Origin of the sequence: Bacteroides sp. 51 (assembly GCF_010500965.1) — a bacterium.
GTDB lineage: Bacteria > Bacteroidota > Bacteroidia > Bacteroidales > Bacteroidaceae > Bacteroides.
On the sequence record NZ_QVMI01000015.1, the window covers coordinates 57672 to 103711 of the forward strand.

Here is a 46040-nt window from a genome sequence, read left to right on the forward strand (position 1 = left end):
TTCTTTCGCTGTTATTGCCTATACTGAGCTATTCTTTCACAAGCATGCTCATTTCTTTCTCCCTATTAGGCATTGGAAATACACTTATGCAAGTATCGCTCAACCCCTTACTCTCCAATGTGGTAAGAGGAGAACGCCTGGCCAGCGCCATGACCTTCGGGCAATTTGTAAAAGCCATTGCCTCATTTAGTGCCCCGTTAATTGCCCGCTATGGTGCTTTACAGTTTGAAAACTGGCGACTGCTATTCCCTATATTTATGGTCATCGCCGTTATAGCCATCATCTGCCTGGGTTTAACCTCCATCAATGAAGGCGAGGAGAAAGGGCGCACTTCTACCTTTACAGAATGTTTCTCCCTATTAGGTAATAAACTCGTTCTGCTCTCCTTCTTTGGTATCATGTGCCATGTGGGAATTGATGTCGGAACCAATGTCACTGCCCCCAAACTATTGGTAGAGCAAGCCGGACTGTCAGTTCACGATTCCATGTATGGCAATAGCGTATACTTCTTTTTCCGTTTGGCAGGTTGCCTTCTGGGTACATTTGTGCTTGCTAAATTCTCTTCTAAAAAGTTCTTTGCCCTAAGTGCAATCCTGATGCTATTAGGCATGGGTGGGCTTTTCTTCATCAAGTCGGCTTTAATGATTTACGTTTGTTTGGCATTGATCGGTTTCGGTAACTCCAATATTTTTCCTATTATTGTATCGCAAGCCATGCTTCAGATGCCGGATAAGAAAAATGAGATCTCCGGTTTAATGATTATGGGATTGTTTGGCGGAACCATCTTCCCGCTTATTATGGGTATTTCGTCAGATGCGATGAATACACAACTAGGAGCAGTAGCGGTGATGCTGGTAGGTGTTTTATATCTATTGTTCTTTACTGGAAAGATTGCAAAGAAGTAATTAGAAGCTAGAATCTAGTAGCTAGGTTATGTATAAAACCTTACTTCTAACTACTAGCTTCTAACTTCTAACCAACTACTGAATACTTAAAATTATGAATAAAATAATAGTAGGAATGGGCGAAGCATTATGGGATATGCTGCCCGAAGGGAAAAAAATAGGAGGGGCTCCGGCCAACTTCGCATATCATGTATCACAATTCGGTTTTGATAGCTGTGTGGTAAGTGCTATTGGCAATGACGAACTGGGCGATGAGATCCTGGAAGTCTTTAAAGAAAAGAATCTGAATCACCAGATTGAAAAAGTGAACTACCCAACCGGAACCGTACAGGTAACCCTTGATAATGAAGGAATACCCTGTTACGAAATCAAGGAAAATGTAGCCTGGGACAACATCCCTTTCACCGATGAACTGAAACGGTTGGCACTAAGTACCCGTGCCGTTTGCTTCGGATCATTGGCACAGCGAAATGAAGTCAGCCGCAAAACAATCAACCAATTTCTGGATACTATGCCCGACCTGGAGGGGCAACTGAAAATTTTCGATATCAACCTCCGACAGCATTTTTATACCAAAGAAGTGCTGAAAGAATCTTTTGAGAAGTGTAACGTCCTAAAGATAAATGATGAAGAATTGGTCGTGATCAGTCGTATGTTTGGTTATCCGGGAATTGATCTGCAAGATAAATGCTGGATACTTCTGGCTAAGTATAATTTGAAGATGTTGATCCTGACTTGCGGCACCAATGGAAGTTATGTTTTCACTCCCGGAGTCGTCTCTTTTCAGGAAACACCAAAAGTCCCTGTTGCCGATACAGTCGGAGCGGGAGATTCATTCACTGCTGCGTTTTGTGCTTCTGTCCTGACTGGAAAAACAATTCAGGAAGCGCACAAATTAGCTGTCGAGGTATCGGCGTATGTTTGTACACAGAGTGGGGCGATGCCTATTCTTCCGGAAGTTCTTCGGAATAGAATTGGTTGATGATAAAAGTAAACAAATTGAGTTGATGGGTAAACTGTATATAAATACAGAAGGGCGGTTTTGCATCTATTGCAGAACCGCTTTTGTTATTTTATGCACATGTTAACGGAGAAATAAATTTCGATATTTTTAAAAATATTGAATGTTTTCCGATGCTTTTTCTTACTTTTGCTAATATAAACAACAGGGGGAACTGTTATTTCTATTTTTTGCAAGGTTTATTAAGTATGGTTTTTATTATTTACGCGAAACGCGCGTCCACTCTTTTGAGGTGGTTCTTTGTGTCCTTATTTCTTCTCTCATTAGCGACAAAGATACCAGCCAAAGATGGTGTACGGTTTAGCAACGATTATGTGCTGATCATAAATTCGCACACAGAATCAAGTTCATGGAGTAATAATCTTATTTCTCCGGTTATGGATAATGTTTCAGCAACGAGTGGACTGGATGTGTTTACCGAGCATATGAATATGGTTGTGCTGGATAATGAAAACCTCTTATCCGATTTCCAGGATTATTTGTTTGAAAAATACCAGGCGAAAAAACCCCGGTTGTTAATTCTATTAGACACTTCTACGGTTTTGTTAAAAGAGGGTATAAAACAACACTGGAAAGATATACCTACGATATTGTGTGCCGAACAGGATTTTATTGGCTCTCCAAGTTCTTATTTTAAAAAGAAAGCCCTCGCACCGGAAGAACGTATTCCGTTGTCGAAGTTTCTGGAATGTTGTAACCTGACTTTTTTGCACTCACCCGTATATACTAAGGAGAATGTAGATTTGATGCGTTACGTTATTCCCAATATGAATAAACTGATATTCGTGGCTGATGAAAGGTATATCAATCTACATATAAGTTGGGAGCTATCTGAACTGATAAAAGAAGAATATGGTCAAATTAAATATGAATTCCTTTCTGCCGAAAAAATAACCACAGATGAACTGATGGAGAAACTGAGTTATGTTGATAACTTCAGGACGGGCGTGTTGTTCTCTTCATGGCTTCAAACGGCAAACGTAGCAGGTAATACCTTGTTGCTGGCTAACTCTCACAAAATATTTGCGGCAAACTCAACTGCTCCTCTGTTTTGTCTGCGTTATTCAAATATCAAAAACGATGGTATGATAGGGGGATATGTTTTTGATAATGACGCTTATATAAATAAACTACTTGCTACGATTACTGAAGTTTTGAACGGTACGGAGCCAAGGGATATTCCATATTATTGCCCGTCACGTGGCGTACCGGTATTCAATTATGCTATGTTATTGCAGAAAGGTTTGTCGCTGGATGTTTGTCCTCCGGGTTCTAGGTTTATCGCTATGCCTCCCACTTTCTTTCAGGAAAATAAATACCTTTTACTTACTTGCCTGCTGGGTTTGGTAGGGTTTATTTTTCTCCTGATCCAGCAAAACCGTATACGTTCATTGCGCCGCGTGAAGGATGCTCAGGAGAAATTGAAGAATACGAATGATAAACTGGCTATGGTATTGGGAGTTGCCAATATTTTATCATGGAAGTGGGATGTTCAGAGTAAGACAATTCATTATGATTTGAATAAAAAACTTGAGGAAGAGAACTCGAATAATATCCAGGAAAGTTATCTGCTGACCGAAGAACAATATTTTGGGCAGATTGCTGACGAAGACTGTGATTCAATAAGGCAGGCTTATGAATCGGTAAAAGAAGGGAAAGTAAAGAGAATAAATACTCAATATCGTGTTAATAGATTCAATGGAAGATTTGAAGGAGTGTACTGGGTGGAAGCCCATGCGGTTGTTGCCACGTGGGATAAGAGTGGAAAACCGCGTACAATAATCGGTTCTTTATTGGATATAACAGAACGCAAAAGGATGGAAGAGGCGTTGGTGTTGGAGAAAGAACGTGCGGAAGAATCCAGCCGGTTGAAATCGGCTTTCCTGGCAAATATTAGCCATGAGATACGTACGCCTCTGAATGCTATTGTCGGTTTTTCAACCATTTTGCTTGCTACGGAAGATGAAGAGGAAAAACAGGAGTATATCGATATTATAGAAAAAAATAACGAATTGCTTTTACAGTTAGTCAGTGATATCATCGACTTGTCGAAAATAGAAGCCGGAAGTCTTGATTTTAATTATTCTGATGTGGAGTTGAATGAGTTGATGCAAGAACTTGAGGTAACGGTGTCTCCTAAGATAAATCAGAATAAGGTTGCGCTGGTGTTTGAACCCGGACTGCCTGTTTGCCACTTGTATACGGACAAAAGCAGAGTTGCCCAGCTACTGTTGAATATGCTCATTAACGCAGCCAAGTTTACGACCGAAGGAAGTATCCGGTTTGGATATGAAAAACGTGAAAATACGCTATACTTCTATGTAACGGATACCGGTTGTGGTATACCGAAAGAGAAGCAGGAAGCTATATTTAAACGTTTTGTTAAGTTAGATGATTTTAGTCAAGGTACCGGACTTGGCCTTTCCATCTGTCAGGTCATAGCCCAACAGATGGGGGGAGAAATAGGCGTAGAGTCCGAAGAGGGTAAAGGTTCGACATTTTGGTTTACTTTACCTTATGACAGTCTTACCGCTAAATAGCGTATAACAAAAACAGAATGAATACCACAAGGTGTATTCCAATAAGAATAGTGTTGTTGATAATTCTAGATCTCATTTCAGTTACGGGTTAAAGGTTAATAGCCGGTTTAATAAACAATTCTTAAGGGTAAATTGTTTTTAAATCCGGACTTATTAATCAGTTTTATCTTTTCTCTTAACCGAGAAACCACGAGAATGAATAAAGCCGCCTCAGCCAAGAGGCGGCTTTACTGTGTGCTTGTGCCTCTATATTATTATATTATCTGAGTCCTCTATTATCTAGCAGTGGACCCGTATTTGGTTTTGCGCCACGGAAGTTAATGTACATATCCATGGCATCATCAATGCTTCCTGGAGTAAGTACATAATCGCGGAATTTCTTAGCTATTTCTTGATTGTAAATATCACCGGTTTCAACAAATGCCTGATAGGCGTCGGAGTCCAGAACCTCTGCCCAGATGTAGCTGTAATATCCGGCAGTATATCCACCTCCCATAGTGTGGTTGAAGTAGGTAGTCCGATAGCGTGATGGGATTTGTTTTAATAAACCACGGTCGCCCAATACTTTGTTCTCAAAAGCTATAACGTCTATGTTTGCCGGGATTTGTTTTATTACATGGTAATCCATATCCAGCAATGATGCCGCCAGATATTCGGTTGTAGCAAATCCCTGACCGTATTTGCCACTCTTATCCAACTTTTCGATCAGTTCGGTTGGTATAACCTCACCGGTTTGGTTGTGTTTGGCATATACTTTCAATACTTCCGGTTCGAAAACCCAATGCTCCATGATTTGTGATGGTAACTCAACAAAATCACGGGGTACACCGGAAACGCCATAGTAATGTACATCTTTAAATAGATTATGTAGTGCGTGGCCAAATTCATGGAATAGGGTGTTTGCTTCGTCTGCACTTAATAAAGCCGGTTGTCCGGGAGCGGGTTGACTGAAATTGCAGACAATAGTAACCACTGGAGCTACACGCTTTCCGTCTTTATAGGTTTGTGAACGATATGTACCACACCATGCACCACTGCGTTTGCTTTCACGAGGGAAATAGTCCATGTACAATACTCCCAGATGTGTGCCATCTTTATCTTTACATTCAAATGCTTCGGCATCGGGGTGTGGAAGCGGAATGTTTTTAATAGGAGTGAAGGTGATACCGTATAATTTATTGGCCACATAATAGGCTCCGTCACGTACATTTTCCAGTTTCAGGTAAGGACGCACTTCGTTCTCGTCCAGGTTGAACTTTGATTTTTTGGCCTTTTCGAAGTAGTAACGCCAGTCCCAGCCTTCGGCAGTGAAGTTGTTACCTTCTTTTTTTATTTCAGCCTGGATATCGGCCAGTTCTTCTTTTGCTTTTTTAAGTGAAGGTGTCCATAACTCGTCTAAAAGTTCGTATACGGCAGCGGAGTTTTTAGCCATACGCTCTTCCAGTACAAATGAAGCATAATCTTCATAGCCCATTAGTTTAGCCTTTTCAAATCGTTTGATTATTAACTCTTTAACGATTTCTTTATTATCGTACTCGTTGTTGTTATTGCAACGGTTGATGTAGGCTTTATATAGCTTTTCGCGTAAATCACGGTTTTCGGCACTTTGAAGGAAAGGGAGTGCACTGGGATTCTGCAATTTGAAAATCCATTTCCCTTCCATTCCTGCTTTTTTCGCTTCTTCGGCAGCATTGGCAATCAGGGTTTCGGAAAGTCCGGCAAGGTCTTTCTGGTTTTCAACAACCAATTGATAATCATTGGTTTCTTTTCTCATGTTCTGCGAAAAGGTTACCTGAAGAACAGATATAGCGCTGTTTAATTCGCGCAATGTGGCTTGTTTATCTTCCGGTAGATTGGCGCCGCCGCGAACAAAATTCTTGTAAGTCTCTTCCAGCAGCTTCATTTGCTCTTTATTGAGACTCAGATTGTCTTTCTGTTCATAAACGGCTTTTACACGTGCAAATAATTCGGGGTTTAGCCTGATGTCATCACCGTGTTTAGAGAACAAAGGAGACATCTCCCGACTCAGAGCGTCGAGCTCATCTGTTGTATTTGCACCGGCTTGTCCATAAAATACAGTGCGTACTTTACTTAGTAGTTTACCTTTTTGGTCTAATGCGACAATGGTATTTTCAAAAGTAGGGGCTTCGGAGTTATTACAAATTGCCATAACTTCGGCCATTTCCTCTTCCATTCCTTTGAGAAATGCAGGTTTGTAATGCTCTGCTTTTATTTCATCAAATGGCGGAACCTCAAATTGTGTTGTGTACGTTGTGAAAAACGGATTCTCGTTCGTTTTCTTTTCAGGCGAACCACACGCGCTGAATAACACTGCTGCTGTGGCTGCCAGCATCAATTTTTTCATCATTTGCTTTTTATAAATTACATGATTCTGCTACAGGAGACAAATATACTAAAAATATGTAAATTAAAAACGACTTGAACCTTTTTATCTGTCAAATGTTATACTGACTAATAGGACTTATAAAAATAATATATTATGGCAAAATTTGAAATAACCCAAAGAAAGAATGGCGAGTTTCAGTTTAATCTGAAAGCATCCAATGGTGAAATCATCCTGACAAGTGAAGGATATACCGCAAAAGAGAGTTGTAAAAATGGTATTGAATCCGTGAAAAAGAACAGTACGAATGATGATCGTTTTGAACGTAAGTTGTCATCGAACGGAAAGTTCTTCTTTAATCTGAAAGCGATCAATGGACAGGTGATCGGAACGAGCGAAATGTATGAAAGCGAATCGAACAGAGAAAACGGCATTGCTTCGGTGAAAAAGAATGCACCGGCTGCCGAAGTTGTTGATAAGACATTGAAATAAAGAAATATCCTGCTCTGTTGAATCATGCAGCAGGAAAAGAGGGAAGGAGTAAAATCATGGGGTATTCCGTGATTTTACTCCTCTTTTTATTATCTCGTCAATTAAAAGTTAATAGTAATAGTGGCTTCATCGGAGGTACTGCCTTTTTTCCAGTCAGGTCCGTTGATGATAAGACGAATGGCCTCTTTATTGGTCGAAGAGCATAGTCCTTGCGTTACCCTGATATTGTATGGCCGGCCGCTTTGCCCGATCTTGAATACAACCACCACAGGACCTTTTGCATTGCGGCATTCTTCATCCGTAGGGCGTTTCAGGTTTTTTTGGATATAATTCATATACGCTTCCATGCCCGTTATCGGTTGCGGTTGGGAAGTTTCTGCTACTCTGGTTTTGGCTTGTTGGGAGGTAGATACTGCGGATAATGTAACATCTTCGATCATCACATCTTCCATAGCATAGGCTTCTTCTTCGGCCATGATTATGGGTTCAGCGATTTGTTTTTCCTTCTTATCTTCTGTCTTTGGTGTGACCTGTGCTATGGCCGGACTTTTAGACAGCGTTTCCGTTGTATCGGGAAGTATCTTACGGGCTTCTCCGGAAGCGGTAGGAACAGCAGTTTGCATTTCCGACTGGGTGATGGTTTGGATATCCTTTGATATAGGCGAATCGTTCAATAAGAACCAGGTACCTACACCTACCACTATTAATATGCCGGCAGCTATACTCCATGCTTTCAGGTGGTTCGGCTTTTTGCCGATTGACCTTTTTGTATCGCGCTTTTGCAGCCGGGTGATCTGTTTTTGCAGTCTGGCCACTTCGCGTTGGTGATTGCCCTGCGTCTTTTCATATCCTTCAAGCGCATCGGCCAAAAAAGGATCTTTCATCGCTTCTTTTTCGATGCGATGAGCTTCTTTTCCTTTACGGTTTCCTTGTATGTAGCGCCAGAGTTTCATTTTGAGTGCTTATTTATGCAAATTTTTAAATTGCGTTTACCATTTTGGATATTACTTTTGACTGTGTTCAGTGAATATCCTGTTTTCTCGGCAATGTCAGCATATGACATTTCCTGCATGAAGAAGTGGGTTATGCTGATTCGTTGTCCATCTGGTAGTCTGCCCAGGCAGTTGCGCAGGGCTTGCATGCGTTCGGCATTGCCATCCTCTTCACATAATAGATGCAGAACTTCATCAGATTCCATAAGGTCGCTATTGAAATCGACTAAAATTTCTTTGCTTTCTTTGCGTAATATCTGTAGACAGTGATTGCGGGCTACACTATATAGCCATGTCCTGAATGTCTGAATGTCGTAACCGGATATTTTAGGAAGCAGATTTTCAAAGAGTTGCATCACTGCATCTTGTGCTTTGGCCTCATCATTCAGATATTTTAGGCACAAACCATACAGTAGCGGAATATATCGGTTGTAGAGTGTTCCAAAGTATTCAGCGTGCCCGGACTTTTTGTGCTGTGCCAACAAATCTTCGTCCGAAAGTGTTGCTATGTGATTTTTATTTTCCAATGTCATGTTTCTCCGCAAAAGTAGGAAAAAGTTCTTAGTGTTCACGTATTTAGATAGAAAAAGTGGCTTTAAGTTGAAATAAAAAACAGTTTTTTTTAAAATAAGCTACATCAATTCCAATAAAATGTTTGTAAATCAAATCTTATTTCTATCTTTACGCCGCATTGAGTTTCTGACGAAAGGTTATATTCTTTTTCAATCTAATTGCCAGAGCATAATCTCCTTATTTTAAGAAGCCTCCTTGCGTGAGTTTTTTATTATTTTATTTATTTTAATCATTATTTTAATGAACATTTTTGTAGCAGGCTTAAATTACAAGATTAGCGAAGCCGAATTAGGAGATATGTTTGCTGAATACGGCGAAATTGTCTCAGTGAAGATTGTAACTGATAGAGAAACTGGTCGTTCAAAAGGCTATGGCTTTGTAGAAATGGCTGAAGATGAAGCTGGTAACAAAGCTATTGAAGCATTGAACGGTGTAGAGATTGATGGAAGAACAATAGCAGTATCTGTGGCTCGCCCAAGAGAAGAAGCACCTCGCCGTAATAATTATGGTGGCGGTGGTGGTAACCGTGGAGGTTACGGCGGTGGCAACCGCGGTGGATATGGTGGCGGCCGCTACTAATATAATCGCTTAACAAGAAATGAAAGGACGGGAAAACGCACTGCGCGGGTTCCCGTCCTTTTAGTTTGTTGCGTAGGCGCGAGAATAAATTCTCAAGAGCATAAGAATAAGTTCTTATCAGTATGAAGTAAAGTAAGGCATGAGACAAAACTTTATAAGTGTCGCTTTGATTGGTCGCTTTTTCCCAAATAGTGCTCATTAAGTTTAAGAAAGCAAAAAAAAGACAGTAGGATTAGCGTATCTGAAAGTTATTGATTATATTCAAACATATTTTTAATCTAAACTTTTAATAATTCTAAATGACAAAAGAAATCGGAAGTAATACCAAAAAGGTCTGGGAGGAACTTGAAAAAACAGTTGCCGGAGTATCTATACAGGAACTTTGTAAGCAACTGGCCCTGACATTTGAAGAAGTAATGACAGCTGTCAGATGGATTGCACGGGAGCATAACATTGGTTTGGCCAATAATAATGGCTCTTTGATGGTTATTGGCGTGCATGCTTAACCGGCGAGGCGCTGGAGCCAGGTTCTCATATGGTGGCAATACTTTGTTAATCCGCATGGAAACCTGGTCCCGGTATCTTGCCGGCTACGGTTTAAATATATTCAGGAACTCTTCTTTATAGGTTGGTGAGACTTCGATTTCCGTGTTATCTTCCAGTACAATATACCCTCCGGAGTTCTTGTGATAAGACTTTACATAATTAGCATTGATAATATGCGATTTGTGAACACGTATAAAAGGATAGGGTAGGATCTCGCCGAAATGCTTCAGAAAGCGGCAAACCATTTTCTTCGTTTTATTTTTAAGATAAATATCTGTGAAGTTTCCATTTCCTTGCAAGCGAACGATCTCTTCCATTTTCACGACTTCAAACCCTTCGAGAGTAGGAAGAACAACCTGTTGCTTCTCTGATCTTGGTTCGCGGAAATTCTCAATAAGTACTTTATTCCGGTTAATAATCTCCTGATTGATAATGTGCTGCTGCACTTTATTTACCGCTAGTATAAGCTCTTCAATGCTAATAGGCTTTAATAAATAATAGGCGGCACTTTGATTGAGCGCCCGGAGAGAATATTCGGAGAAAGCGGTAACAAAGATCGTCTCAAAATACAAGTCCTTACATCCTTCCAATACATCGAAAGCATTGCCAAAAGGCATTTCCACATCCAGAAATACAAGTTGCGGCTCCAGTTCGTGCAGTAGCGGAATGGCTTCTTTGCAATTCTGAGCTTCGCCAACGATTTCTATCTGCGGACAGTACTTTCGTAGATAGTTCTTTAATGCTTCGCGGGCGGCAGACTCATCTTCTACAATAACGCTTCTGATTTTATTTAATGTATTCATATTTAGGATTTAAGAGCGGTTCTTAAAGTTACGATAACGCCACTGTTACCTTCACTTTCTTTTTCGGTGATTTGTATGGAGATAGGTATATGATATAACTCCTTCAGCAGCAGGATGCGCTCATTCGTATTGGTTAGTCCCCGCGAATGGTGTTGCTTCTGATGTTTGGTTTTCAACTCCTGGCTACGTTTCAGCCCTATTCCATTATCTTCTACGGTAATAACAATGTTCTTATCCTGCTTCTCTATCCGCAGAATGAGCAATCCGTTTCCTTCTTTATAACGCAAGCCATGCCATATAGCGTTTTCTAATTGAGGCTGGATAATCATATTGGGAATGTATACCGCATCCGTATCGAGTGCATCGTCTACGTGAATTTCGTAAGTGAATTTATCGCGAAAGCGCATGTGCTCCAGTTCAAGATATTCTTTTAGTTGTTCCAATTCAGTGGTAAGCGTGATGAAGTCCTTGTTGGAGTTTTCCATCATATTGCGCATTAACCGTGAGTAGGAAGAGAGGTATTTATTCGCTTCCAGTTCATTATTTTGTGCGATAAACTGATTAACGCTATTGAGGCTGTTGAAAATGAAGTGCGGATTCATTTCTCTGCGTAGCGATTGCAGGGCTATTCTTTTATTCTTCTTGCTGATAGAATAGAGTGCCCTTGCTATAAGAACCAAAAAGAATAAAATAAGGATAATCGCTCCAAGCAACACATAATTAAAGCGGTTGGTGCGGACAATAAGTTCATCTTTAAGTGCACGTTCATTTTCGAGACGTTTGATCCTCTCTTCGTGCAGTTGAAAAAACTTTTCTTCAATAAGCGTGCTGTCCGATTTGATCAGTGTATCTAATTGATGCACGAAATCATTGTATGTACTTAATGCAGAGGTTATATCGTTATTCTCCTTATAATAGTTGATCAACTCGCGAAGAGTGTTCCTGGCTTCCATCGTTTGGTGATTTTCTATGGCCAGATGGTAGGCTTGCTCCAAAGCCTGGATTCCCTTATTCTCATCCTTTGCCACAAAGTAAGTATGTGCCAGGTTTTTAAGTTGCCCGATTTCCGCTTTAGGATTGCTGTTCTTCTGTGTTTCGGCAACGAGTGCTTCGTTCAGGTCGATTGCTTTCTCGTATTGTTCGTCTGCGACATAGGTTTTGGCAATCTCCTGTTTTATTTTCAATACTTCTTCCGGTCTATCCTGTACGTTTTCCAGTGCATTGTTCAACTCGTATACGGCCCCTTCTGTGTCATTCATCTCCAACTTTATCTGCGCCATTTGCTGATGGGCCACCGCAGCGACATCTTTATTGTTCACCGTATTGGAGATATCTATATTGCGTTGGACATAAGAGGATTGCGATTTCAGATCGGAACGGTTCTTCAAACGGTTGGCATCATTCTGATTAATTTCCCTGAGCTCTTTCTTTTTAGTAGCCTTAGCTGCATTACTATAGTTGCTGATGGCTTCATTGAATTTACCCTGAGCCTCCTGCGACCGGGCCAGTTCGCGATAGGCTTGTGATTGCAGTTCTTTATCCTTATTGTATAGCTGCACGGCTTGTTGCAGGTTGTTTTCTGCTTTGGCGTAATCGCCCTGGGTATAAAACTCCCTGGCCAGGGTCATATAATCGCCGGCTACTTCTTTGTTGGGCTTGTTTTGTTCCAGGCTGTTAGATAACTTTCTGACGGCCTGTTTGGCGTTTATTGCAGGGAGCTTGGTATAAGTAGTGTCCTGCGCCCCAATATAAAGCGGATATATAAGTAAGAACAGGACTATGTATAGGCTTCTTGAATTCATATCTATCTGATTCTGTTGTGAATACAAAGTAAATACATTTAAAACTTTTAAATCCTATGTTTCACCAACTAAAAACGGGCATTCACCCATTTTGCCCAATTTGTTAATTGTAAAGGCTCTACTTTTGGAGCAGGAAACCAGTAGTAAGAAGTTAGAAGTTAGTAGTAAGGTTTTGTCCTTACCATACTGCATAGTTTTCTTGACCTTACTTCTAACTCCTAACTTCTTACTCCTAAAAATATAACAATATGAAGAAATTTAGTTTATCAACAACAATGGTTTTGGCAGCTTTTATGATTGCAGGCTGCGGTGGTGCAAAGGCAAAGAGTGCATCTGTATCTTCTACGGCAACGGCTCCTGTTATTCAGGAAATGACGGTGAACGATGAAATCAGTAAGGATGCTAAAATACAAGTAGCTATTCTGCTGGATACTTCGGGTAGTATGGATGGTTTGATCGAACAAGCCAAATCTCGCTTGTGGAATATTGTAAACACCTTGACTACCCTTAAATTTAAGGGGAAAACGCCCCGGATAGAGATTGCGCTTTATGAGTATGGCAACGACCGCATTCCGTCATCTCAAAACTATATCCGCCAGGTTACTCCTCTGACTCAGGACCTTGATTTGATTTCCGAAAAGCTATTTGCATTACGTACCGATGGTGGACAGGAATATTGCGGTGCTGTGATCGATAAAGCGGTAAAGAGCCTGAAGTGGGGCGATGGCAAGGCGGATATGAAGTTGGTCTATATTGCCGGTAACGAACCGTTTACCCAAGGACCGATAAACTACAAGGAAGCCATATCCAATGCTTTGGCCAATGATATCTATGTCAACACCATCCATTGTGGCGATGGCGGTTGGGGCGGACTCGACTCCTGGCGCGACGGGGCGAAGAGAGGAAAAGGAAAGTTCTTTAATATTGATCATAATGCCCGTGTGCGATATTATCAGACTCCTTTTGATGATGCGATCAGCGAATGCAATATGAAGTTGAACGATACATATATCAGTTATAGTAAGGTGGGCGTTGTACAGAAAGAAAATCAAATGAAACAGGATGCAAATGCCAAGTCGGTTTCTTCTGCCAATTATGCCGAACGGGCGGTAAGTAAAACAAAACACGCTTATACTAACAGCAGTTGGGATTTGGTTGATAAAATAAGTACAGACCCCAATGCGCTGAAAGAAATCAAGAAGTCGGAACTGGCAGAGGAACTGCAAAACAAAACAGAAGATGAGATAAAAACGTTGGTCGTAGAGAAGAAGCAGGAGCGTGAGAATATACAAAAAGAAATAGCCGATCTGGCTCAAAAAAGACAGGCATACATTGATGTGCAGATGAAGAAAGACCAGAATAATACAAGCGATGATTTGGGCGAAGCCATCAACCAGTCTGTCCTTGATCTGGCCATGCTGAAAGGATATGAGCAAGAATGAGTGACTCTCTTTAAGTGATACGTCAACAGCATACTATGGTACGATCCGTAGGGTGGTATGGTAGTGTTGCCAGGGTGGTATGGTAGCGCTACCAGGGTAGTATGGTAGCACGCTTTGGGTAGTATGGTAGAAGTGCCAGGGTAGTATGGTAACATTGCCAGGGTACTACCCAAATTTATTGCCAAACCTGTATAAGTCAAGAGAAATAATCGAGTATATTTGTATTCGTAACCTTAGTTTGGCATATACATGAATCGTATTCACTTTATATTCATTTTGCTATTATTCCTTATCTTCTGTGCGTGTAGGCGAGATACTCCAACCTATCGCATCGGTGTTTCGCAATGCAGCGATGACGAGTGGCGCCATCGCATGAATCAGGAAATCCTGCGCGAAGCCATGTTCTACGATGGCGTTGAGGTAGAAATCCGCACTGTAAAAGATGATACCGAGAAGCAAAAACAAGACATCCGGTACTTTATTGACCAGAAAGTCGATCTGATTATTGTTGCCCCCAACCAGGCGGCCCCCCTGACGGCCATTGTTGAAGAGGCGTTCGATAAAGGCATTGCCGTTATCACGTTCGATAGAAATATCCTTTCCGACAAATACACTGCCTTTGTCGGCGCCGACAACTATGAAGTGGGTAAAAGCGTGGGAAATTACATTGCTTCCATGCTGAAAGGGAAGGGGAATATTGTTGAACTGACCGGACTAGCCGGGTCTACTCCGGCCATCGACCGCCATCAGGGATTTATTACGGCTATATCCCAATATCCCGATATTACTTTATTGTGTCAGGAAGATGCCGGCTGGTTGCGCGAACTGGCCGAAGAAAAAATGGATACCATACTCTCCCGGTTCAACGATATAGACGTAGTCTATGCCCAGAACGACCGTATGGCTGCCGGTGCTTACCAGGCGGCTTTGCGGCACGCCCGCGAAGATGATATGTCTTTTATCGGCATTGATGCGCTACCGGGCGAAGGTTATGGACTGGACCTCGTAAATAAAGGCGTACTAGAGGCAACATTTATTTACCCGACCGGAGGCGACAGAGTCATACAAATCGCTATGGATATTCTTGAGGGGAGAAGCTATTCCCGGGAGACAATCCTGAATACGGCGGTGGTAGACCCGACGAACTCTCATGTAATGACGCTTCAGACAAGGGAAATCTCGGAGTTGGATACGAAGATAGAAACACTGAATAACCGTATCGGTATTTATCTTTCCCGTTATGCCACGCAGCAAATTATTCTTTACGGCAGCCTGTTCTTTTTGTTATTAGTTGCAGGGTTGCTATTGATTGTTTATAAGTCGTTGCGGACAAAGAACCGGCTGAATGCGGAGTTGTCCAAACAAAAGATACAGCTTGAGACACAACGCGATCAGTTGATCGAACTATCCCGCCAACTGGAAGAAGCAACCCATGCCAAGCTGGTGTTCTTTACAAACATATCGCACGATTTCCGTACGCCGCTTACTCTGGTTGCCGACCCTGTAGATCATCTTCTGGCAGACCGCACACTCTCGGAAGAACAATCCAAACTCCTGCGTCTCATTAAACGGAATGTCGATATATTGCTGCGCCTGGTCAATCAAATACTGGACTTTCGGAAGTACGAGAATGGCAAACTAGAGTTTGTGCCCACAAGAATAAACCTTTTGCAAAGCCTGCAAAGCTGGAATGCTTCTTTTGAAGAAGCGGCCCGCAAGAAACATATTCATTTCACATTCAACCATACCTCCGGCAGTGATTTCGACCTGAATGCAGACCCGGAGAAAATGGAGCGCATCTACTTTAACCTGATGTCGAATGCTTTTAAGTTTACTCCCGAGAATGGGAAAATAACCGTTTGTTTGTCTGCATCGGAAAGTCCGGAACGGGTGTGGGCGTACCGCTTAACCGTAGCCAATACAGGCAGTCTTATCTCTTCGGAACATATCCGTAGCATTTTCGACCGATTCTATAAAATAGATATGCATCATGCCGGGTCGGGGATTGGTTTGGCTTTGGTCAAAGCTTTTGTCGAACTTCATGGTGGCACAATATCGGTTGAGAGTGACGAAAAGCAGGGCACCATCTTTACTGTCGATATACCCGTAGAGCGAACCGACATCTCCGGACAAACGGCTGTATCTGCAATTGCCGATACTGACACCGTGTCTGTTCAGGGTGTGGCGACTTCTTCGGAATTGCTGTTAGAGGAAATAAGCGAGGAGGAAAGTTATGATACAACTAAACCCGTTGTCCTCGTCATAGACGATAACGCAGATATCCGCTCTTACGTCCACAGCCTTTTGCATGCAGATTATTCCGTCCTGGAAGCTGCAAATGGAATAGAGGGCATCAATAAAGCCATGAAATATGTGCCCGATGTGATTATATCCGATATCATGATGCCGGGCCTTGATGGGGTAGAATGTTGTCGCCGCTTGAAAAGCGAATTGCAAACCTGCCATATCCCGATCATTCTATTGACTGCCTGTTCGCTGGACGAGCAGCGGATACAAGGATACGACGTAGGGGCAGATTCTTATATCTCCAAACCCTTTAACTCGCAGGTACTGGTGTCGCGCGTCCGTAACTTACTGGATTCCACCCAACGAATCAAGCAGGTGATGGGCGAGGCTTCCATGATCACCCGCGAGAATGTGTGTGATATGGATAAGGATTTTGTTGCCCGTTTTAAGAGCCTGATTGAGAAACAAATGAATGATTCAAGCCTCAATGTGGAAGATCTGGGGAAGGAAATGGGACTGAGCCGGGTGCAGTTGTATCGTAAAATCAAATCTCTGACCAATTACTCGCCCAATGAGTTGCTTCGCATAACCCGGTTGAAGAAGGCTACTTCTTTGTTGTCCTCAACCAGCCTGAGCATTGCCGAGATTTGCTATGAAGTAGGGTTTACGTCGCCTTCTTATTTTGCGAAATGCTACAAAGAACAGTATGGCGAAAGCCCTTCCGATTACTTAAAGAGAACAGGCGGTGGAGGTTAACTGTAGGGGCGGTTCTCGAACCGCCCACGGCAACGTGCCGCAGCGAGGTCGGGCGGTTCGCGAACCGCCCCTACAGTTAATCTTAACAAAATATAAAACAATAACCTGATGAATCCCAAAATAGATAAAGACGAATTTTTCAGAGATGTATATGCAGTCGTTGCTGAAATCCCCCTGGGGCGCGTTATATCTTATGGAGAAATAGCGTTGCTGCTCGGTAAACCGCAATATTCCCGTATGGTAGGTCGTGCCTTGCGCCTTGTCCCTTCCGGACTTCATTTGCCTTGCCACCGGGTGGTCAACGCTCAGGGGCGGACGGCTCCGGGATGGGTGGAACAAAAAGAACTTTTAATTGCCGAAGGTGTTATATTTAAAACCGGCGGCGATGTAGATATGAAACGCTGTAAATGGCAATGGGAAGAACTTTAATCAGAAGCCATTTATTGACCTGTATCAAGCTGGAAGAAAATAAGAATATGTATTTTTGCAGGAAAGAATAACTACAATGATAAAGAACCTGGTTTTTGATTTTGGCGGAGTAATTGTCGATATTAACCGCGACAATGCAGTACGGCACTTTGAGTCGTTGGGTTTAACCAATGCCGAAGAGCTATTGGATAAATATCATCAACGCGATATCTTTCTGGAAGTAGAAGATGGACGAATTGATGAGACAGAGTTTTGTCGTAAACTAGGTGAGTACTGTCACCGTGACATTTCGTTTAAAGAAGCCAAAGCGGCTTGGCTTGCTTTTTTTGTAGGCGATCCTCAATATCGGCTGGACTATCTGGAAGAGCTGCATAAGAAATATAACATCTACATCCTAAGCAATACCAATCCTTTTGTGATGAGTTGGGCACGCAGCCCTGAATTTACTGCTGCCCGTAAACCTCTGGATTATTATGTAGATAAGGTTTTTACCTCCTATCAGGTGAAATGTGTGAAACCCCACAGGGAGATATTTGAATACATGATTAATGATACCCAACTAGACCCTGCTGAATCTCTGTTTATAGATGATGGCGCAGCCAATGTTGAAATAGGAAAAGAACTCGGTTTCCATGTACTTCAACCTGTCAATGGGGAAGATTGGCGCGAAAAACTGAACCGGATTCTATAAGAACTTGAGTTGAGTTCTTATAGAATTCAGCCCGAGTTCTTATAGAGTTTGGTCTGAGTTCTTATAGAGTTCGATCCGGATTCTTATAGAATTCAGTTTGGGTTCTTATGGAATTCTATTTATCCCAATTATCCGTGCGGAAGGGCGATGCTGGTAATCCTTCTTTATTATACAGATTGCAAACCGGACTATTTGAGAATCCGTAGCGTACGGCAACAGGTTCAGAAACCTTATCGCTGGAAATAATCACCTTATCTCCTTCGATTACCGCATCGGCCCAAACAAATTCCTGATTGTTTCCGGCAATTCCAAACCCACTTAGCCTATCGGCAGGTTGCTTTGGTTCCTCACCGGCGGGGGTATAGGGTGATGCACCAATAATAAGACCGGAACCACAGTTCTTAAATTTCAGAACAATTTTATTGCCCTCAACCTGCATACTGTCGTACAATGGTCCCGAGCCAACTATCTTTTCCTTATAGGCTAACTGCCGGACAGCAAGTGACAGACGATGGCCGACATCGTATTTATCTACCGGATGAAGATCGAACGGATCGCCCACATCAATTGTAATAGCCATTGCTGTATTGGGCAGTGATAATGCTTTGAGTTGTGCTTCGCGTACCCAACGCCAGCCTTCGCCCTCAACGGATGGACCTTGATCTATGGGACCAAAATTAGGGAGTTGTACATAAACAAAGGGGAAATCACCAATGCCCCACTTTTCGCGCCAGTCGGTAATCATGCGCGGAAACAGGGTCGCATACTCTTTACCCGATCCACCAGAGTTGAACTCGCCCTGATACCAGATCACCCCTTTAATGGCAAACGGAATAAGCGGATTGATCATGGCATTAAAAAGATTGGCGGGGCCATTATTACCACCATCGGGGTGGCGTGGATTGGACGGGCGTTTTACTCTGGGTTGAGGCTTTGGTGGTGAGGGCAGACCAGCCTCTTGTGCCTTTTTTACTTCAATAGCCCACTCTTTTTGTGCCTCATTCCATTCTTTTCCAACGGTTTTATCCCACTCCTTTATGATAACATCCCATTCGGCTTTTCTTTGTTTATAGGTAGGCAGGAGTTCGGGCCTGTCTTTTAGATTCTGTTCGTAGACTGTTACATATCTGGCCAATACGGGTTCTTCTTTTAATCCTGAAAGGCTGGTCCATGCTTCGGCGCGTGTTCCGCCCCAGGCACTTTGGATAATACCAAGCGGTTTTCCGTTGGTCTGACGTATGTCGCGTGCAAAATAATAAGCTGCCGTAGAAAATCCTTGTCCGTTAATCTTTGCCAGAGCTTCGGGGGTACATAGTATCCATTTGGCAGCCCATTGCGGGTTGGATGTTTCTTCGGGAATTTCAATATCTTGTAATGGTTGTAAGGATGTGTTCTTGGGGACAAAGAATAAGCGTAACAGTGAATCTGCCGAGTTGGCTATATCTTCGGCATAATCCTTCCGTGTTTTCACTCCCCATTCCATATTTGATTGTCCTGAGGCTACCCAGACATCTCCTACCAACACATCTTCGAAAGATATGGTATTTTTTCCTGTAATAGTGAGTACTTGTCCTTTCGGTTTTTCTTTGATTGGTTTAAGGTGTACCTGCCAGCACCCATCTGCACCCGCAGTGGTTTTGGCTTTTCTTCCGGCAATGGAAACGGTTATTTCCTCTCCGGCATCTGCCCAGCCCCAAATTGTAATCTTGGTGTCTTGCTGTAATACCATATGGTCGCCGAATATCATTGGCATGCGTATATCGGCGTGAACGGTAAGTATAAAAAAGAATATGGTTATAATAAGGCTTAGTAGTCTTTTAATAAATAGAAATTGATTCATGATTATAAGATTTATTTGGTTATTGGTTGTTTTAAGGTCAAATATACATGTGGTGAATTAACAGATGAGTTAACTATGAATTAATTAAATGAAAACTTTTCGGTGTTATAGGAAATAAGAATAAATTAATTGATTATTTGGGTTTGTGTTCTTTGGGTTAAGATAAAAAAGGGAGCACCTTTTTTAAGATGCCCCCTTTCCCTATATCTAAGCTATATCAATTATTCAGCAGCTTCGCTTCCCCAAGCTTGTTGAGCAAGACGCTTGTAATTGTTATATCTCCATTTTGCATTGTCTTCAGCAGCCTGGAACAATTCACCAGCTTCGGCAGGATATTGTTTCAGCAATGAAGTGTAGCGTACTTCACCTTTCAGGAAGTTTTGGAACTCAGTCCACTCAGGTTCTTTAGAGTCAAGAGAGAATGGGTTCTTTCCTTCGGCTTCCAATGCTGGGTTGTAGCGCCATAGGTGCCAGTAACCGCATTTTACTGCTTTTTCTTCTTCTTCCTGTGATTTACCCATACCCGAACGTAAACCGTGGTTGATACATGGTGAGTATGCGATAATCAAAGATGGTCCCGGATATGCTTCTGCTTCGCGGATAGCCTTCAACGTCTGAGCCTGGTCGGCACCCATAGCGATCTGAGCCACATATACATAACCGTAAGTAGTAGCCATCAGACCAAGGTCTTTCTTGCGGATTCTCTTACCGGATGCAGCAAACTTAGCGATAGCTCCTACCGGAGTAGCTTTAGATGACTGTCCACCTGTGTTAGAGTAAACCTCCGTATCAAGAACAAGGATGTTAACGTCTTTACCCGAAGCGATAACGTGGTCAAGACCACCGTAACCGATATCGTAAGAAGCACCGTCACCACCGATAATCCATTGTGAACGTTTTACCAGGTAGTGTTTCAATTCGTAGATACCTTTGCAAACATCGCATTTATCCTTAGATGCTTCAATCATTGGAATGATCTTTTCAGCCAATTCCTTAGTCTTGTCTGCATCCAGCATATTTTCGATCCACTGAGTGAATACTTCTTTATATTCAGCAGGAGTGTCGTTAGACTCAATAGCCTTGTTCATCAGGATAGCGATACGCTCACGCATCTTTTCGTTAGCCATTTCCATACCCATACCGAACTCGCAGAAGTCTTCGAACAACGAGTTAGCCCATGCCGGACCTTCGCCTTTTTCGTTGGTAGTATAAGGAGTTGATGGAACAGAACCAGAGTAGATAGAAGAACATCCGGTAGCATTGGCAACCATCTGACGATCTCCGTACAACTGAGTGATCAGTTTTACATAAGGAGTTTCACCACAACCTGAACAAGCACCCGAGAACTCAAACAATGGAGTGGCGAACTGAGAGTTCTTCACGTTGGCTTTCACATCAACAAGATGCTGTTTGCTCTTCACCTGAGTTGAGCAGTATTCCCAGTTAGGAGCTTCGGCAAGCTGAGACTCAAGAGATTTCATTGCCAACGCTTTGCCACCCTTCTTAGGATTACCCGGACAGATATCGGCACAGTTACCGCAACCCATACAGTCGAGAACGTCAACCTGGATACGGAATGTCATACCGTCGAATTGTTTACCAACTGCTTTCAATGAAGCAAAGTTTGCACCGGCTTGTTCAGCTTCATCCAACACGAACGGACGGATAGCAGCGTGAGGACAAACATAAGCACATTTATTACATTGGATACAAGTTTCTGGGTTCCACTCAGGAACGAAAGCAGCTACACCGCGTTTTTCGTATTGAGCCGTACCTTGATCCCATGTACCGTCTTCGCGACCTACGAATGCAGATACCGGCAACAAGTCACCATCTTGTGCATTGATCGGACGAACTACTTCGTTGATGAATGCCGGGTCGTTGTTTGGAGTTTCCTCGTCATTAGGAAGGTTAGCCCAAGCCGGATCAACAGTCAGTTGTTTGTATTCGCCACCGCGGTCAACCGCTGCGTAGTTCTTGTTAACGATATCTTCTCCCTTGTTACCATACGATTTCACAATGAATTTCTTCATTTGCTCGATAGCCTGGTCTACAGGAATCACTTTTGTGATCTGGAAGAATGCCGACTGAAGGATGGTGTTGGTACGGTTGCCCAAACCAATTTCCATAGCGATTTCAGTAGCATTGATATAGTAAACAGAAATATTCTTCTTAGCGAAGTAACGTTTTACCTTGTTAGGTAAGTGTTTAGCCAGTTCTTCGTCATTCCAGATGGTGTTCAACAGGAATGTACCGTTTTCGCGCAAACCGCGGGTTACGTCATACATTCTCAGGTAAGCCTGCACGTGACATGCCACGAAGTTAGGTGTATTTACCAAATAAGTTGAACGGATGGGGTCATCGCCGAAACGAAGGTGAGAACAAGTAAAACCTCCCGACTTTTTAGAGTCGTAAGAGAAGTATGCCTGACAGTATTTGTTGGTATTATCACCAATAATCTTGATTGAGTTCTTGTTAGCACCTACCGTACCGTCAGCACCCAAACCGTAGAACTTAGCTTCGTACATACCTTCGCCACCCAAAGCAATTTCTTCTTTTTGTGGAAGAGAAGTAAAGGTTACGTCGTCTACGATACCAATAGTGAAATGGTTCTTTGGTTCCGGCAACGCCAGGTTCTCGAATACAGAAATCACCTGTGCAGGAGTAGTATCTTTAGAAGAAAGACCATAACGTCCGCCCACGATAACCGGAGCATCAGCTTTTCCGTAGAAACAGTCTTTTACATCAAGATACAAAGGTTCGCCGGTTGCACCCGGTTCTTTTGTTCTGTCGAGTACTGCGATGCGTTTAGCTGTTTTAGGAACAGCAGCAAGGAAGTGTTTAGCAGAGAAAGGACGGTACAAGTGTACAGCCACCATACCCACTTTTTCGCCTTGAGCCACCAGGTGGTCGATAGCTTCACGGGCAGCTTCGGTTACAGAACCCATCGCAATCACTACGCGGTCTGCATCTTCGGCTCCGTAATAATCGAACAAACCATATTTGCGGCCGGTGATTACCGACAGTTCGTTCATATATTCTTCTACGATAGCAGGAACTGCATCATAGTATTTGTTGCAAGATTCTCTGTGTTGGAAGTAAACATCAGGGTTTTCGGCCATACCACGAGCTACGGGAGCACCCGGATTCAGTGCGCGGGCACGGAATTCGGCCAACGCTTCCTGGTCGATCAGGTGAGCAAGGTCTTCGTTTTCCAATGATTCGATTTTCTGGATCTCGTGTGAAGTACGGAAGCCGTCGAAGAAGTTCACGAAAGGAACGCGGCTTTTCAATGTAGCCAGGTGAGCTACTGCCGATAAGTCCATAACTTCCTGTACAGAACCTTCGGCAAGCATAGCGAAACCAGTCTGGCGAGCTGCCATAACGTCCTGGTGGTCACCGAAGATAGAAAGAGCATGTGAAGCTAAAGCACGTGCAGATACATGGAATACGCAAGGCAACAATTCGCCGGCAATCTTGTACATGTTAGGGATCATCAAAAGAAGACCCTGAGAAGCCGTATACGTAGTGGTCAATGCACCAGCCTGAAGTGAACCGTGGAGAGCACCTGCCGCACCACCTTCAGATTGCATTTCCTGTACCAACACTGTTTCGCCGAAGATGTTCTTACGGCCTTTAGCTGCCCATTCGTCTACGTACTCTGCCATAGTCGAAGAAGGAGTGATGGGGTAGATAGCAGCTACTTCCGAGAACATATACGAGATATGCGCTGCTGCCTGGTTACCATCACATGTGATGAATTTCTTCTTAGTCATAACTAATTTATAAGAGCCTCACCCCAGCCCTCTCCAAAGGAGAGGGAGTTGGGGCTAAGCGGGGTTATTAATATTTATTACATTTATATAATCTACTTAAGTATCTCCTCTTTCTCCCTCTCCTTTGGAGAGGGCCGGGGTGAGGCTGGCCGCTAGTATAAGAATCCGAATATCCAGAGAGGGATTTGATTGCCTCTTCCTATCTCCATCTTATGCAGGGCATAGATGGTGTCCGGATTGTTCTTTATCTTTTGTCCTTCGCAGCAAATCTTGAACGGTATGTTCTCGTTTACCAGGAATGACGTGTTTTTTTCTCCTTTATAGAGTTTATGATCCTTGTACATGGTGTTGAGGAAGAAAGTGTCCAGCACATCTTGTTCTTCTACACTTACCGGATAGATGGAATACATCAGATTGGTATTATGCATCATGATCTTTGCCGGTTTCTTAGGGAATTCTTCTCCCACAGGATATATCATATTGATCAACCGGGCATCGGCTAGGTATTTGATATAATTCATCACCGTAGCCCGTGAGGTTTGTATGTCTGTAGCCAACTGACTTACATTCGGTGCTTTAGGCCCATCTACTGCAAGCAGATAAAGCAGTTTCTTTATCTTCGACAGATACTTCAACTCAATCTGTTTCAACAGAAGGATATCTACCTCGACCATCATGTTCATGGTTTTCAGCAGGTTCTCCGAGAAGTTGCGTTTCTCCAGAAAGAACGGATAAAACCCATGATGCAGATAATCCTGGAAGTAGTTTAACGGGCGCACTTTAGACAATACACCGCGGGCAATTTGCTCATGGTTATTTAGTATCTCGTCTAGTGTGTAGGCCCGGAACCGCATACCGGTTTGCAGATTCAGAAACTCGCGAAAAGAGAATCCACGCAGATTGTAGCTTTTTACAATATCACGAAGTTCAATGTTCTCTTCCTTCAAACGCATGACTGAAGAACCGGTAAAGACGATTTTCAGGTTTGGATATTTGTCGTAACATCTACGCAGCTCCATGCTCCAGTCGGGATGCTTGAATACCTGGTCAATCAACAGTACCTTTCCGCCTCTTTTCTGGAATTCCCCGGCAAACTCAACGATGGAGTTGGCAGAGAAATAGAAGTTATTCATATTAATGAAAAGGCAAGACCGGTCTGTCCCGAATTTCTCTTTGGCGTATTGTAACAGGAAAGTCGTTTTACCCACACCTCGCGTACCTTTAATACCGATGAGGCGGTCGTTCCAGTCAATCTCGTCCATAAGGTCGCGACGTACAGGGGCGTTGGTATGTTCAACGAGATAAGCGTGTGTACGATAAAATGCTTCCATATCTCCTTCTTTTTTCGGCAGGCAAATATAACCCTTTTTTTAGAAATTGCAAAGTAGAGATAGCAAAATCTATTTTATTTAGTGCAGTTTATGTTGTTGTTTCATATTTTTATGTATGTTTGTAGCGAATCCCTTTTTAATACGACAAAATTGGAATGAGAAATAAGGTTTTTTTGTTTAATCCAGATCATGATCTGGCTTTAGCCAACCATGACGTTAATTATATGCCTCCCGCTTCCGCCCGCCAATTTAGTGCTGACTTAGCTATTTTCCCCGCTTGGTATGCCGGTGGACAGCATATGGTATTGGCGCCATCTGCCTATAATCTGACTTTCCTGAATGAAATGCGTGTCCGGTTTCCCCGTCTGGCTTCTTTGCTTACCGAGGTAGAAGTAGCTATGACATTGGATGTTGATTACATTCCCTGGGGTTGGGACCCGGCTGTTCATAAGCGTTTCATACAATTAGGCGTTCCTTTGCGTTCTTTGCCCTCTCAGGAGCAGTTGACGTTGATCCGGGAGAAGTCTCACCGTTTGCAGGCGGTAGAGCTACTTAAACGTTTGCAATTCAGCCATTGTTGTGGTGAGTCATTCTATCTGACGGAGTTGGGGAGGTTAAAAGAATTTGTAGAAACCCGTACGGCTTGTCTGTTGAAAGCTCCTTTATCCGGTAGCGGAAAAGGATTGAACTGGTGCAAGGGAGTGTTTACCACGCATATCAGCGATTGGTGCAAGAATATCATCAGGCAGCAGGGTGGAGTAGTGGCCGAGCCTTTATATGATAAAGTCATTGATTTTGCTATGCAGTTTTATGCTTATGCCGATGGACAGGTACGGTTTTCCGGCTATTCGTTCTTTCATACAACGAACAGTGGGGCTTACGATGGCAACTTGTTGGCTACAGATGATGAAATTGAAAGCCAACTTATCAAATATATACCCTTCAAGGTGCTTGACGAGGTGCGGCATGCGCTCGAAAAGGAATTGTCCGGGTTGATTGATGGCGTTTATGTGGGATATCTTGGGGTGGACATGATGATCTGCCGGTCTTATGATGCGCTTGAATATCGTTTGCACCCCTGCGTAGAGATCAACTTGCGTATGAATATGGGCATGGCGTCACGCATTTTCTACGACAACTATGTGCAGATAGGGAAAAAGGGCGTGCTTAAGGTTAGTTATTATGCTTCCAGTGAACAGCTGCAGGAAGAACATAAACGCATGGTGGCCGGGCATCCTTTGGTACTGGAAAACGGACGAATTGTAAGAGGTTATTTGTCACTTGTTCCTGTTACTCCACGGGCAAAGTATGGGGTATGGGTGCTGATTGACGACTCAACGGCTTTCTAATTGTACTGCTTCGCTTTCATTACCGTAGCGGTCTACAGCGGTTACGGCAAAGTATTTACAGGCTTCCCAGAAATATATAGGAGCGTGTACATAGCTATTCTTTTTAATTCGCTGGGCAATGATGTGTTCCGGGTTTGAGATATCTACCGGATAGCTGTTGGAACCGTATATAATATAGTATGGCTCGTTCTGTTCATCATCATCGGTTGAGGCGTTCCAGGTTAAGGTGGTATAACCTCCTTGTACACTCATTTTCAGGTCTGTGGGTGTGGTAGGAGGGGTGTTGTTAATCCACGGCATAGGTGGCTGCAATGCCTGATGGATATAAAATTGTTCGTTTAGTTCGTCATATAGTCCCTGGGTATTGTTCATCAGGAAGCCTACACGGTAGTATGCCTGTCCGGCCAGTCCGTTGTTTCGTATGAAATAGATTTGCCGTTCGATTTCTTCCCGCGTCCAGTTGCCTTCTTTGGGATCGAGGAAGTAGATGCCTAACCCCGGAATGATATGGCGCCCGTTACTCCGCTCTTGCCAATCTAAAGCATAGGGGTAGAAGTTATTGCCCCGGAAATACATCATGGGATAGATTTGGTCCACAATGCCCTCGGCCAGCCACTTTTGCACATCCTGATAGACGGTGTGGTAGGCGCTCCATATGTTAGATTGATAACGTGCCGTGTTCCGGTATCTGCCCACGGGACTGCTGCTGAATTTTACCCAGGGTTTCCGGTCTTTTATACCTTTATATATATAGCGCACGATTTCCGTGAGGTTGTCTCTACGCCATTCATCAAGTTTTTTTCCTTTACCATAGCGGAGGAACTCTTTCCTATCGGGGAACTTGGGTTCGTTCTCGGGGTAGCGAAGATAGTCGAGGTGTATTCCGTCGATATCATATCGGGTAACGATTTCTTGTGCCAATTGCATCAGGTATTGCTTTGTTCCGGGGGTTCCGGGATTCAGATACCATTGCTTTTTATGCTGTACGCATATACCGGGCTGTTTTCGGGTGACCGATTCTTTGCCTAACCCTCTGACTTGTGCTGCACTGCCCAGCGGTATTCCTACCATCCAGGCATGACACTCCATGCCTCGTTTATGGCACTCTTCAATGGCAAAGGCCAGTGGGTCATATCCGGGATTTTTACCGACAGTTCCTGTCAGCATGGCACTGAATGGTTCAATGGATGAGGGGTAGAAAACGTCTCCACGGGTACGGGCCTGAAACAGTATGGTGTTGAAGTTGGCGGCGTAGAGTTTATCCAGTATGGCGATGAGTTCTTCTTTCTGCTGCCGGATGCCCGCCGGGGTATTTGCCTTGCTTTTGGGCCAGTCAAGGGCATAGGCTGTGGTGATCCATGCGGCGCGCACTTCATGTTTTTGCTGTGCAAATGCGGAAGGGAATATCAAAAACAGTGATAATGTAATCAATAGGTGTCGCATGGAGCTTTTTTGTTTTTTTATTTTAGGCAAAGGTAGTAAAACAGCTTGTATTTTTGTGTTATTTCGTATGAATATGCTACTTTTGTCTCTTGTAAAACAAGAGAATCCGATCATGATTACATTTACCATCTGCCTTTTATTGCTTATCGCGGGCTACTTTGTCTATGGTAAGATTATAGAGCGTATTGCTCATCCTACAGATAAACCCACTCCTGCGCTTCTGCATCCTGATGGGGTCGATTACATTCCTATGCCCAGATGGAAGATCTTTATGATTCAGTTTCTGAATATTGCAGGTCTTGGTCCGATTTTCGGGGCGATTATGGGTGCGCAGTTCGGTACGGCTTCTTATATCTGGATTGTGGTAGGTACGATCTTTGCGGGTGCAACGCACGATTATTTGTCGGGTATGCTCTCGCTGCGTAATAATGGTGAGACACTGCCCGATACGATTGGCCGTTATCTGGGAGTAAGTACGAAGCAGGTGATGCGTATATTTACCGTTGTGCTGTTGATACTTGTAGGCGCTGTATTTGTTTCCGGTCCGGCAGGCTTATTGGCTAATATGACGCCTAAGCATCTGGATGCTACGTTCTGGATCATTGTGATCTTTGTTTATTATATATTGGCTACCTTATTGCCGATAGATAAGATTATTGGCAAGATCTATCCTCTTTTTGCTGTATCCTTATTGTTTATGGCTGGCGGTATTTTGTTTATGCTTTTCTGGTATCACCCGCAATTGCCTGAGATAACGGAAGGGTTGGGCGAGAACTATACCGGCTTGTCCATCTTTCCAATGATGTTTGTGTCTATTGCCTGTGGAGCAATCTCGGGTTTTCATGCTACGCAATCGCCGCTGATGGCCAGATGCATGACGCACGAGAAGCAGGGACGCCCCATCTTCTACGGTGCAATGGTTGCCGAGGGCATTGTAGCCTTGATCTGGGCTGCTGCTGCCACGTATTTCTTTAAGGAAAATGGTGTAAGCTATATGGAAGACGGAAAGGAGATTCTTTATACCGGGGCGGATGTGGCTTCTAAGATATCTAAAGATTGGTTAGGACAGTTTGGCGGACTGCTTGCCATTCTGGGGATTATCGCTGCACCGATCTCTACGGGTGATACGGCGTTACGTTCTGCCCGCATCATGGTGGCGGATATGTTTAAGGTTGAGCAGCGAACGATTTCTAAACGACTGATTATAAGTATTCCTATTTTCCTGGCTACGATGGCAATCTTGCTTTTCAGCCTTAGCGATAAGGAAGGATTTAATATTATCTGGCGTTATTTTGCCTGGTCCAATCAGGCCCTTTCCGTGTTTACGCTATGGGCTTTGACGGTGTATCTGACAAGGCATAAGAAGCCTTACCTGGTGACTCTTATCCCGGCGTTGTTTATGACTGCCGTTTGTGTAACCTACATCTGCGTGGCGCCGGAAGGGTTGGAACTCCCCGAAACGGTATCTTATCTGATTGGCGGAGTGTGTGTGGCGGTGAGTATTGTGTGGTATGTAGTCTGGAAAAAAAGATATAATACAAAAAAGATATGAGAAAGAAGATAAAGAAGTCAACCTGGATGACCTTGGCATTATTTATATATGTAACTACGATGGCGGTTTATTTCCTGCCACGCAATACGGAAATTAGTGATACGGAGAAGTACGTAACCCTCGGCGCTGCGTATGTGATTGTACTTGCTCTTTGGTTTGTACTGAAGAAAAAGGAGCAGGCACAGGAGCGTCGTAAAGAAGAAGAGGAACATTATAACAAACTAAAAGACAAACAAGAATGAAAAAGTTAATTTTTAGCCTTTGCCTGTTATGCGTAACCATGGCAGCACAAGCACAATTTGAACAAGGAAAATGGATTGTTAATCCTTCGGTGACTGGGTTGAATCTATCGCACAGTAAAGCCGAAGATACCCAGTTCGGTATCAATGGCCAGGTAGGGGCTTTCCTTATCGATAATGTGGCATTGATGGTTTCAGTAATGGGGCAATGGAACGACGCGTATGATGCGTATGGAGCAGGTGTCGGTGGACGTTATTACTTTCACAAGACCGGTATCTACCTCGGTGCAGGATTAGAGGTAGCTCGCTTGAAATTAGATGGATTCGGATCTGATACCAATTTCGGAGCATCGGCCGAAGCCGGATATGCGTTCTTTATCACAAAAACTGTAACGATAGAGCCTGCTGTTTATTATAACTGGAACTTTGATAACAGCGACTTCTCTAAATATGGATTGAAAGTCGGATTCGGAATTTACTTCTAGACCCAGCCCCGGCCCCGGCCTCGAGGCGGCCAGGTGCGGCAAGCCGCGTTTATAAAAAGTGCCGGTAGCATTTGATCTGAATGCTACCGGCATTTCTTTTAAATGCTACTAGTATTTGAGCCGAATGCTACTGGCATCCGAGTGAAATGCTACCGGCATTTGGAAGAAGGTAGGTTACTCTCCTTGTTTTAGTGCTGTAACCCGCTTTACATACGCATCACAACTATTTCTTTTATCAAATCTCTCTGCCAGTTCCAGTGCTTCCCAGTAGAAATGGTTTCTTAAACTGGCTACCTCATAAACTCCCGTAGAGGAATGCAGCTCAAATTCAGCAGGAAGCTCCAACGTGATGGTTTCTTCTCCCTGAAGATTATTCAGCCCTTCTACAAAATAGGAGTAAAAGTCATATTTACTATAACAATCGCTCTCTAATGCCCAGGGTAGATACCGCTGAATGTACTTATACATTTTATCTTTATCCTTATCGGACAGGTAGGCGATTAACATTCCGCCATACGACATCAGGTTCGGATTCTCTCTCTGTTCTTCCATTTCAACCTCGCCTTGTTTAAACAATTCGGCAGCCAGTTCATGTTTTCCGTCTTTCTGAGCGTAATATAATAAGGTGCAGAACGTACGTGCAGGAACCTGAGAGCAGGTTTCGACAAAGATTTGTTTGGTGAGCAACGGTTGAGCGCGGTTATAAGCCTCGTCAAAGTTGCCGGTACTCAGATAATAGTCCAGTTCATAGTCGAGCGTGCAGGCCGGACAATTATCCACATTGTCCTGGGGCTGTTCATTGCGTAGGGTAAGATACTCTTTTGCTTTCTCGATTTGTTCGATGGAGAGCGCTTCCGTGTAAAGGCGGTCGTAATATGCTCGCAGACCATGCCCGTTGCGGGTAAGCCGCTCTTTGAAGTCGGCAAGGATGGCCTCGATTTGCTCCATAGATACGTCCGGGTTCTGATACATGGCTCCCAGCACCCATTTATACTCCCAAAGGAAATCGTTTTCGTCGAACCAATCCGGATGCTCTTCATAGGCGTTTAATATCCAGGTGAAGTTCGTCACCAGTTCGTTGTCCGAGGGCAGGAAATAACATTCGCGCAACAGTTGCATGCGGATATCGTATCCCCATTCTACATCATCTTCGTTGTCTGCAATAGCGGCAGCTTCTTTCAATAACCGTATCTTGTCTCTGGATGTCAGGCTCTTATCGTTATCAACCTGATATAATCTTTTCTGGATTTCTAATGTATATTTCATATCTGATCGTTTTTAGTTTTCGTGAATAAGTCCCAGGATATCGTGCATCCCCATCGTTATGAGGCGATAAAGCGAGGTGTTGAACAGGTGCATTCCTTCATCGTTTACCGGATATTTACCCAGGAGTAGCGATTGTATATAGAGGATATGGACAATGGATTCGAAGACGGTGGTGTTTTTAATTCCTACCAGGTTCCTGACCAGCTCGTTGTTCATATTCATGCACAATGTAGGCATTGTTTTTTGTACCTTTTTAGGAGCGAACGCTCCCAAAGCTGCGCTCACGGGGTTGCTTCCTTTTTTGCCGGTGTCCGGTTGGGTTTTCTCGCTTGCCACGTAAATCACCGGCGTGTCTTCGGGGGTGAAGAACTTCAGTTGGCAAATGCATCCCATCGGTTTAAGCAGTTCGTTGCAAAGGGCTTCAAAGTCGGTATACTCCGGATGGTCCGCGTATGAAACGTCCTTAAAGCTACTCAGGATATAAGAAGGAGAAATCTTTTCCAGCTCAAAGTCGAATAGCTTGGCGGCTTTCTTCAATAGTGTCTCATCGAATGTATAAGCGGCATTGATAACGAGCATGCCTTGCGAGGAGGCGATTCTTCGTATCTGTTTGAAATCATCCAACACCGGCGTATAGTACACGGTTGCCCCACTATTGCGGATGCTTTTAAAGTTGCGCGTGCCTTTGTTGGTTTCAAAGGGAAGCGTGTCCATAAACAGCGAGAGCATTTCGTTGTCCTCTGCGGCGATGGCCTTTATATGCAAGTAGTGCGTCTCCAGTATTTTATGGAAGAGGTCCGGGTTTGTTTGCACTACTTTCTTGAGGTACTCTTTGAGCGCCGTTCCTATTTCGACGGAGGCTTTCTGTAGCTCTTCGTTGTTCACCAGCGACTCGCGCGAGGCGGTAGAAGATAGCGTTTCTACATTCAATATACACTTCACAAAGAATGCCCAGGAGGGAAGGAGGTTGCAGTCTTCTTCACTGAGTAGCATACGTTTGAGGTATATCTTGTGCGTGAGCTTGCCGGAAAACTGGGTCTTAAAAGGAAGAATATAGATGGTCCCCCTTATCTTTCCGCAGTCCGTCTTTATGGGAAAGGCATCGAGGAAGGAGGAATGAAACTCTTTTCTGCCGGCGGCCAGCAACTCTTCCCGGCTGGCGTTTGACTTTAGCCACACCGGGTCGGATTCGTTTACCTGCTCGCGCACCTCTCCCTGGGCAAGGAAAATAGGGTGGGGCAGTGCGTTGCCGTAAAGTCTGAGGTTACGTTTGAGGCTTTCGTACTCAAACAAGTGCCTCCATTCATTCTTTGGCGTAAGTATAACCTTCGTACCGATGGGCAGGCTTTCGTCTTCGATGATGGTGGTTTCGTATGTACCGTCGGCCTTTCCACACCATCGGATGGCCTGTTTATTCATGGCCGAGCGGGTTTCGAAGATGATGTCGTTACTTACCACGAAACAAGACAGTAGCCCGATGCCGAACCGTCCGATGAAATCAATCGAAGCGAAAGAGTCGCGCTTGGAACTCTCGCCGATCACGGTAAGCACCTGGTGGATATCGTCTTCCGTCAGGCCAATACCATTATCCACGAAGCTCATGGTTCCGTCGTCGTGGAGGGTTACTTCTATTTTCCCTTCAAAAGATTCGTCCAGGCTGCGTATGGCGGTAATGGCATCGATGCCGTTTTGCAGCAATTCTCTGATAAACGTATTCGGGTTGCTGTATATATGCTCCGAGAGCAATGAAATCATTCCTTTCAGGTTGACCTGAAACAAGTGAGTCTTATTCTCCATCTTACTTTCTGCGTCTCCTTCCTGTAATCTTTAGGGCATCTTCGTGTCCGTTATCTGCTGCCAGTTCAAAATATTCCATTGCTTTATCTTCGTCCGGTTCCACTCCTTTTCCCACCAGGTAGCAGTTGCCTAGCTCGAACTGGGCGTTGGCGTAATCGCTCTCGGCGGCTTGTTGAAGCAGGGCGATGCCTTCTTCGATGTTGGGCGTGCAGCCCTCGCCGTTCAATAGCATTTTGCCTTTGAAGTATGTGGCAGCCGTATGTTCGTAGCCTGCCGCATCGCTAAACCAACGGAAGGCTTCTTGCATGTTTTCTTTGGTTCCTGTGCCGTGATAATAGCAAACGGCTACGCTATACATGGCCCGTGCATATCCATCTTCGGCGGCTTTGAGGTAGTATTTAAAGGCTTCGGGTTCGTTTTCTTCTACACCAAAGCCGTAGTTCAGGCAGTCGCCCAGACCTTGATTGACGTATCCTTGTTCGGCGGCTTTCAGGTAGTACGGATAGGCTTTTGCCTCTTCGTTGATTTCGTCGTAGTCGTACAGATAGTAGTTTCCTACTTCGAGCAAGGCGTACGGATATTCCTGTTCGGCGGCTTTTAAGAACCATTTGAGTCCTTCGGCATTGTCGGAGGGAACATCATCGTCCAGGCCATACATATAGTAATATCCTACTTTGTATTGGGCGTAAGGGTACTCTTGTTCGGCTGCCCGGAGCATGTATTCCAGTGCTTTTTTGTTATCGGGTTCTACGCCATATCCTTCTTCGTAGCATACGGCCAATTCGGTTTCTCCCTTAGCCACCTGGTTGTCGGCTGCCAGTTGCAGGTAGTGGATGGCTTTGTCCGGGTCTTCTTCCGTTCCGATTTCGTGGCGATAGCAGCGTCCCACGAGGAAGTATGCATATGGATACTCTCTTTGGGCGGCCATTGCGGCATATTCGAATGTTTTCTGTGCATCGGCTTCTACACCGTTGCCACTATCGTACATCAGCGATAGTTCTACCATGCAGTAGGCCGACCCCATTTCTACGCCTCTGTTGTAGTATTCCAGTGCTTTTTCGGCGTTCTCTTCTCCGGCATAACCCACCAGATGGTAGCGTCCGGCCATTTCTATGCCATGTATGTAGTTTAGTTCGGCGGCTTTTTCGTAGCATTGCAGGGCGGTTACGTAATCGCTTTCTCCATCGTTGAGTACGCCTTCCTCGTATAGTTTCCCCAGACGGTATGCGGCTTCTCCTTCGCCTTTGTCGATGGCTATTTTGAGCATAGCAACGCATTGGTCGATGTCTTTTTCCACTCCGTTGCCGGTATAGTATAGGTTGGCTTTGGTGATATAGGCGTCGGGGTATTCTTGTTCGATGGCTTTGTCCAGATAGAACAATCCCTTCTCTGTGTCTTTCATTTCTTCATTGTACAGAAAGAGGTTGGCCAGTTGATAGGCACTGTATGCATCGTTGTATTGATAGCCCTTGTAGAGCCAATGTATGGCGCGTTCATTGTTCTGCCACTCCTGGCCGGAGTTGTAATAGCAGAAGAAGAGGCTGCGTATGATATCTGTTTGTCCGGTTTTGAAGGCGTCTTCCAGTAGTTTTAGTCCGTCTGGCTGGGATGCTCCTTCTATCAGGTTGTTGTAGTAGAGGATGCCCAGGCGTGTGAAGACAAAGTGGCTACAAGAGTTTTCCAGTACTTTCTTATAATAGGTTGCAGCCGATTCCGGCTCTTGGCTAAACTCGAATAAGTAACCATAAAGCTCGTATACCAAGCGGCTGACGTCGGGTGTCAGTTCTTTTTCCGTAAGGGGTTGGATCAGGCTGCGTGCTGCGTCCGGACCTTCTTCGCGCAGGATGATGTGCGCTTTGTATACCGTGGCTTTTTCTTTGGCTTCGGGCTGGGTGACGTTGTTGATGGATGCCATACCTGCTTCTTTATCGGGTTCGCCGAAGAGTCCCAGGTATTTATAATATCCCCAGATGATTTGTGCGGTTTCATCGCCCCGGTTTGCTGCTTCTTCCAACAGGGGCATGAGGATGGAGGTGTCGCCGTATCCTCTGCGTGGATGGAATTGTTGCAGGGCTTTTTCGATAAGCGCCTCGGTGGAGTGGGGGGCGAAAGCATCGAATAGTTGGTTGATCTTTTCCCAGTAAAACGCATAGTCGTCGTTGCTGAGGTTTACACTGGCCAGGCCATCGTATGACTTGAAGATGAGGTGAAAGTATGGATTGGTAATCCCGGTGTCGAACCCCGACTGGATGGCGTGTTCCAGTATGGCCAGTGCTTCGAACCAGATGGCTGGTTGCATAAGCTGCTCGTGACTGAAACGGGTTAGCAGGTTTTCTTTCCAGGAATTGTCTGTGGAGAATCTTTCATAACTTTGCTGATAGTAGGCTTGTAATGTATCTCCTTCTTTAATGAATGATGTAAAAGTATCCATGTTTTTTCTTTTGTTTGTTTGAATTAGACAAGGTTGCAAAGATAGCAGACTAAAAGGATTTATTATAATTTGTAGTTGGTTTTTAATTGCAAAGGTTTTGTGGTGATCCTGGGAAAGTTGCTCAGTGATGCTGAGAAGGTTTCTTGGTGAGGATGAGAAAGTTTCTGGGCGAGGGTGAGAAAGTTTCGCGGTGAGGGTACGGTTGCTTTAAAGTATTTCTGGTTGGTTTTGAGTATTTGGGGTTGGTTTTACGTTATTTCAACCATCCACCCCCTGCCCCCGCCAGCGGGGGATAGGCTGCGCTACACAGTGTCTCCGCAAGGTATCCCCCGCTGGCGGGGGCAGGGGGTGGATTTGGCGTAGTATAGAATTAATTCATTTCCAATCCGTTTTACGTATTTCCCTCCCGTAACCCCTAACTTTAATGCGTATCGCCCTACACAATTAAGAAGAAAGTTTCTCCTTCAAAAATTGCCCGGTATAACTAGCACCACAAGCGGCAACTTCTTCGGGCGTACCGGCAGCGATCAGGTTTCCACCTTTATCACCGCCTTCGGGACCGAGGTCAATCACATAATCGGCACATTTTATCACATCCATATTGTGTTCAATAATCACGATAGAATGCCCGCGGCGGATTAACGCATCGAAAGCCTCCAGCAGTTTGCGTATGTCATGGAAGTGCAATCCGGTGGTTGGCTCATCAAAGATGAACATCGTAGGATCGGCCTTCTCCTGACTCAGGTAATAGGCCAGCTTAACACGCTGGTTCTCACCACCCGATAGTGTAGAAGATGTCTGCCCCAACTTGATATACCCCAGTCCGACATCCTGCAACGGCGTGAGCTTTTTAATAATCTTCCTTTGCCCGTGTTTGGTGAAGAACTCAACCGCCTGATTGATTGTCATATTCAGTACATCATAGATGTTTACCCCGTGGAATTGTACCTCCAACGTATCCGTCTTGAAGCGTTTGCCGTGGCACGATTCACATTCCAATACCAGGTCTGCCATAAATTGCATTTCTACCGTCACCGTTCCATCGCCTTTACACTCCTCGCAACGTCCGCCTTCGCTATTGAAACTGAAATATCCGGCACTGTATCCCATCTGTTTGGATAGAGGTTGGTCGGCCCACAGTTTACGGATCTCATCGTAAGCCTTAAGGTAAGTTACCGGATTGCTACGGCTCGACTTTCCGATAGGATTCTGATCTACAAACTCTACGTTGCGCAGGTTTCTCAAATCTCCGCCGATGCTGACAAACTCTCCCGGACGATCACTACATTCATCCAATTCCCGTTTCAGTGCGCGGTAAAAGATATCGCGTACAAGCGTACTCTTGCCCGAGCCGGATACACCAGTCACTACGGTCATTACATTCAGCGGGAATTTCACATCCACCCCTTTCAGGTTATTCTCGCGCGCCCCTTTAATTTCAATATAATTATTCCACGGACGGCGAAGCTCGGGTACGGGAATCACCTCTTCTCCAAGCAGATAGCGTACCGTGTGGCTGTTGCTTCCCTTCTTTAGGTCGTTCATATCCCCCTCGTAAACAATCTCACCACCCAGTCGTCCGGCATTCGGACCTATATCAATAATATAATCGGCAGCGCGGATAATTTCCTCGTCATGCTCTACAACGACTACCGTGTTGCCTAGCTCCTGCAACTGGCGAAGCACATAAATCAGCCGGTCCGTATCGCGGCTATGCAACCCGATGCTCGGCTCATCGAGGATATACAAACTTCCCACCAGGCTGCTACCAAGCGAGGTAGCCAGGTTAATGCGTTGGCTCTCACCACCGGATAGCGAGTTACTCAGCCGGTTTAACGTCAGATAGCCCAGCCCGACATCAATAAGGAACTTGATGCGGCTGTTTATTTCGGTCAGGATGCGCGTGGCAACGGCCTGGTCATGGTCGTCCAACGTCAATGTATCGAAGAATGTTTTAAGATCAGTGATCGGCAAGTCTACCAACTCACTGATGTTCTGTCCTCCCACGCGTACATAACTTGCTTCCGGTTTCAGGCGGGTGCCGTGGCACACGGGACAAAGCGTCTTTCCCCGGTAGCGTGCAAGCATTACCCGATACTGAATCTTATATTGATTCTCTTCCAACATCCGGAAGAAGTCGTTAATGCCATGGAAATATTGATTCCCTTCCCAAAGCACCCGGCGTTGCTCATTCGTAAGCTCGTAGTAAGGCGTGAATATCGGGAAATTAAACTTATCGGCGTTATGTATCAGTATATCCTTGTACTCACTCATCTTCTCGCCACGCCAGCACATCACCGCACCGTCATAGATAGATAGCGAACGATTAGGCACCACCAGATGCTCGTCAATACCGATCACCTTCCCGAAACCTTCGCATTTCGGGCAAGCCCCCACCGGAGAGTTAAAGGAAAACATCTGATCGTTAGGCTCCTCGAAGGTAATGCCATCTGCTTCAAAAGTGGTACTGAACGTGTGCAACTCTGTATTTCCGTCGGGCAGGTAAAACCGCAACATACAGATTCCGTTACCCTCGTACATGGCTGTCTCCGCCGAATCGGTTAACCGGCTGATTGCATCTTTGGTGGTATCCACCGCCATACGGTCGACCAAAAGATACACCGTATCTTCTGCTTTTGGCTTGTAATCTTCAATGCGCACCATCTCGCCATTCACCTCAATACGGTTAAAACCCTGTTTCAGGTCGATGCCTAATTGCTGCTTTAACGTCCGGCCTTCGGGAAGGCGGAAGGCGGTGAGCACCGTATATCTTGTACCTTCCGGATAGGAAAGCATGCAGTTTACAATATCTTCAATACTATGCTTCTTCACCTCCTGGCCGCTTACCGGACTGAATGTCCGGCCGACGCGGGCAAAAAGCAGGCGCATATACTCATAAATCTCCGTGCTGGTACCTACGGTAGAACGCGGATTCCTGCTGCTTACCTTTTGTTCGATAGCAATGGCAGGCGGAATACCTTTAATAAAGTCGCACTCCGGCTTGCTCATTCGCCCGAGGAACTGCCGGGCATAAGAAGACAAACTCTCCACATAGCGCCGTTGCCCCTCGGCATACAACGTGTCGAAGGCAAGTGAAGATTTACCCGAACCGGAAAGCCCGGTGATTACAACCAATTTATTACGTGGGATGTTTACATCAATGTTCTTCAGGTTGTTCACCCGCGCCCCTTTGATGCTTATATATTTACTCTCTGGCATATTTAGAAGTTAGAAGTTAGAAGTTAGTAGCTAGAAGTTAGAAGTAAGAAGTAAGGTCAATGAATACGATGCCGCATGGATTGGGCAAAGCCTAGCTACTAACTTCTTACTTCTAGCTTCTAACTTCCAGCTACTGAAAAACATGCAAAGTTACTATTATTTAGCCAAATTGATAACTCTTAATCCTAAATAAACCTTTATCTTTGTTACCCTCAACGACTTAAAAACTTAAAATCTCAAAAACTTAAATATGCGTTATTTGGCTCTTACTTTTGCTCTGCTTTTCGCCTTTGTTTCGTTACAGGCGCAGACAATCCACCCTAAACGTGAATTCCGTGGTGCCTGGATACAAGCTGTGAATGGACAATTCCGTGGTATTCCTACCGAAACCCTGAAGTCGACCCTGACCGATCAGTTAAATTCCTTACAGGAAGCCGGCATCAATGCCATCATATTCCAGGTCCGCCCGGAGGCCGATGCACTATACAATTCGGCTCATGAGCCGTGGAGCCGCTTCCTGACCGGTGTACAAGGCAAAGCCCCCAATCCGTATTGGGACCCGTTGGAGTTTATGATCCAGGAATGCCATAAACGCAACATGGAACTGCATGCCTGGATCAATCCGTATCGTGCCAAGACGAATACCAGCGTCCAGTTGGCTTCTACGCATATCTATAACATACATCCCGAACGGTTTATCGAATACGACAACAAACTATTCTTTAATCCGGCGCTGGCCGAGAACCGGGCGCACATCTGCAAGATCGTTTCGGATATTGTGTACCGCTATGACGTAGACGGCATTCATATGGATGACTATTTCTACCCTTACCCGGCCAACGGCGCGGATTATCCTGATGACGCGAGCTTTGCAGCTTACGGACGTAGCTTTACGAACAAAGGAGATTGGCGCCGCAATAACGTAAATGTACTCATCAAAGAGATTCACGAAACCGTTCGTAAACTGAAACCCTGGGTAAAGTTTGGTGTCAGCCCGTTTGGAGTATACCGCAACCAGAGTAGCGATCCGTTGGGAAGTAATACCAAGGCTTTGCAGAACTACGATGACCTGTATGCCGATGTGTTGCTGTGGGCTCGCGAAGGTTGGATTGACTATAATATTCCCCAGATTTATTGGCATGTCGGACATCCGCAGGCCGATTATCAGGAGTTGGTTAACTGGTGGGCACGTAATGCCGAGGGGCGTCCATTATTTATCGGGCAGTCTGTGCCTAATACAATAAAGAGTCCGGACCCCGGTAATCCGGAAATAAACCAGTTGCCGCTAAAGATGAAGTTACAGCGCTCTTTCCAGACCATTGGCGGTAGCTGCCAGTGGCCAGCCAGTTCGGTGGTGAATAATGAAGGACGGTATCGTGATGCTTTAGTACAGGAATACCATAAGTATCCGGCTTTGCAACCTGTCTTTGATTTTATGGATGGCAAAGCTCCCGGTAAGGTGCGCAAGGTAAAAAGCGTTTGGACAGAAGATGGATATATGCTTTTCTGGACAGCACCGAAGGATAAAGGTGAAATGGAGCAGGCTACTCATTATGTGGTGTATCGTTTCGATAATAAGGAGAAGGTAAATATTGACGATCCGTCGCATATTGTGGGTATTACACAGAATACATTCTATAAACTGCCTTACGAGAACGGGAAAACAAAGTATCGCTACGTTGTAACGGCACTGGATAGATTGCAGAATGAGTCGCGTAGTGTAGCGAAGAAAGTGAAACTTTAATATACTACCAACCCAACCAATCCGCAGGCGATAATCATCAATATTGGATTTATTTTAAAACGATAAGTTCCGATAAATGCTGCAAGGAAAAGAACTACACTGATTATAAAAGAATACATATCCTCTGCTGGTGAGCCAAAGTTTTCGGTGTTCATCAGCACAAGGGCGGCGGCGGCTAATAACCCCACGATGGCCGGGCGCAACCCCTTAAAAATTGACTCTACCACCGGATGTTTCTGATATTTAAGAAAGAACTTGCTGATGGTCAGCATCAGGATAAATGAAGGCAGCGTTACGGCAAATGTCGCAACCACCGATCCCCAGACACTTCCGGTTGCGGCAAACCCTACATACGTAGCCGAGTTTATTCCTATCGGGCCTGGCGTCATCTGGCTAATGGCTATAATGTCTGTGAACTCTTGTGCCGAGAGCCATTCATGACGGGTCACCACCTCTCCCTGAATAAGCGAAAGCATGGCATATCCACCACCGAATCCGAACAATCCGATTTTAAAGAACGCGTAGAATAACTCTAGATAAAGCATGAATGAATTATGAATTATGAATTATGAATTAATATCTTTAATCCTTACTTTTAAGCTTTGATCCCCATCGTCCCCAAACATAGCCGCCAACACCTGCCAGTACGATAATCCAAATCGGAGAGAACCCCAACAGCCAGATAAGAAGTGCGGAGACTATAGGAATCCATATCGTATACCTGTTTATCCTGGCCGATTTAGCCATCGTAAATGTGGGTGCCGCTATCAGAGCAACAACTGCCGGACGCATACCTTTAAATATACGCTCTACAATCGTATTATCTTTGAAATTATGGAAGAACATGGCAATAGCCAGTATAATAACAAACGAAGGTAACACTGAACCCAGAGTAGTGACAAGACTGCCACGGACACCTTTTAACTTGTAGCCCACAAAAATAGATATATTGACCGCGAATACACCGGGAGCCGATTGGGAGATAGCCAACAGATCAAGGAAATCTTCCTGCGCAATCCACTTCCGCTTGTTCACGATCTCATTTTCTATCAAGGGTACCATAGCATACCCACCGCCAATCGTAAAAGTCCCGATCTTACAAAAGATGCCGAATAGTTCAAGATATATATTCATGCCTATCCTTTATACTTACTAGGGCTTACTTTGTATTGCTTTTTGAATACTTCACGGAAATACTTCGCATCGCTGAATCCGGTTTTCTCGGCTACTTCCGTTACGTTGAGCTCACCCTCTTTTAATAGTTCCGCGGCCTTGGTCAACCGGATATTGCGTACATAGTCGCTTGGCGAGAGATCCGTCAGCGCCTTAATTTTATTGTACAGACTGGTGCGGCTCATATTCATGTCCGAAGCCAGCAGATCAATATTGAACTCCGGATTCTCCAGATTATCTTCTACATATGCTTTCAGTTCGCCAATGAACTTCCAGTCAATATTGGTAGAACAGTTGTTGCATGCTTCTTCTTCGGTTTCCTCAATCTCCAGGTTTGCATACCTGTTCCGTAGCATAGCCCTGTTGGTCAGGATGTTGGCTATGGTTGCTTTTAGGATACTAATATTAAATGGCTTGATGATGTATTCATCGGCTCCGGTGCGAAGCCCCTTGATTACATGTTTCTCATCATTGAGAGCCGTTAGTAAGATGATTGGAATGTGCGACGTTTCGAGATTGTTTTTCAGGATCTCGCATAGTTCGTCGCCCCGCATTTCCGGCATCATAATATCCGAAATGATCAGGTCGGGCATGTATTCCTTCACGATAATAAGCGCTTCCCTACCGTTCTCGCAGGTCTGAACCGTATATTCCTCGGATAAGGTTTCTTGCAGGTAATTGCGCAATTCATCATTATCTTCAACAACCAGAATCTTTTGTCCGCTTTTGGGCTTTTTGCGGTTGGCAATGCTATTGAAAGTTGCCGTAGCAGCTTCTTCTGCCACTTGTGGGGCAACAGGTTTTGGAGCCGAGAAGTCCATGTGCGCTTTCTTGTAATGGTCGTATCCTTTAGGGAAAGTAACTCTGATGGTTGTTCCTTTACGCTCTGCGCTGGTCAGACTGATCTTTCCTTTGTGGAACTCAACCTGTTTTCCTACCAGAACCATGCCTAGGCCGCTTCCGGTAACTTTGGAGTTAATGGCGTTGCTGGCACGGAAGTGCGACTTGAATATTTTCTTTTGTTCGTTTGCCGGTATGCCGATACCTGTATCTATAACCGTCAGTTCCCAACTGTTATTGGATTCTGAGGCATACACCTTCACGCTGCCGCCTTCGTTTGTATACTTCAGGGCATTAGATATGATGTTTTTGAATACGGATTCCATCTTTTCCTTATCGAACCATACATTCAGGTAGCTAAAGTTGCTTTCATACGTCAAAGATACTTTCTTAATCTCGGCAAATGAATGGAACGACTGGATGATTTCGCCCATGAAGGTATTCAACTCATATTCGGCAATATACAGGTCGGAGGAGTATAAATCCATCCGTTCGAAATTAATAAGGTTTGTTGTCAGTCGCAACAAGACATTTACATTCCGGATGGCTGTGTTCATATTCCGCAGTCCGGATTCACTCAGGTGTTCTTTACCCTGAATCTCTTCCAACGGCGCTTTGATCAGGGTTAGCGGCGTACGGATGTCATGTGCCGTATTAATAAAGAACTGGAATTTATCATTCGCTACCTTGCGCTGCTTTCTCATATAAAGGAGCCGGGCGGCTGCAATAATGGTTAATCCGATAACAAATAGATAGAAGATGAATGCCCATGTGCTTTTCCAGAGGGGTTGAGCCACAATGATTTTCATGCTACGCTCTTCGATAATCTGCCTGTTCTCGTTGGATATGGCACGGATATGCAGTGTGTAATTACCAGGTCCGAGATTGGTGAAACGGATAACGTCCTCCTGTCCCGGGCGGCTCCAACTATCATAAAAGCCTTCCAGCTTCCAGGAATATAGTGTATTGGAAGGGTAATCATAATTAATGGATGATACCTTTAACGAGAATATATTCTGGTCTGAATTTAACTTTAATATCTCCGTTTCGTTGATATCTTTTTCCAGGGGCGAGTTGGCATCCAGTGGGTATACGGATTCGTAGAACAGTTTGAACTCGCTGAGATACATTTTAGATTTATAGTCTCTGGGTAGCTGCATTTCCCTGCTGAATTGCACGGCTCCATCGCTACTACCGAAAATGAACTTCCCCTTATTAGTCAGGGCACCGGAGTTGGAATTGAAATGATTGGTCTTTAATCCCTGCTCCTTCGTCCAGTTATGGAAGTCGTTATCCCTCGGATAAAAACGGGTTAAACCACTTTCCGAACTGAATATAATGTTGTCTTCCTGATCGGTAAGTATGGTGTATATATTGTTAGACAGCAGTGCGCTATTGTTCCTGTGGAAGTGAAAGAAAACCTCATTGTCCAGGTTGTAAACAAGTAACCCGGAACCGTTCGTTCCTATGTATAGTTTATTGTCTTTGGTCTGACAAAGCGAATAGATATACGTAGACTCGATGGGAGTGATAATCCGCTTGGCTTCTCCTGTGGTCTTGTTTAATAGGAAAAGCCCTTTGCTGGTACCAATCCACATATTATCCTTGTCTTTTTCAAGGATGGTGGTAATGGAATTTAGATGAGGATATAACTGTATTTCCTTTTTTATATTATCTATGCGTTTAAGATTGTAGTAACCTCCCATCCACAAATAGCCTTGACTGTCTGTCCGGATGGATTGAATATATTTATCGGGTTGCTTAGGCGGATTCTTATAGGTGTTCAATGAAAACACTGAAATGTTTTGTGTTTTCTTCTCTATTGTGTAGATCGTAGAACTGTATCCACCTACGTAAATAACGCCGGGTGTGGCTTCGCAGATCGACAAATATGCATGATTATGCTCTTCGGTTGAAGATGTGTTGAAGGAGCTAAGGTATGATTTCCACTGGCCGGTTTTGGTGTGGTACAGGCTTATACCATTGCTGGTTGCAAACCACAGGTCGCCTTCGTGGTCCTCGATGATTGCGTTTACACGGTCATTGATTAACGATTGTGTGTTGCCTATGGAGTGTTTTATCCACTGATAATGCGAGTAGCGGTCATCGCGTACGGTAATACCAATGGGGTAGTTGGCCAACCAGATTCTGCCGGTCGAATCAATATATATGTCATTAATATTATTGCCGTTCATCATATTGTTCTCGCTGTAATCGGCAACAATATACGGCATTGTTTCGTGGGTTTTGATATTTACTTTGAACACCCCGGCTCCGTCGGTAGCTATCAGGAGTTCTGTGTCATTCAGGGGTTTAATGCGCGTAACGGTCATATCGGAAATCCCGACCTGGAGTTTCTTATAGTTCTTAGCCGTCAGGTCGAATACGTATACTCCCCGTTGGAATGTACCTATAAATAGCTGATTGGATGGTTGATCCAGGTATAACTCGTTTATTTGCAGGGTTAGGCTGTCTATATTAGAGAATTCGGCAAGGTTGAGTTTGTCGTCACTAAGCTCCATATAGCGTATTCCGTTTTCCGTACCCACAAAGAAGTGTCCGTCATTGTGCTGAATGGCGTAGGTGATTGAACTTCCCAGTTCGTTGGGAATTCGGGTGGTGTTCTGGCTTTCGGGGTTAAACCTGTAAATGATATCGTCTCCGCAAAGCCATATTCCATTCCGATTGTCGATGAAGCTGTAGGTAACCGGGGTAGGGTCGTTGCTATCGGTGTTCGGAATTTGGTATGCTATTTCAAAATCGTCATGCCGCGGATTGTATTTGAATATCCTTCCTTTTTTACCGATTTGCCATAGCCCTCCTTTCTGGCCGATGTAGAGCCAGTTGAGGTCTTGAAGGGAGCTTATTTCTTTACCATCCAGGGAAAGGGCGTAGTGTTTGAATTCTTTTCCATCGTACCGGTCAATTCCTTCGTGGGTGAGAAACCACATGAAGCCGTCTCTATCTTTCTGAATAGAGTAGACTCTTCTACTGCTTAGTCCACTCTCGACACCAATATGTTTGTAGTGCTGGGCAAAACAAAGGGTGGAGTAGGCCAGTAAGAACAGAAAGATAAACTTCTTCATATATAATAGAAACCTGGGTTGTATGATGCCCGACAAAAATAGTAAAAATAAATTTGATTACAAAACTTTAAGGTTTCTTCTTAAAAAGAGGACTTGCGCAATCGGTTGCGAAAATTAAAAAGGGGCTATGTTATATTTCTTTCTTCTACTTCTTCCGGTAGGTGGGATGGTGTAAAAACTCCCCTTTCGTCATTGCTTCACCTACGGTTCGCAATGACAATATCCACCCCCTGCCCCCGCCAGCGGGGGATACGATGCCGCAGGTATCCCCCGCTGGCGGGGGCAGGGGGTGGATATTGTCATTACA

The 46040-nt window shown here is 44.4% G+C and carries 31 protein-coding genes (1 of these 31 only partly in view); 15 read left to right on the top strand and 16 right to left on the bottom strand.

Going from position 1 to position 46040, the window contains the following annotated elements; genetic code table 11:
• The 3 genes from D0T87_RS12315 to D0T87_RS25090 all read left to right on the top strand — a co-directional run.
• Positions 1-905: the 3' portion of an MFS transporter gene (locus tag D0T87_RS12315; RefSeq protein ID WP_163175435.1), read on the top strand. Its footprint begins 277 nt before the window's first position; 905 of the gene's 1182 nt are visible here — the last part of the coding sequence; its start codon lies beyond the left edge, outside the window; its stop codon occupies positions 903-905.
• 94 nt (positions 906-999) lie between these two features.
• Positions 1000-1887 carry a carbohydrate kinase gene (locus D0T87_RS12320; RefSeq protein WP_163175436.1) on the top strand — a complete coding sequence of 296 codons (888 nt, stop codon included), beginning with the start codon at positions 1000-1002 and terminating at the stop codon, positions 1885-1887.
• A 281-nt stretch (positions 1888-2168) separates the two neighbouring features.
• Positions 2169-4466, top strand: coding sequence for an ATP-binding protein (locus D0T87_RS25090; RefSeq protein WP_203558680.1), 2298 nt, complete (start codon positions 2169-2171; stop codon positions 4464-4466).
• Between the two features lie 259 nt (positions 4467-4725).
• Here D0T87_RS25090 and D0T87_RS12330 read toward each other — a convergent pair whose 3' ends face one another.
• A complete protein-coding gene (locus D0T87_RS12330; RefSeq protein ID WP_163175512.1) occupies positions 4726-6831 on the bottom strand; it encodes a M3 family metallopeptidase in 2106 nt (701 codons plus the stop codon).
• A gap of 132 nt (positions 6832-6963) precedes the next feature.
• Here D0T87_RS12330 and D0T87_RS12335 point away from each other — a divergent pair, with 132 nt between their 5' ends.
• Positions 6964-7302, top strand: a complete 339-nt coding sequence (locus tag D0T87_RS12335) for a YegP family protein (protein WP_370526845.1) — start codon at positions 6964-6966, stop codon at positions 7300-7302.
• Positions 7303-7403: 101 nt separating this feature from the next.
• Here the strand turns inward: D0T87_RS12335 and D0T87_RS12340 are convergent, their stop codons facing one another.
• A complete protein-coding gene (locus tag D0T87_RS12340) occupies positions 7404-8255 on the bottom strand; it encodes a hypothetical protein (RefSeq protein WP_163175439.1) in 852 nt (283 codons plus the stop codon).
• Entirely contained in the window at positions 8252-8827 is a 576-nt protein-coding gene (locus tag D0T87_RS12345; RefSeq protein ID WP_163175440.1) for an RNA polymerase sigma factor, read from the bottom strand. Before D0T87_RS12345 ends, D0T87_RS12340 begins: the two co-directional genes overlap by 4 nt.
• Before the next feature lie 280 nt (positions 8828-9107).
• Between D0T87_RS12345 and D0T87_RS12350 the strand changes: the two genes are divergently transcribed.
• Positions 9108-9446, top strand: a complete 339-nt coding sequence (locus D0T87_RS12350) for an RNA-binding protein (RefSeq protein WP_163175441.1) — start codon at positions 9108-9110, stop codon at positions 9444-9446.
• 299 nt (positions 9447-9745) lie between these two features.
• On the top strand, positions 9746-9952 hold the full coding sequence (locus tag D0T87_RS12355) for a winged helix-turn-helix domain-containing protein (RefSeq protein WP_163175442.1): 207 nt from the start codon (positions 9746-9748) through the stop codon (positions 9950-9952).
• A gap of 84 nt (positions 9953-10036) precedes the next feature.
• On the opposite strand, the gene D0T87_RS12360 is transcribed toward D0T87_RS12355, so the two are convergent.
• Together D0T87_RS12360 and D0T87_RS12365 are read right to left on the bottom strand one after the other, a co-directional pair.
• On the bottom strand, positions 10037-10795 hold the full coding sequence (locus D0T87_RS12360) for a LytTR family DNA-binding domain-containing protein (protein WP_163175443.1): 759 nt from the start codon (positions 10793-10795) through the stop codon (positions 10037-10039).
• A gap of 2 nt (positions 10796-10797) precedes the next feature.
• The gene (locus D0T87_RS12365; RefSeq protein ID WP_163175444.1) at positions 10798-12597 is read right to left on the bottom strand and encodes a histidine kinase; all 1800 of its coding nucleotides are present in this window, start codon (positions 12595-12597) and stop codon (positions 10798-10800) included.
• Between the two features lie 248 nt (positions 12598-12845).
• On the opposite strand from D0T87_RS12365, the gene D0T87_RS12370 reads away from it, so the two are divergent.
• The 4 genes from D0T87_RS12370 (at position 12846) to D0T87_RS12385 (ending at position 18162) form a co-directional block, all read left to right on the top strand.
• The gene (locus D0T87_RS12370) at positions 12846-14039 is read left to right on the top strand and encodes a VWA domain-containing protein (RefSeq protein ID WP_163175445.1); all 1194 of its coding nucleotides are present in this window, start codon (positions 12846-12848) and stop codon (positions 14037-14039) included.
• A gap of 249 nt (positions 14040-14288) precedes the next feature.
• Positions 14289-17042, top strand: coding sequence for a substrate-binding domain-containing protein (locus D0T87_RS12375; RefSeq protein WP_163175446.1), 2754 nt, complete (start codon positions 14289-14291; stop codon positions 17040-17042).
• A 108-nt stretch (positions 17043-17150) separates the two neighbouring features.
• Positions 17151-17471 (top strand): MGMT family protein, encoded by a 321-nt coding sequence (locus D0T87_RS12380; RefSeq protein ID WP_163175447.1) that lies wholly within the window; start codon positions 17151-17153, stop codon positions 17469-17471.
• 76 nt (positions 17472-17547) lie between these two features.
• Positions 17548-18162: an HAD family phosphatase gene (locus D0T87_RS12385; RefSeq protein WP_163175448.1), complete on the top strand. Its 615-nt coding sequence runs from the start codon at positions 17548-17550 to the stop codon at positions 18160-18162.
• A gap of 115 nt (positions 18163-18277) precedes the next feature.
• On the opposite strand, the gene D0T87_RS12390 is transcribed toward D0T87_RS12385, so the two are convergent.
• From D0T87_RS12390 to D0T87_RS12400, 3 genes are all read right to left on the bottom strand, one after another.
• Complete coding sequence (locus D0T87_RS12390) at positions 18278-20002, bottom strand: sialate O-acetylesterase (protein ID WP_163175449.1); 1725 nt, start codon at positions 20000-20002, stop codon at positions 18278-18280.
• 221 nt (positions 20003-20223) lie between these two features.
• Entirely contained in the window at positions 20224-23778 is a 3555-nt protein-coding gene (gene nifJ, locus D0T87_RS12395) for a pyruvate:ferredoxin (flavodoxin) oxidoreductase (RefSeq protein WP_163175450.1), read from the bottom strand.
• A 152-nt stretch (positions 23779-23930) separates the two neighbouring features.
• The gene (locus D0T87_RS12400; RefSeq protein WP_163175451.1) at positions 23931-25109 is read right to left on the bottom strand and encodes an ATP-binding protein; all 1179 of its coding nucleotides are present in this window, start codon (positions 25107-25109) and stop codon (positions 23931-23933) included.
• Between the two features lie 155 nt (positions 25110-25264).
• Here D0T87_RS12400 and D0T87_RS12405 point away from each other — a divergent pair, with 155 nt between their 5' ends.
• Positions 25265-26458, top strand: coding sequence for a hypothetical protein (locus D0T87_RS12405; protein WP_163175452.1), 1194 nt, complete (start codon positions 25265-25267; stop codon positions 26456-26458).
• Here the strand turns inward: D0T87_RS12405 and D0T87_RS12410 are convergent.
• Entirely contained in the window at positions 26444-27901 is a 1458-nt protein-coding gene (locus D0T87_RS12410; protein WP_163175453.1) for a glycoside hydrolase family 10 protein, read from the bottom strand. The two genes, D0T87_RS12405 and D0T87_RS12410, sit on opposite strands and share 15 nt — an antisense overlap.
• Positions 27902-28013: 112 nt before the next feature.
• Between D0T87_RS12410 and D0T87_RS12415 the strand changes: the two genes are divergently transcribed.
• From D0T87_RS12415 to D0T87_RS12425, 3 genes are read left to right on the top strand one after another with little or no spacing between them, the layout of a single operon-like run.
• On the top strand, positions 28014-29453 hold the full coding sequence (locus D0T87_RS12415; RefSeq protein WP_163175513.1) for a carbon starvation protein A: 1440 nt from the start codon (positions 28014-28016) through the stop codon (positions 29451-29453).
• Complete coding sequence (locus D0T87_RS12420) at positions 29450-29695, top strand: hypothetical protein (protein ID WP_163175454.1); 246 nt, start codon at positions 29450-29452, stop codon at positions 29693-29695. Before D0T87_RS12415 ends, D0T87_RS12420 begins: the two co-directional genes overlap by 4 nt.
• Positions 29692-30177 carry an outer membrane beta-barrel protein gene (locus D0T87_RS12425; RefSeq protein WP_163175455.1) on the top strand — a complete coding sequence of 162 codons (486 nt, stop codon included), beginning with the start codon at positions 29692-29694 and terminating at the stop codon, positions 30175-30177. Before D0T87_RS12420 ends, D0T87_RS12425 begins: the two co-directional genes overlap by 4 nt.
• Before the next feature lie 174 nt (positions 30178-30351).
• On the opposite strand, the gene D0T87_RS12430 is transcribed toward D0T87_RS12425, so the two are convergent.
• From D0T87_RS12430 to uvrA, 4 genes are all read right to left on the bottom strand, one after another.
• Complete coding sequence (locus D0T87_RS12430) at positions 30352-31443, bottom strand: hypothetical protein (protein WP_163175456.1); 1092 nt, start codon at positions 31441-31443, stop codon at positions 30352-30354.
• Between the two features lie 12 nt (positions 31444-31455).
• Positions 31456-33240 (bottom strand): HSP90 family protein, encoded by a 1785-nt coding sequence (locus tag D0T87_RS12435; RefSeq protein ID WP_163175457.1) that lies wholly within the window; start codon positions 33238-33240, stop codon positions 31456-31458.
• Position 33241: 1 nt separating this feature from the next.
• Positions 33242-35671, bottom strand: coding sequence for an SEL1-like repeat protein (locus D0T87_RS12440; protein WP_163175458.1), 2430 nt, complete (start codon positions 35669-35671; stop codon positions 33242-33244).
• A gap of 444 nt (positions 35672-36115) precedes the next feature.
• On the bottom strand, positions 36116-38890 hold the full coding sequence (uvrA, locus tag D0T87_RS12445) for an excinuclease ABC subunit UvrA (protein WP_163175459.1): 2775 nt from the start codon (positions 38888-38890) through the stop codon (positions 36116-36118).
• Between the two features lie 250 nt (positions 38891-39140).
• Between uvrA and D0T87_RS12450 the strand changes: the two genes are divergently transcribed.
• Positions 39141-40634 (top strand): glycoside hydrolase family 10 protein, encoded by a 1494-nt coding sequence (locus tag D0T87_RS12450; protein ID WP_163175460.1) that lies wholly within the window; start codon positions 39141-39143, stop codon positions 40632-40634.
• Here D0T87_RS12450 and D0T87_RS12455 read toward each other — a convergent pair.
• The 3 genes from D0T87_RS12455 to D0T87_RS12465 are packed head-to-tail and all read right to left on the bottom strand — an operon-like array spanning position 40631 to position 45733.
• Positions 40631-41179 carry a chromate transporter gene (locus tag D0T87_RS12455; RefSeq protein ID WP_163175461.1) on the bottom strand — a complete coding sequence of 183 codons (549 nt, stop codon included), beginning with the start codon at positions 41177-41179 and terminating at the stop codon, positions 40631-40633. The two genes, D0T87_RS12450 and D0T87_RS12455, sit on opposite strands and share 4 nt — an antisense overlap.
• A 37-nt stretch (positions 41180-41216) precedes the next feature.
• Positions 41217-41768: a chromate transporter gene (locus D0T87_RS12460; protein ID WP_163175462.1), complete on the bottom strand. Its 552-nt coding sequence runs from the start codon at positions 41766-41768 to the stop codon at positions 41217-41219.
• Between the two features lie 2 nt (positions 41769-41770).
• Positions 41771-45733 carry a two-component regulator propeller domain-containing protein gene (locus tag D0T87_RS12465; RefSeq protein ID WP_163175463.1) on the bottom strand — a complete coding sequence of 1321 codons (3963 nt, stop codon included), beginning with the start codon at positions 45731-45733 and terminating at the stop codon, positions 41771-41773.
• Positions 45734-46040 lie beyond the last annotated feature (307 nt).

Excerpts from the sequence above, each read along its gene's own strand:
- D0T87_RS12320 (WP_163175436.1), top strand. The coding sequence starts at position 1,000 with ATGAATAAAATAATAGTAGGAATGGGCGAAGCATTATGGGATATGCTG.
- D0T87_RS12330 (WP_163175512.1), bottom strand. The coding sequence starts at position 6,831 with ATGAAAAAATTGATGCTGGCAGCCACAGCAGCAGTGTTATTCAGCGCG.
- D0T87_RS12340 (WP_163175439.1), bottom strand. The coding sequence starts at position 8,255 with ATGAAACTCTGGCGCTACATACAAGGAAACCGTAAAGGAAAAGAAGCT.
- D0T87_RS12345 (WP_163175440.1), bottom strand. The coding sequence starts at position 8,827 with ATGACATTGGAAAATAAAAATCACATAGCAACACTTTCGGACGAAGAT.
- D0T87_RS12350 (WP_163175441.1), top strand. The coding sequence starts at position 9,108 with ATGAACATTTTTGTAGCAGGCTTAAATTACAAGATTAGCGAAGCCGAA.
- D0T87_RS12355 (WP_163175442.1), top strand. The coding sequence starts at position 9,746 with ATGACAAAAGAAATCGGAAGTAATACCAAAAAGGTCTGGGAGGAACTT.
- D0T87_RS12360 (WP_163175443.1), bottom strand. The coding sequence starts at position 10,795 with ATGAATACATTAAATAAAATCAGAAGCGTTATTGTAGAAGATGAGTCT.
- D0T87_RS12365 (WP_163175444.1), bottom strand. The coding sequence starts at position 12,597 with ATGAATTCAAGAAGCCTATACATAGTCCTGTTCTTACTTATATATCCG.
- D0T87_RS12370 (WP_163175445.1), top strand. The coding sequence starts at position 12,846 with ATGAAGAAATTTAGTTTATCAACAACAATGGTTTTGGCAGCTTTTATG.
- D0T87_RS12375 (WP_163175446.1), top strand. The coding sequence starts at position 14,289 with ATGAATCGTATTCACTTTATATTCATTTTGCTATTATTCCTTATCTTC.
- D0T87_RS12380 (WP_163175447.1), top strand. The coding sequence starts at position 17,151 with ATGAATCCCAAAATAGATAAAGACGAATTTTTCAGAGATGTATATGCA.
- D0T87_RS12385 (WP_163175448.1), top strand. The coding sequence starts at position 17,548 with ATGATAAAGAACCTGGTTTTTGATTTTGGCGGAGTAATTGTCGATATT.
- D0T87_RS12390 (WP_163175449.1), bottom strand. The coding sequence starts at position 20,002 with ATGAATCAATTTCTATTTATTAAAAGACTACTAAGCCTTATTATAACC.
- nifJ (WP_163175450.1), bottom strand. The coding sequence starts at position 23,778 with ATGACTAAGAAGAAATTCATCACATGTGATGGTAACCAGGCAGCAGCG.
- D0T87_RS12400 (WP_163175451.1), bottom strand. The coding sequence starts at position 25,109 with ATGGAAGCATTTTATCGTACACACGCTTATCTCGTTGAACATACCAAC.
- D0T87_RS12405 (WP_163175452.1), top strand. The coding sequence starts at position 25,265 with ATGAGAAATAAGGTTTTTTTGTTTAATCCAGATCATGATCTGGCTTTA.
- D0T87_RS12410 (WP_163175453.1), bottom strand. The coding sequence starts at position 27,901 with ATGCGACACCTATTGATTACATTATCACTGTTTTTGATATTCCCTTCC.
- D0T87_RS12415 (WP_163175513.1), top strand. The coding sequence starts at position 28,014 with ATGATTACATTTACCATCTGCCTTTTATTGCTTATCGCGGGCTACTTT.
- D0T87_RS12420 (WP_163175454.1), top strand. The coding sequence starts at position 29,450 with ATGAGAAAGAAGATAAAGAAGTCAACCTGGATGACCTTGGCATTATTT.
- D0T87_RS12425 (WP_163175455.1), top strand. The coding sequence starts at position 29,692 with ATGAAAAAGTTAATTTTTAGCCTTTGCCTGTTATGCGTAACCATGGCA.
- D0T87_RS12430 (WP_163175456.1), bottom strand. The coding sequence starts at position 31,443 with ATGAAATATACATTAGAAATCCAGAAAAGATTATATCAGGTTGATAAC.
- D0T87_RS12435 (WP_163175457.1), bottom strand. The coding sequence starts at position 33,240 with ATGGAGAATAAGACTCACTTGTTTCAGGTCAACCTGAAAGGAATGATT.
- D0T87_RS12440 (WP_163175458.1), bottom strand. The coding sequence starts at position 35,671 with ATGGATACTTTTACATCATTCATTAAAGAAGGAGATACATTACAAGCC.
- uvrA (WP_163175459.1), bottom strand. The coding sequence starts at position 38,890 with ATGCCAGAGAGTAAATATATAAGCATCAAAGGGGCGCGGGTGAACAAC.
- D0T87_RS12450 (WP_163175460.1), top strand. The coding sequence starts at position 39,141 with ATGCGTTATTTGGCTCTTACTTTTGCTCTGCTTTTCGCCTTTGTTTCG.
- D0T87_RS12455 (WP_163175461.1), bottom strand. The coding sequence starts at position 41,179 with ATGCTTTATCTAGAGTTATTCTACGCGTTCTTTAAAATCGGATTGTTC.
- D0T87_RS12460 (WP_163175462.1), bottom strand. The coding sequence starts at position 41,768 with ATGAATATATATCTTGAACTATTCGGCATCTTTTGTAAGATCGGGACT.
- D0T87_RS12465 (WP_163175463.1), bottom strand. The coding sequence starts at position 45,733 with ATGAAGAAGTTTATCTTTCTGTTCTTACTGGCCTACTCCACCCTTTGT.